The following is a 57,145-nucleotide window of genomic DNA, read 5'->3' on the forward strand; positions in this document are numbered from 1 at the left end:
GATCGGATCCCCCGCGACCGCGATGAAGCGCTGGCGGGCCGCGCCCGGGTCCGTCATGGCCCGGAGGTGGAGGTCCGCGACGTCCCGCACGTCCACGACGTTCATCCACATCGGCGGGGCCGCCGGGAGCTGCCCGCTCAGCAGCGTCGAGATGATCCGGATCGAGCTCGAGAGGTCCGGGCCGAGCACCGGCCCGAGGATCCCCACCGGGTTGACGACGGCGAGCTCGAGCCCACCGCCCTCGCGCTCGACGAAGTCCCACGCGGCCCGCTCCGCGATCGTCTTCGACTTCACGTAGGGCGTGATGCCCGGCGCGGTCGGATCTGTCCAGTCGGTCTCGTCGAAGACGTGCTGGCCGTCCGGGTGTCCGTAGCCGACGGCGGCGAACGAGGACGTGAGGACCACGCGCCGCACGCCGGCCATCCGCGCCGCACGGAGCACGCGCAGCGCGCCGTCGCGGGCTGGGACGATGAGCTCGTCGGGGTCCTTCGGCTGGCGGGTCGGGAAGGGTGAGGCGACGTGCAGAACGTAATCCGCGCCGTCGACCGCCTCCGCCCACCCGGCGTCGGAGGTCAGATCCGCCTGAACGAAGGCGACCGAGTCGCTGCGCGGCGCCCCGGCAGCGGCGAGCATGCGGGCCACGTCGGGCTGCCGCGCCGACGAACGGAGCGTGGTCCTCACCGCGTGGCCGGCCTCGAGGGCCTGGGCGATCGTGTTGGCGCCGACAAAGCCTGTGCCGCCGGTCACAAGTACGGTAGCCATGGGTCCATTGTGCGGCGCAAGCTTGAGAGTGTCCCAGCCACCCTTGCCCGTCCGGCGGATGGGAGGCGGGGTGCCGTTCAAGAAGTTCTTCGACGCAAGGAGGAGACATGAACAACGGACCGGTCCTGGTGGTCGGCGGAACGGGGTGGCTCGGCGGCCAGGTCGTGGGCGCGCTCTCGTCCCGCGGCAAGGGCGTGCGCGCCCTCGTGCGGCCGGCGTCCGACGCCTCCGGACTGGAGGCGAAGGGAGCGACCGTCGCGAGGGGCGACCTCATGGATCCGAAATCGCTCGACGGCGCCCTCGAGGGCGTCGACGCGGTGGTCACGACGGCAGCGGGCTACACGCGGCATAGCAAGGGAGACACCGAGGAGATCGACATCGTGGGCAACCGCAACCTCGCGGACGCCGCGGCCCGTGCCGGCGTCCGGCGCTTCGTGCTCACGAGCATCCTGACCTGCGACCTCGCGCCGGATGTCCCCCACTTCTGGCACAAGAAGCTCATGGAGGACCGGCTCGAAGAAAAGGGCGTGCCGTTCGTCGCCCTGCGGCCGGGCGCGTTCCTCGACCAGCTCGCCAGGTTCGGCGGCGACCCGTTCGACAAGGGACGCCTCTCATGGTTCGGCTCCGTCGACGTCCCGCTCACGTTCGTGCTCACGGCCGATCTCGCCGCGTTCCTCGCGGCGGCCGTCGACGTCGATACCGCGCCGGGCGCGCGCATCGACATCGGCTGGGACCGTCCGGTCAGCCTGCGCGACATCGCGGACATCGCGAGCCGGCTCCTCGGCCGGCACATCGGAGTGCGGTCGATCCCGGGCGTCGTCGTGAGCACGGCGGGCCGCCTGCTGGGCGGCGTCATGCCCATGGCACGGGACATGAGCTCGATGATGGAGTGGTTCGCCACCGGACGCTACGTGGCCGACACGACGCGCCAGCGCGAGGTGTTCGGCACCGTGCCAAGCGCGGAAGACGCGATCGCGCGCTACCTCACGGCGCTGGGGCACCCCGTCCAGGCGTGACCTATCGCCCCTCAAGCCGTCGCTTCGTCTGTGCCGTCGCGACAGCCGTCCAAGGGTCCTCGGGCCAGGGGTGCTTGGGGTAGCGTCCGCGCATCTCGGCCCGCACCTGCGCGTACGGACCCGACCAGAAGGACGCAAGATCGTCGGTGACCGCGAGCGGCCGCCCGGCCGGCGAAAGCAGATGGAACAGGACGGGCACGCGCCCGTCCACGAGACGGGGCGTCTCCGCCCAGCCGAAGCACTCCTGAAGCTTGACCGCGACAACCGGCCGCCCGCCGTCGTCCGTTGCCCCGTCCTCCACGGGCGGGTAGTCGATCCGCATGTGATTGCCGCTCGGCACCGCGAGCCGTTCCGGAACGAGCGCCCCGAGCCGCGACGCCTCCGGCCACGGCAGGAGGCGCCGCAGCGGCTCCAGCAGATCGATGCCGCGCACGGACGCGCCGCCTGCCAGGGCCTCGAGCTCGGGGCCGAGCCATTCGCCGAGGCGCGCCACGAGCCCAGCATCGGAGACGTCCGGCCACGGCTCGCTGAGCTCTCGGCGCACGAGCGCGAGGCGGCGCCGCAGCGCGTCCGCCTGAGGCGACCAGCCGATCAGACCCAAGCCGTCCGCCGCGAGGGCGCGGGTGACGGCGACCCGCCCCTCCGCGGGAGTGGGTCGCACGGGCGTCGACGCGAGGACGATCGCCCCGAGCCGGCGCTCGCGCCGCGCTGAGACGCGGCCGTCCGTGAAGCTCGCGTCGACCTCGTCGACCAGGAGATGGCTCGCCGCGAACTCCGCCGCGGCTTGGCTCATCGGCGCGGCCGCGCGGATCACGGCACCCGTGCCCGCGGCTTCGCGCCCCTGCGACCGGGCCGCGTCGGCGACCGCGAGCCACTCGTGACCGGCGAGCGGGCTCCTGGCGGGGAGTGCCGCACGGGTTCCCGAGGCGAGCAGGTAGCGCTCGTCGGGTCCAGGGACCCGCCGCGCCACGAAGGAGGGGAACGCGAGGGCGACGACGAAGCCAGCCCGCTCGGCGTCGTCCGCGAACGCCGGCGGCGGCGGGTCCGTCGCTGGACGAGCCGAAGCCGGTCGCTGCTGCCGGGCCTCCCGCGCGAGCCGCTCGAAGCGTGCGGCCTCGTCCGCCCAGGCGCGCGCGGCAGGATCCCGCCCGCTGCGCACCGAGGCCAGGAGCCTCCCGAGGTCGGCGCCGGGGGCGCGCGCCTCGCGGGCCACGAGCGCCACGACTTCAGCGGCGCGGCGGTCTCCCACGACTTGCGCGCCCTCGAGCAGTGCCCGTCCGAGGCGCGGGTGGGCCGGTATTCGCGCGAGGGTTCGGCCGAGCCCGCTCGCGAGCCCCTCGCTGTCGACGGCCCCGAGCGCCTCGAGCGTCGCCACGGCATCGGCGAGGGCGGCCGACGGCGGCGCGTCCGGAAGCGCGAGGCCGCGCCCTCCCGGTGCGCCCCAGCAGGCAAGAAGCAACGCGGCCTCCGTGAGGTCGGCCGTCACGATCTCCGGCGTGGCGTGCGCCGGCGCGGCGGCATAGGCACGCTCGTCGTAGCACCGCACCACACGTCCCGGCCCCTGCCGGGCCGCGCGGCCCGCGCGCTGCTCCGCGGACGCGCGCGAACACGAGACCGTCACGAGCCCCGACATCCCACGGCTCGCATCTCGCCTGGGCTCGCGGGCGAGGCCGGAGTCGATGACGAGCCGCACGCCGGGCACCGTGAGCGAGGATTCCGCGAGGTCAGTGGACACGACGAGACGCGGCCGCTCACCGGCTCCGCGCCCCGAGACCGCGCGGTCCTGGCTCGCCGGATCCGCCTGGCCATGGAGCTCGAGCACCTCGGCCGTTCCACCGAGCGCCGAGCGGAGCCGATCCGCGACGTCCCGGACCTCCCGGGCGCCCGGCACGAACACGAGCGCATCGACGTCGCAGCCGGCCGCCAGCGCGGCTCCGTGCTCGGCGGCCGCTGTGTCGGCGACGTGGTCGAGGAACGCGCGCGTCACTCCGCGCTCGTCGAGCCTCGGAGCGGACGACGGCGCCCAGGTCACCTCGAGGGCGTACTGCGCGGAGGCCGCACTCACCACGGGGGCCGGGCGGCCGCCGTCGTCGGGGAGGAGGGCGGCGAATCGCGGGGCATCGAGCGTCGCCGACATCGCCACGAGCGTCAGGTCGCCGCGCAGCTGCCGGACCTCGGCGAGCATTCCCAGCGCGAGGTCCGTCTCAAGGGCGCGCTCGTGGACTTCGTCGAGGATGACCGCCGAGGTCCCCTCGAGGGCCGCGTCCGCGAGCAGCCTGCGGAGCATGATCCCCGGCGTCACGAACTCGACGATCGTCTCGCGCCCGGCCCGACGATCGCCGCGGACCGTATAGCCGACCCTGCCACCGAGCTCGCTGCCGTCGAGCGCTGCGAGGCGTCTGGCCGCTGCCCTGGCAGCAACGCGGCGCGGTTGGGTGACGACGACGCGGGACGCCGGCCCGCCGCCTTCCGCAGCCAGGCCCCTTGCGAGATTGGACACGAGAGGCGGGACGAGCGTCGTCTTGCCAGTCCCCGGAGGAGCCTGGACGACGACGGCGCCCGCCCCGCCTGCGTGCTCGATGGCCGCCTCCAGCTCAGGAATCGCCTGGGCGAAAGGGAGCCCGGCCCCGATCTCGCTCAGGCCGAAGAGGCGGCCCGGCACGCGTGGCTCGCTCAGAGGCAGGCGTTGATCTGGAGCGTGCCCCCGCGGGCAATGAACGGATGCGTGGCGAGGATCTCGCGGACAGCCTCGACGGAGTCAGCCTCGATAATCGAGTAGCCGGAGAAGTCGGTCACCGGAGCCGGTTCACCCTCCGAGACCTGGCCCACGAAGTTGACAGGCGCTCCGGGTTCCGGGACAGAGTCCCGCACCGACTCCAGCCACGCGCCGAACGCCGCGCGGCCGGCCTCCATCATCTCTGGTGTGGGGTGGTCCATTCCGCTGTAGGTGACGAGGTACTTGGCCATGAAGGGGTGTCCTTTCGAAGGCGGCTTGGGTTGAGGGTGAACGCATCCGGTGCGCCGTCGAACGCGCCACCTTGAGGGTCGTCCTGGTGGCTTCGGCGCACGGGATCGCCGGACGAATCGTATATGTCCGAAATGACATGCACGCAGAGGTACGTCAGGACGGCCATATGGAGGAGGACTGCGAACGCGTAGTAGGGCGAGTCGATGTTGTTCTGAACAGGCCCGTTGCTCGTGCTCCATCCGATGTACATCCAGACAGCGACCCAGTGTAGCGACTCGGCAGCCATCCAGATCAGGAAGTCCCGCCAGCGCGGCCGCGCGAGCGCGAAGAGCGGAATCAGCCACACGACGTACTGGGGCGAGTAGACCTTGCCCGTGAGCACGAACGCGGCCACGACCAGGAACGCGAGCTGGGCGACGCGCGGGCGGCGCGGGGCGTGCAGCGCCATGACCGCGATCGCGAGGCAGCACAGCCCGAATGCCACGATGAACAGGGCGTTGGCCGCCGGCGCGGAAATCTTCCCGAACTGGAGCCGATCGGCCACGAGGTTCCACGCGTAGTAGGCGGAGGAGAAGCCCGGGTCCCGATTGGCCGAATACTGGAAGAAGAACGCCCAGCCTCGCGGGTCGCTCACCATCGCCGGGAGGTTGACGGCGGCCCACGCCGCGAGGGCCGCGCCGACGGTCGCCACCGTCTGGCGCCAGCGCCCCGTCCGCAGCGCGAGCACGACGAACACGCCGAGCACGAGCGCGGGGTAGAACTTGGTCGCCGCGCCCAGGCCGATCGCGACGCCCGCCAGAACGGGCCGGTTCCGTGCGAAGGCAAGCAGCCCGAGCGAAAGGAGCGCGACGGCCCAGAGGTCCCAGTTGATGAAGCCCGAGAGGATCACCCCGGGCGCGATGGCCACGAGGGCGGCGTCCCACGGACGGCGGCGGTTGGCGCGGGCAGTCGCGATGACCGCGACCATCCACATGATCGCGACCAGGACCGCATTGAGGTCGAAGTACTCGGTGGCCCGCGCCTCAGTCGCGCCCGTGCCCGGAATCACGAGGGCGGTGAGGCCCGCGATGAGCGACGTGAGGACGGGGTACTCGAAAAGCGTCCCGTGGGAGAACAGCGGGAGGACGCCATCGGCGAGGCCCCGCTCCTTGAACAGCGTCGGGAAGTCGGAGTAGCACGTCGCGTAGAACTCGCTCGGCGAGGTCCAGCCGTTCACCCTGCAGTAGCCCTTGATGAGCACCCCGGCGATCGCCGCCACGACGGTCAGGATCAGGAGAATGAGCTCGGGCCTCCAGAAGACCCCCCGCACGGAGCCAGGCGCGGCATGCGAGCCGAGCGGGCCGCCCAGCCCCTCGCTGAGCGTGTGCACGAGGGGATCGTTGCGGCTCGGCGAGATGACAGCGCGCGGCCCGCGCCCGCCGTCGTCCGCGGTGGGTTCCATGGCTCAGAGCATACCGGCCGGCCCCTCACGCCTGAGGGTGCCGCCCGCCGTCTGGCGGAAGCGGCACCCCTCAGCCCGTCAGCTAGGAAACGACGCCGAACCCTGCCAGCCACGACTGGACCGGCGCGAGGTCGACGCGCTGGAGGCCGTCGAGCGCGAGGCAGTTGGAGCGGCCGAAGCTCGTGAGCGCCACGATCGTGTCGCCGAGGAACGCGGGTCCGCCGGAATCACCGGAGCAGATCCCGCCCGTGCCCGCGCCCGGGTTCACGTTGGCGTGGGTGGTCAGGATCTGCGGGCCAACCTGCTGCGCGCGCAAGTCCACCGAGCGGCGGATGAGCGGGTACGTGACAGGGACTCGGCGCTGCGGGCCGGTGGCCGGCTTCGCGAGCTCCGTTCCGTAGCCCACCGCCGTGACGCGGGTCTTGGGAACGTCGCCTGGCGCGAGCGCGTCGAGCGTCCCGGCGGCAGCCAGCGAGTAGGTGGGCAGCGAGACCGGCGAATCGAGGACGATCACGCCGACGTCGTTCCAGTTGTTCTCATCGGTGAAGTGGGAGAAGTCGGGGTCCGTGTGCGCGGTGCCCGAGATCTTCCCCGCCAGATCCGCCGACGTGTAGCCCACGCTCGGGTTGGCCGCTGCCGGGAAGCCCGACGGCGGCCGCTCGGCGATCGTGGAATCGAACGAAACAAGCGTCTTTCCGAGCGCACCGTCTGTGCAGTGAGCGGCGGTCAGAAGAACGGTCGGAGAGACGAGTGCGCCCGAGCAGCGGAATCGACCCTGGGGTGTGTAGTACACGATGATCGCCACGCCCGCATGGGTGCTGCCATCGGGCTCACCGCCCGTGCTCGCCTGGGCTGGCGCTGCCGAGAGCGCCAGCCCGAAGGCGGCGGCGAGAGCCGCAACGGCGGCTACGATTTTCCTGCGCATGAATCCCTTCCTGGTGCACCGCGCGTGCACACGGAGTCGATTCTTCACGAGACCCGCGGCGCAGACCAGCATTTACCGCATGGGATTGGTCAGGTCGACTTCGCGCCGGACGGCTTCGCGGTGCGCCTCAATGCGCTCGGCGTCGACATCGGTGGCGAAGGCGCGCAGGACCCGCTGGATCACGGTACTCACCTCCTGCGGTTCGGAATCGACGGACGACGGCGCGTGGCCGGCTTCGGATAGGGGCGTTTCGCCGCTTAGTTCGAGTAGGGGCGACGACTGGCTCAATGAGGACACGAGTGCTCCTGAGGGCGTGACAAATTGCCGCGCGAGAGGGCGCGGTGAATGAGGGAATGCGAAATGCGAGATTTCCGGCGCGTTGATCAGCTCACGGCGCACCGAATGCGTGCACACAAAAGCCTAAAAGGCATCGGGAATGCCGGAATGCAAAAAGTGTGATTCCGGAAAGCGGGAGCACTCGAGTCCGCTCGCACGCGAAGGCGCGGGGACGCTCGGGCTACCCGAATGGATGAGGCGTGAGACCGTCGACCGCCAACCCGTCAAGCCGGGTCAGCAAGCCGCAGAATGCCTACGCGCGCACGGCGCTAAACATCGGCAGCAGGCCGCGGACTCCGCGCGCCGTGGTGGCAATCCAACCGCGGTACAGAACCTGGGTGATCATCGTGGGTCCAACCTCCTCTGCTGCCAAATGAACTTCTGGGGCCGCTTCGAGGGGACTCCTCGGGGCACAAAAATAAAGTTAGCCCACCCGACGGAGAAAAGGCAAGCGGTGAGAAGGAATTTCCTGAATTTTGTCTCAGAGGCCCCAAGCCTCGACGGCCGGGGTCTTCTTGTCCCAGCCGAGGCGGCACACTTTTGCGGTGCCGAGAATGAAATGCCGTCCCTCGATCGGCGCGAGTTCAAGCCAACGCGCCGTGATGATGCGGCAGAAATGTCCGTGGGCCACCACGAGGACATGGGGAACGCCCGCGCTCAGCGCGCGCTGGACCACGCGGTCGGCACGCGCTGCAACCTGGTCGAGGGTCTCGCCGTTCGGGACCCCGTGCGTCCAGATGAGGTAATCGGGATTCTCCTTGCGGATGTCCGAAGACTTGATGCCCTCGTAGTCGCCGTAGTCCCATTCGACGGCGTCCGGCTCAAGCTGCGCCTCGGGGAAGCCAGCCAGCTCCGCCGTCCTCCGGGCGCGCTGGAGCGGCGACGTGAGCACGAGCCCGAAGTCGACCCCGTCGAGGGCTGCCTTGGCCTGACGGGCCTGCTGCTCGCCCTCCGCGGTGAGCGGGAGGTCGGTGAGTCCGGTGTACTGTCCGCTCTTGGACCACTCGGTTTCCCCGTGCCGCAGCAGCCACAGCCTCGGCAGTCCGAATTCCTCCGCGCTCATTGGCCATCTCCCGTTTCTGCCGATGCCTGTGTGTCTGCGCCTGCGCCGTCGTCGTACTCGGGCTGCGCCGCCCACCATTCAAGCAGCTTCGCGCGCGCCGCATCCTCTGTGACCGGCCCGTGCTCCATGCGCTCGTCGAGCAGGAACTTGTACGCACGGCCCACAAGAGGGCTCGGCCCGATGCCGAGGGCGGCCATGATCTGCTGTCCGTCGAGGTCCGGGCGGATGGCCGCGAGCTCCTCCTGCTCGGCGAGTTCGGCGATGCGGCTCTCGAGGTCGTCGTACGCGAAGGAGAGGCGCTCGGCCTTGCGCTGGTTCCGCGTTGTCACGTCGGAGCGGGTCAGGCGATGCAGGCGTTCGAGGAGGGGGCCGGCGTCGGTGACGTAGCGGCGCACGGCTGAGTCGGTCCACCCCGCGTCGCCGTATCCATAGAAGCGCATGTGCAGCTCGACGAGCCGCGCCACCGACTTGATGGTCTCGTTGTCGAACCGCAGCTCGCGCATGCGCTTCTTGACGAGCTTCGCGCCGACCACGTCATGGTGGCGGAAGCTCACGGCCCCGCCTTGTTCGAACCGGCGCGTCGCGGGCTTGCCGATGTCGTGCACGAGGGCCGCGAACCGCAGCACGAAGTCGGGTGCCGGAACGGGTCCGTCCGGGCCTGTCTCGAGGGCCACAGCCTGATCGAGCACCGTCAGGGAGTGCTGGTAGACGTCCTTGTGCCGGTGATGCTCATCAACCTCGAGGCGAAGCGCGCTCACCTCCGGGAGCATGACGTCAGCGATCCCGCTCTCCACGAGGAGGTCGACGCCGACGCGGGGCGCGGCGCCGTTGATGAGCTTGATGAGCTCGTCCCGGATCCGCTCGGACGAGACGATCGAGAGCCGCCCCGCCATCGCCGCCATGGCTTCCCTGACCTCTGGCGCCACGTCGACCTTGAGCTGGGAGGCGAAGCGGGCCGCGCGCATCATGCGGAGCGGATCGTCCGAGAACGAGTCCTCCGGGGCGCCGGGCGTGCGCAGGATGCCCGCGTGCAGATCGCGGACCCCCCCGAAGGGATCCACGAGTTCCAGGCCCGGAAGCCGCAGAGCCATCGCGTTCATGCTGAAGTCGCGCCGCTCGAGGTCTCCCTCGAGGGTGGAGCCGAACGCCACGATCGGCTTGCGCGACTCGGGATCGTAGGCCTCGGCGCGGTACGTCGTGACCTCGAGCTGGAAACCGTCCTTGCGCAGCCCGATCGTGCCGAACTCGCGGCCGATCTCCCAGTGCGCGTCCGCCCAGCCCTTGATGACGGCGAGCGTCTCATCAGGGCTCGCGTTCGTGGTGAAGTCCAGATCCGGCGAGCGGCGGCCCAGGAAGAGATCGCGCACGGGCCCGCCGACCAGAGACACCTCGAAGCCCGCATCGACGAACCGGCGACCCAGTTCGAGCACCACGGGTTCGACACTGAAGGGCACGGTCGGTGGCCCGACCACCGGCGTCTGCGGGTCCTGTTCGTTCTGTTCTGCCATAGTGCTTAAAGCTTGGCAGATCCGCGGCGCAGCCCGAGCACCCCTGACGAGCGCCAACCATTGCGAGAGCCTTCTGGTTAGAGTGGACTGCATGGTCATCCCGTTGCCGAGCGATCCTCAGAAGAGGAGGAGTGCGCCCCTGCCGTCTGCGATCGGGCCGCACGTCGCGCCGGCCGGTCAGGCCTACATTCATGCGCTTCCCACGGTGGAGGAGATCTCGGCCGGCGGCGTGATTGTGGACACATCCGATCCCAATCTGCCGGTCGCCATCATCGCGCGGCTCAACCGCGGCGGCCGGCTGGAGTGGTGCCTGCCCAAGGGACATCCGGAGGGAAAGGAATCGAACGAGAAGGCCGCGATCCGAGAGATCAGCGAGGAGACCGGGATCGACGGCCAGATCCTCGCCCCCCTCGGAAGCATCGACTACTGGTTCACGGTCACGGGTCACCGCGTCCACAAGACGGTGCACCACTATCTTCTGGAAGCCGTGGGCGGCGAGCTCACGATCGAGAACGACCCCGATCAGGAGGCCGTCGACGTCGCGTGGGTGCCCATCTCCGAACTCTCCAGACGGCTTTCGTTCCCGAACGAGCGCCGCATCGCAGATCTGGCCCGGGAAGTGCTCCCGGAGCATCTGCTGAAATGACGGCTTCCTGATGGCCGCGAAGGCCGGAGGGGCGTCGGAGGCCAGGTCGAGTGCCATCATGGCAGTCGGCACCCTGCTCTCCCGCGTGCTCGGCTTCCTGCGCCAGCTGCTCCTTGTCTATGCGCTGGGCCTCGGCTCAACCGTGACTGACACGTTCGTCAACGCGAACAACCTGCCGAACCTGATCTTCCTGCTCGTCGCGGGCGGCGTGTTCAACACGGTGCTCGTGCCGCAGATCATCAAGGCGAGCGGGGCGCCGGACCGGGGGGCGGACTACATCAGCCGGCTCCTCACGCTCGGTGTCATCGTCACGTTCGGCCTCACCGCCATCGTGACCATCGCCGCGCCGATCGTCATGCAGCTCACCACGTCCGGGTACAGCGGGAACCAGCTCGCCCTCGCCACGGTCTTCGCGTACTGGTGCCTGCCACAGATCTTCTTCTACGGCCTGTACGCGCTGCTGACGCAGGTGCTCAACGCGCACGGTGCCTTCGGCCCCGCCATGTGGGCGCCGCTCGTGAACAACATCGTGGCCATCGCCGGCCTCGGAATGTTCATCTGGGTCTTCGGGACGAACAACACGCACCAGCACACCCTCGACAACTGGGGCACGCCGCAGACGCTGCTCGTCGCGGGCGCCTCCACGGTGGGCGTCGTGATCCAGACCGCCATGCTCTTCGTGCCAGTAGGGCGTCTCGGGCTCGGGCTGCGGCCCAAGTTCGGCTGGCGGGGCGTGGGGCTCGGCGCCGCCGCGCGCATCGGGGCGTGGACGCTCGCCACCACCGCCGTCGGTCAGCTCACGTTCCTCTACCTCATGAAGGTCGCGTCGATGCCGGGTGCCGTGCGCGAACATCTGCGCGAGGCGAACCCGGACGATCCCGCGTGGAAGTTCATTCCCGGCAATACCGTGCTCGAAATGGCGAGCCAGCTGTACCTCCTGCCGCACTCGATCATCGCGCTCTCGCTCGCCACCGTCCTCTTCAACCGCATGACCCAGGCCTCCCAAGCGGGCGATCGCCATGGCGTCCGGATAGCGCTTTCCCGCGGACTGAGGACGATGGCGGTCGCGACCGTGTTCAGCGCCCTGGCCCTCTTCGCCCTCGCCGCACCGCTCGGCATGTTCTTCTCGGGCGGACGCCCGTCGGACGGCGTCATGCTCGCCCAGACCATCAGCATCCTCGCGCTCAGCACGCCATTCCTGAGCGCAAACTTCATGATGTCCCGCGTGTTCTATTCGTTCGAGGACGCGAAGACGCCGTTCAAGATCCAGGTGTGGCTCGGACTGCTCAACGTGGTCGGGGCCACCGTGATCCAGTTCCTCCCCGCGCGGTACATCATCTTCTCCATCGCCATTCTGTACACGGTGGGGAACGTCCTCTCGGTCGTGCTGAGCGGTTCCTACCTGCGGCGCCGCATCGGCCATCTCGACGGCATCACCGTGGCACGCTCCTACATCCGCATGGGCTACGCGGCACTCGGTTCGGCGATCGCAGGCGGCCTCGCCGTATGGCTCATGGGTGGGCTGTCGCCGACCGGGTTCATCTGGAGTTCGAGCCTCGCCGCGCTCGTCGGGATCGTCGTCATCGGCATCCCGATGCTCCTCGTCTACCTCGTCCTTCTCCGTATCTTCGGCGTGAGCGAGCTCCGCGATCTGCTGCGCCCCATCATGGGGCGCCTCGGGGCGCGTGGGGAGCCCGCGCCGTCGTCCGCTGCCGGGGCGACGCACGACGCCGGGGCTGCCGCCAGCGCCGGAGGCCAACCCACCGAAGTCCTCGAGCCCTACGCGCTCCGCGAAATCTCGTCGACGATTTCGGACGACACCGGGATCATCCCGCGCATCTCCGGCCAGTTCGATCCGAACCTCTACCGCGCGCGTCCCGCCACCGCTCCGGGGCCGGGCAAGCTCCCCGGTCGGCGGACGTATCAGGGACCTCCGGGTCGGAATCCCCACTTCCGCGACGCGTGACGCGGCGCCCGCCAGATCAGCCCGACAAGGGTCGCGCGGCCGCCTTCCGCTAGGATCAATTCTTAGCAAAGGGCCCGGCATGTCCGGGCTGGCCGGGGCAGACTTTCCAAGGAGGTACCCGTGTCCCAGTCCATCGACGTCGGCACCGTGCTGGGCGGGCGGTACAAAGTCACGTCATCGATCGTCGAATCGCATGACGGCGATCTGGTCCTCGACGGTGTCGACCAGATCCTGAACCGCCCCGTCAGTATCCTCGTCTCCGCCCCCAACAACTCTGAGCAGCTCGCCCAGAGCGCTCGCGAAGTCGCAACGGGCGAACGGCCCATCGGCATCCAGGTCCTCGATCTGGGCGTGAGCCACGGGGCGACCTATCTCATCACCAACCACGCGGCCGCCGCGGACCTCCTCGACCTCATCGTCGCGCAGGACGCGCCTTACGTCGAGCCGTTCTTCACCGACACGCTCGGCAGCGAGATCTTCGGCGAGGCGCGCTCGCGCGAGCCCGAGACCTATAACGGGCTCTACGAGCACGACAGCAACGAGTACATCCACTACGAGCCCGGCGAAGAGGGGCAGCCGGGTGCTCAACCCGCGCAGCCCTCGCCCCACGGGGGCGCGGTCCCGCCGCCTCCGTCCGCGCCGCCGCAGTCCGCCCATCGGGCGACCGCCGCGGGCATCGCGGCCGCCGCTGCCGCAGCGGCTGCGGCTGCCGGGAAGGCGCCGACTCCGCCAAAGGTCACGCCTTGGTCCGATGCTGCCAAGGCCGCCAACGCGGCTCCTGCGCAGCAGCGGCCGGCCGCCTCGCCGTCGTCCGCTCAGCCGGAGCCTTCCGCCGGGGGGCCCGCCACGGCCGCATCCCCGCGGCAGCCCGCCCCGGGCGGTCCCGCCGAAGGCCGCGGCGCGGCATTCCCGGCGGCCGCGCGCCAGACCACCTGGAACGATCCGTCCGATCGCATCTTCGACCGCGACGATGACCTCGAGGAAGACGACGAATCGACGCGGCCCAAGTCCGTGCCGTGGCTCGTCGGCGGAATCCTCGCGCTCGTCCTCATCATCGCGCTCATCTTCGCGTTCACCACGCTCGGGGGCGTGTTCCAGCCGCAGGCAGCGAGCCCGAAGGCCACCACGTCGCACTCGGACGTGCCGTCCCAATCGCAATCCGCTGGCCAGTCGCCTCCGCCGGCGCCCGTGGTCGCCCCGGTGATCGACTCCGTGACCCGCCTCCACCCCGAGGAGCTCACGTTCGCCGACCAATTCGATTCGAAGCTCGTGAACACCTACGACGGCAACCCGGCGACGTACTGGTCCGACATGGAGTTCGCCCGCGAGGACTGGGGCGGCTTCACGAAGAGCGTCTCCCTCGCGGTCAAGCTCAAGGACGTGTCCGACATCAAGTCGGTCGAGTTGGACCAGCTCGGCGGCACGGGCGGCAGCGTGAGCGTCTACACGAACGCTCAGCCTGACGTGGCCGGGGCGACGCTCGTGGGCACGAACACGTTCAACACGACCCAGCTGGTGTTCCCGCTGCCCACCGCGGTCAAGGCGCAGTACGTGATCATCCAGATCACCGCGCTCCCGCGCCTGGCCGCCCCGAAAACGCAGTACCCCTTCGGCCTGCGGCTCGCGGAGATCAAGGTGCAGTAGAACGGACGACGGCGGTTCTGCCGCTTGGTTCGAAGGGTCGCCCGGGGCTTTGGTGCCCCGGGCGATCTTTTTTTCGTGCCCTTTCGCGGCGTCCTTTCGAGGCATTGTCTGGGGCATTGTCCGGGGCATTGTCCGGTGGCTGCATCAGCAGTCCGTTCTCGCCAGCGCGGAATTCTTCATACGTCCGGCAGGCGCGCTCACCCTTGGGTACCCTTGAAAGGCGGCGCGGCGGAATACCAACGTCGGTCGACATGTTGTGAGCTGTGGACGTACGGAGTCCAGCACGTCAGAAGAAGAGGTCATTCGCCCGTGAGCACTGCCGAAAGCACCGCCACTGAAATCCGCGACGTCATCGTCGTCGGATCCGGTCCTGCCGGATACACCGCAGCCATCTACACCGCGCGAGCCAACCTCAAGCCGTTGATTTTTGCCGGTTCGGTGACTGCGGGCGGCGAGCTCATGAACACGACGGAGGTCGAGAACTTCCCCGGATTCCCCGAAGGTGTGCAGGGCCCCGAGCTGATGGACAAGCTCGAGCAGCAGGCCTCGAAGTTCGGCGCGCAGATCGAATTCGAGGATGTCGAGTCCATCGATCTCGAGGGTGAGGTGAAGCGGGTCGTCCTCGCGAATGGCGAAGAGCACTTCGCGCGCGCCGTCATCATCTCGACCGGTTCCGCCTACCGCGAGCTTGGCCTCCCCAACGAGAAGCGTCTCTCCGGACACGGCGTGAGCTGGTGCGCGACCTGTGACGGCTTCTTCTTCAAGGACCAGGACATCGCAGTGATCGGCGGTGGCGACTCGGCCATGGAGGAGGCACTCTTCCTGACCAAGTTTGCGCGCTCCGTCACGGTGGTGCACCGCCGTGATTCGCTCCGCGCCTCGAAGATCATGGCCGACCGCGCCCTCGCCCACGAGAAGATCTCCTTCGCCTGGAACAGCGGCGTCGCAGACGTCCTCGGTGACAACAAGGTCACCGGGCTGACACTGCGCAACACCATCGACGGCTCCGAGTCGCACCTCGCGGTGACGGGTGTCTTCGTGGCCATCGGCAACGATCCCCGCACCGAGCTCGTCAAGGGTGTTCTCGAGCTCAGGCCCGAGGGCACCATCGCCGTCGAAGGGCGCACTTCCCGCACCAATGTCCCAGGCGTCTTCGCCGCCGGCGATGTCGTTGACCCCACGTACCGCCAGGCCATTACCGCAGCCGGTTCCGGTTGCGTTGCGGCAATCGACGTCGAGCACTACCTCGCAGACATCGAGGCTCGTAGCCTCGCGACCCAGCAGGCCTAAAACACCTCACCACAGATCGGAAAGGCAGACATGAGCAACGCCAGAGACGTCAGCGACGCCCAGTTCACCGACGAGGTGCTTCTCTCCGAGAAGCCCGTCATTGTCGACTTCTGGGCCGAATGGTGCGGGCCGTGTCGCAAGGTCGGTCCCATCCTTGACGACATCTCCGTTGAGTACTCGGACAAGGTGGACGTCGTGAAGGTGAACGTCGACGACAACCCGAACATCGCAGCCGAGTACGGCATTACGTCGATCCCCGCCGTCTACCTCTTCGAGAAGGGCAAGGTCACGGGAACCGTGATCGGTGCCCGGCCGAAGCAGTACTTCGAGAAGGAATGGTCTGAGGTACTCGTCAAGTAGACGATCACCGTGAGAGGGGCGCAGCCGACGGCTGCGCCCCTCTTTCTGTCTTTGGGCCTTCTGTCCTTCTATCTTTCTGGCTCACGCCACTCTTTTTGGCTGACTATTCGCTCTTCCGTGCACCTTCCATGCAGGGATCGCGCGGGTCAGCGCGCCTTGCAAATTTTGCAATTCTACCGAGAACGTCGTCAGGGTGCCGTGTTCGGGCCACTTGAGGGTGACGCAGCTGCTTCGTTTCACGTGAAACGTTGATGGGCGCTTCGTTTCACGTGAAACGTTGATGGGCTTTTCGCTTGATCAGACCGTCCCCACGATGGGGCCCAGACAGGCGAACTCGGTGCTCCTCAGGGTGACCGACCCGCGCAGCTCTCCACCGAGACGCTGTCGTCTCCGGTGCTCAACCGTCTTGGTACGCCTGCTTGCCCACTGCGAGCACCGAATCCTCTGTGTAGGGCGCTGCGACCTTGAGCAGCGCGTCCAACCATCCCGAAACACTCATCCACACCACTCGAACGCCGTGCGTTTCGACCGCCAATCTCAACATCCCCCAAGCCAATGGACTAGTGGGAGGGAATTGCATGGACTTAGCGGATTTCCGTGCGGTCACCGGGCGTCCAATATCCTCCGCAGGGCAACGCTGTTCTCGCGGATCAACATCGCACGTCGTCGACGGCCTCGCGGCCTTCGATCGCCCTGACTGCGATCTCAATCGGTGCCTGAACGGCCGCATTCCGCTCGTCCCTGCCTCCCAACCCCCGATTTCGAGGGCACGCTGAAGGAACGACTTCATCTGCGTACGCCACATCGAACCACCCGCTCCCGACTGGGAACGACACCATACCTCGGTGGGCCGGTTGGGAGAACGGTCTAGCCCGGCCGCAGATAGGTCGAGATCTTCAAGCGGAGCGGCCAACGTCCACCTGTCCGGCTGAGCCGCTCGCTTTGTCCCTGAGAACTCGTTTGGTCGGGGCGAATAGACGCAGAGCAGCTTCTCATGCGCCTGACTCAGGCGGTCTGGTAGGTATTCGGTGAGTTCGCCGGACCTCTCTGCCCCCAAACCCGCGTCTGTGGCTTCGGATGATCGTGCGGGCTCAGAGGTACGCCATCAGGCGACCAAAGGGCGCGAGAGCGCAGATTCGCCGGTTCTCGCGGCCGGCGCTTGACGTCATGCAGGCGAACTCGCTCGACTCGTAGCTGGCACTCCCTCAAGCGGCGTGTGCTGCGGCGACGGTTCCCCAATCCAGTCCACGCCAGGCCGGCGCCAAAGTCAGATCCACGCCAAGCCGGGGCGTCGACGCATGTCACGAGCAGCCGAGGGCTCAGCCCAGCAGATCCCCTGTTTCACGCGAAACAGACTCCCGCCTTCCTCCCAACATCTGAACGCTCGTCGGCTCCACATCGCGGCGGCCCCATCTCGACGATTGCGACGCCCTGTTTCACGTGAAACATGGCGACGCTCCATGACAGCTCTTTTGGTCCCTTGAGCCGATCTGTCAGGCGAGGTTCAAAAGTTTGGGGGTGGACGTTCAAAACGCTCGAGCGATGAGATCCCCCGGTCTGTCTACGGCCCAGCGGAGGGCCCACTCCAGCGGAAGAGCCTGGGCCGCTTCGCCCCACAAAGCAGCAGGAGCCGAGTCCCCGACTCTGCGCCGGGGGCGGTTCCCGTGAGCAAGCATGAAGTCCGAGGATCACTCCGGAAGCCCGCCCGGCCCACCGACCAATTGAATGAAGCCGCTGGCGGGACGAAGACCTGGCCCGCCATTTGAGCGGCCAGCCCGAGTTCCCCGCCAAGCGGGCGTTCAAAGGCCTCCATCTTCCAGGAGCGATCACTAACGTCGAGCGCCACACGCCAGATCTAGCCAGACCGGCGCTCCTGACCCCAAGACCAACGAAACAGGCTCACAACGACGCAATATCGGGCAACGATCCGAGCTGACGAATGACAGCGGCCCGTGTCGACGAATGTCCGCGGCCGAAGCTGACTGGTGGAGTAGGCCCGGCGACTCCCGGATTGACCGGTGTACCAGGCTGTGGTTCAGCTCGATGCGACGAAACACCCTCGCTCAGGGCGCGGCGATACATGCTGGCCCACCAAGTGTCTTCCCTCATGCGGGCCTCGGAAGCGGTCGAGAGTTCGATCCTCCGTGCTCCATCACCCGCTTGGCCATTCGCCCCTCTGACAAGATATCCACGGACCGCGCGGAAGATATCCACAACGATATCAACAGCCTTTTTCCACAACCGGGGACCATGAGCTGTGGATGGCATCCACTTGTGGGTGTCGGCAAGCGGCCATGCTTTGGCTTCAAGTGTCGCGGTCATCTCCAAACCGATCTGCTTAGCGCTGTTCTGGCCAGAATCTTCATCCCCCAACGGACTCGTACGAACGGCAAAAGCGCATGTCAGGAGTCGAAAATGCGGTCCAAACCGCGCAGAGCGCGCTTTGGACGCCTGCAGTCACCGTGATCTATCCACTCCCCGTGTGCTCAGCAGGATCCGTTGGTCGCGGTCCTACGGAGGCTTTCATATTCGGGCACCACCCTTCATGCACATCGACCACGATTATCCACAGCCCCCGATATACCTGTGCAATCCTTGTCCCGCAGTTATCCACAGGCGATTTCCAAAGCTCGTCGCCGTGTCGAGTGCTCGGGGAAGCAACAACCGTCCCTGACCCGCCTCGGCGTAGCCCCGTCTCTAATCACCGCATCAGGACAATGCCGTCCCGCAGACCCCTTACTGTTTCACGTGAAACAGTAAGGGAACGCTGGCCGGCGGATCCGCACCGTTTCACGTGAAACAGTCGGGCGACGGGTCAGGCGATCGTCCGCTGCGACCCGGGTCCATTCACGGCAAGGGAGTGGCGCCCATCGGAAAATCGGGAAGGCTGACCGTTTAACTATGGAAGCTCACCGAATCGCTTCGCTGGGCATCCCTGGTTTGGTACGTAGTCACAGTGCCGGAATCGAGGCTGTCGCCCGGTTCGTTGAGCGTGCGCCCATTTCCACCACCCAGGTCCTTCTCCTGAGCGCGACAGCCTGTGCAGGCCGGGCAGGAGTTCAAGCAGATGACGAGTCGAAGCAGAGGAGAACGTGGAACCAACGGCGGTGCCCGCGTCGTGCATGATCGACCTCCGATCGAAGCTAGCCGTTGAGGGATAACCCGGGCCCCCAAATGCCGGTATTCCGAACAGTTCTCCTCCTAACCAGCACCACCGCGTCCAGAGATCTCCCTCCCGTACACATCAGGCGATATGGCTGCCGCTAGGATCTTTTCGACCCAAGCTCTCTGCCCTGGGCGCCAATCCGTCTGCCCATTCGCAGTTGCTCGTGCCCCACGACCGCATGGCGTCCGCCGGCGCCGATCCAAACCGCGCGAACCGAGAACCCCTCTGGAACGACCTTCCGCCAGCATTGGCGCCGTCACCGTTGGCTGCTGAGCAAGAAGTGTGTGCTGTGACGGCGGAGGCGGGGCGCGAGCTCTCAACGCGGACGAATCCAGACTGGAAGACACGCCTCCAGACCGTCGGGCCACAGGAGGGTTCCCGGATGCAGGCAAGTGGCCGCCTTCAGTGGGAGCGACCCGCGGTTCGGGGGCTGCGCTGTTCACTACTGGCATGCCGGAACCCCGTAAGCCAGAGCTCGTGGCTTCGGGGCTTCGTGGCCTCGTGGAACGCTTCTGTGGGACAAGCCTCGGCAAATTTCCCTGGTCAAGCAAGGCGGACGACACGAGGCCCCCCCCGAAACTCCGGGGGCCGGGGGGGCCGGCGGCCGCGTGAGTGCGTCGCGTCATCTGGCACAGATCCCACAAGGCCCATGGCGACCAGGCACCGAGCCGCATAAACAGCATGGCCTCGTACGGCAATGGATTTCCCTCGTGCCAAAGGCCGTCGTTGTGTCGCTGCAGTAACTCAGCTGCTCCGCTGTACGACTCGCTCCGCACTTCGTAGAGCTTCCTCCACATTTCGTAGAGCTTCGCTGCGCCGCCATGTGTCTTCCTCACGTCCTTGAAGGGCCTCCGCTGCCTCGCTGTCTGGCTCGCTTTGCGTGCGGGCCGCGATCCAGAGGGGCTACGGGCAGCAACTCAACCTGATGCCGCGGATTTCGTTGACGTTGAACCCCGCGCCGTCGGTTGGAACACACGGCGGCACTCGAAGCTCACCGACGAGCCCGTACCGCACGGCGTGCCAACAATCAGCGAACTTCGCACGCTCCCGAACCCGAGAGCCGAACTCTTCGCGCTGCAGCGCTTCCGTCGGCGAGGATCACGGCGCTTCTTTAAGCGATCAGCCCGCTGTGGAACATCTCAGGTCACCGTCGTGAACGGGCTAACGCGCAGGCCTCCGTCGGCTATGCAGGCGCGTCCGAACTCTGCCCAGAGTGCTCGTCTGCCATACGAGGCACCGCGGCGCTGAGGTTTCACGTGAAACAAGGCCGCATGTGTCGTCGCCGCTGCGCCAAACGCTACTACGACGCGCTATCCGGGATCTGAACGGCCCTTCCCCCACACCCAGGGTCGCGCCTCGACAGACAAGAACCGGTGCCCTCGGTACATCGGGCATTCAGTCGTCTGCAGTTAGACCTCGATGCACGCAATCACCGGCCATGGGCTCTGGTCTTCAGTCGGCAACTATGCAGCGTTGCATCGGACGATCCTCTCGTCGCCGGCTCCTCCTCCACGGGACCGCATCATCGGGGCAGCCAATCGCAATGTGTCGAGTCGCTTCTCACCTTTCGTCACCCGCAACCGAAACGCGTGTACTAGGTGGTCCCGCCCCTACCCCTTCACCTCCGTTTCACGTGAAACGGAGGCGATGTGGACGCGATGTGGACGCGGCGCGCGCGATCACCCGCCCAAATCGTGTCCAGCCTCCCACCACCAACCAAAAAGGGACTCCCTCCTAACTGGAGGGAGTCCCTTTGAGAACTACGAAGGTCGGCCGGACGGCTACTCGTCGCCGGGGCTCAGAACGCCCATAATGCGATTCAGATCTTCAACGCTAGCGAACTCAATGCTCACACGTCCCTTGCGTGCACCCAAGGTGATCTTGACGTTCGTATCGAGACGGTCTGCAAGGGACGAGGCCAAGAAGTCGAGCCGCTCGTGGCGCGCATTCGGCTTGGGGATGTTCGAACGACGGGGCTCGCCCGGATCCTGGTACATGGCCACGGCCTCCTCGGTGGCCCGCACCGAGAGCCCCTCCGCGACGATACGCTGGGCCACTCGCTCCATAGCACCGGCATCGGGGAGCGACAGCAGCGCGCGAGCGTGACCTGCAGACAGCACTCCAGCGGCCACTCGGCGCTGAACCAAAGGAGGAAGACGAAGCAGGCGGATCGTGTTCGACACCTGCGGACGGGATCGGCCGATGCGATCGGCGAGCTCTTCGTGGGTGGTGCCGAAGTCCTCCAGCAACTGCTGGTATGCCGCCGCTTCTTCAAGTGGGTTCAGCTGGCTGCGGTGGAGGTTTTCAAGCAGAGCATCGCGCAGAAGATCGTCGTCACTCGTGTCTCGGATGATCGCTGGGATGGTCTCCAGCCCAGCCATCTGAACCGCGCGCCAACGACGCTCGCCCATGACGAGTTCATAGCTTTCGCCACCGGATTCGGTTGACTTTCGCACGACGATCGGCTGGAGGACGCCGATCTCACGCACAGAGTGCACCAGCTCGGCCATCTCGTCTTCGTCGAAGACGCTGCGGGGCTGCTTCCGGTTCGGATGGATGTCGTCGACGCGGATCTCGGCGAACTGAGCTCCCGGAACCTCGACGAGGTCGAGTTCGTCGGAGCCAGCCGACGAAGAGTCGTTGGCCGGGACGCTCGCCTTGGATTCCGTGGCTTCCTCGGAACGCGCGGCGGAAGCCTTGCTCCCGCCGGCAGACCTGCCCCGCGCGGGAGCGGCCGTCTCGGTCTGGGCCTTTGCGGACGAACCTTTCGTTGACCCGGACTTGGACGAGGTCGACTTCGAGGTCTTATCCGCGCCCGCGGCCGATTCAGCTTCAGCTGCCTCATTCTCCGACGCGGTGGTCGGCGACTCATGGGTTGCCCCGGACCCGGCCGAAGTGGGTGAGCTACTCTCGGTCTGAGAATCCAGCTCCCGCTCGTGCCCCGAGCCGGCGGAATCCGGCTGCGGCGTTGCAGTCTCCGTCGGGGCGTGATCGATCGGCTCACTTGCTCGGCGACTCTCGGGGAAGAACAGGTCAACGGGACGTGACGGAGCGGCCGTCCCGCCTGCAGCCGTCCCCGAACTGGGGATCAGAGCCCCCAGACCACGGCCCAGACCACGGCGCTTCTCGCTCATGCGCGGACTTCCTCCTTCGAACCCTCGGACGTGAGGGTCTGACCAGTATGCAAACTCAGCGTTCAGCGATCTCGGCCGCTGCCTCCATGTAGGAGAGAGCGCCCGTCGACGAGGGGTCGTACGTCATGACGGTCTGCTGATAGCTCGGCGCTTCAGAGATACGCACCGAACGCGGAACCACTGCCTCGAGCACCTGCTCGGGGAAATGCTCGCGGACCTCAGCAGCAACCTGAGCGGCCAGGTTGGTTCTGCCGTCGTACATCGTCAACAAAATAGTAGAGACTCGAAGCCCCGCATTGAGATGGGTCTGGATCATTTCAATGTTCTTGAGCAGTTGGCTCAGCCCCTCGAGTGCGTAGTACTCGCACTGGATGGGGATGAGGACCTCGTCGGCGGCGCAGAACGCGTTGACCGTGAGGAGGCCGAGGCTCGGAGGGCAGTCGATGAAGATGTAATCGAGCCGCTCACGCCCCTGCTTGGCCCGTTCCTTCGCATAGACGTCGATGGCCCGGCGCAGCCTCTGCTCCCGGGCCACGAGCGACACGAGCTCAATCTCGGCTCCGGCCAGATGGATCGTGGCCGGCGCACACTCAAGTCGCTCGACGTCCGGGCAGACGCCGACGACGTCCGCGAGGGGTACGTCGTTGATGAGCACGTCGTAGATGCTCTCGACCTCAGCGTGGTGCTCGATGCCGAGGGCTGTTGAGGCATTCCCCTGGGGATCGATGTCGATCACCAGGACATTGAGGCCCGAGGCCGCGAGGGCCGCAGCGATGTTGACAGTCGTCGTCGTCTTGCCGACGCCGCCCTTCTGGTTCGAGACCGTGAAGACGCGGGTCTCCGCGGGCTTCCGAAGCTTGCGCTGGCTCAGGCGTTCGCGACGTCTCGCCTCGTTGGCAAGCTGGCTTCCGATGGGGCTGCTGTCATCGGCCGACGACGGGCTGCTGGCCCGCGATTTATCGGGAGAGAGACTCGGGCGAGGAGTGGCTTGAGCAGAGGACGACGGTGTCACAGTTGCCGAACGCGCCGGCCCCAGGGATACGAAAGGGGGAATCCGCTGAGCCGATGACTCGTCACTGGTCACTGTTCACTCACTCTCGGTTCGCGTCGATTTCCTCACTCTAGCCTAGCCGGTGGACGCTCACCCCCGGCTGATCACGCCGAGTCGACGTCGATCCGAACCACGGTCGTGGGCTCCTCAAGAAGCCCTTCGCCGATGACCTTGATCTCCGTATTCCGGCCTCGGAACTTCTTGATCGCCTTCGCGGCATTCTCGATCTCCTCGCCAGCACTCCGGCCTTTGATCGCGACGAGGGAACCTGATCCGCCGAGCAGCGGAAGCGTGATGGGGATGAGCTTCGAGAGGGCAGACACGGCACGCGCGGTGACGTAGTCCGCGTTGACAAGGTCCACGGCCTGCTCGGCGCGGGCCCGGAATACCCGCACGTTCGTGAGACCCAGATCGGCCACGACCTCCTCGAGCCAGACGACGCGGCGCTCGAGCGGTTCGATGAGCACGAGGGTGAGGTCCGGCCTCGCGAGGGCGAGGCAGAGCCCCGGAAGTCCGGCTCCGCTTCCGACGTCCGCGACCGTCGTCCCGTGGGCAAATTCCGTCTCGATCACGGCGCAGTTGAGGACGTGCCGGCTCCACAGACGCGAAACCTCGCGCGGGCCGATGAGCCCGCGCTCGAGTCCCGACGTCGCGAGGTGCTCAACGTAGCGGCGCGCCAGGTCGAGGCGATCGCCGAACAGCTTCTCCGCCGCGGCGAGCTCCGCGCCCGCCAACTCCGGAAGACCGCCGTCGGCCGTTTCCTCCGACGCCTCCTGATGCTCCGCCACGTCAGTCAGCGGAGACGACGATGTGGCGCCTGGCGCCCTCGCCCTCGGACTCGCTCACGAAACCCAGATCGGCCACGGCATCGTGGACGATCTTCCGCTCGTAGGAGCTCATCGGCGAGAGGTGCACCGCGGAGCCTTCGGACTTGACCTTCGCCACGGCGTCCTCGGCCAGCGAGTGCAGATATTTGGTGCGCTCGCCCCGGTAGCCGTTGATGTCGAGGACAAGCCGCGAACGGTTCCCGGTCTGCGAGAGCACCGCGAGTCGGGTGAGCTCCTGGAGCGCCTCAAGGACCTCCCCGCCCGTGCCCACGAGGGCGTCGAGCCCCTCGGCGCTCTCGTCGGCGATCACGGCAAGGTACGTCCTGCCGCCGCGGACCTCGATATCGATGTCCCCGTCGATGTCCGCGATGTCGAGGAGCTCCTCGAGGTAGTCGGCCGCGATGTCGCCCTCTTCTTCGAGGCGGCTGAGCGGGGCCTGCTCGTCGTCGGTCGTCGCCTCGTCAGCGGCGGCGTCCTCGCCGTTCTCCCAGTCCATGCTCTCTTCGGGGCCGCTCTCAGCGGTGGTCTCGGCAGGGGTCACTTCTTCCTCCGGTTCTTGCGCTGCGGCTGCTGCCGCTGGGTCTTCGGCTCGGGCGGCGGAGGCATGTCCTCCGGCTTCACGGCCTTGCCGGTCGTGACGTCGATCGGCGGAAGTCCCTTCGCGGCCCGGCGCTCATTGAGCGCCCTGGCGGCGGGAGATCCGGGCGCCGGCATCCGCTGGATGACGTAGAACTGCTGGCCCATGGTCCACAGGTTGCTGATGGTCCAGTAGATCAGGACGCCGATCGGGAAGTTGATGCCGCCGATACCGAAGACGAGCGGCAGGATGTACAGCAGGATCTTCTGCTGGCGCATGAACGGGCTCTGCATCGCAGCCTCGGACATGTTCTTCGCCATGATCTGCTTCTGGGTGATGAACTGCGAGGCGGTCATCGCGACGATCATGAAGATCGAGAGAATAGCGACAACGACAGGGTTCCCGCCCCCGCCATGCAGGAGGGACGCCGAGAGCGGCGCGCTGAGGATCTCCGAGCCGTGGAACTGATTGACCTGGTCGGTGCTCATCGCCCCGATGCCCGGGTTGTTGGTCTGGGCGCCGCTGACGTTGGACAGGACTCGGAAGAGGCCGAAGAAGAACGGCATCTGGATGATCATGGGAAGGCACGCCGAGAACGGGTTCGTGCCGTGGTGCTTGTACAGCGCCATCTGCTCCTGCGCCATAGCCTGGCGCGAGAGCTGATCCGTCTTCCCCTTGTACTTGGCCTGAAGCTTCTGAAGGTCCGGCTGAAGCAGCTGCATGCCGCGCTGGGCCTTGATCTGACGGACGAAGACCGGGATGAGAGCGCCTCGGATCACGAGCACGAGGCCGATGATCGAGAAGGTCCATGTCCAGCCGCTCCCAGGCGGCAGACCGATGAACGAAAGCGCCTCGTGGAAGGCCACCATGACGAAGGAGACCAGCCACTCAAAGGGCAGGAGTATTGTCCCAAGAGGGTCCATGTTGTTTCCTATTCCTCGTCTCTCAAGCTGGCAGGGCCGCCTGAGGCGGGTTCGTCCTTCCAGTAGCGGTCAGGGTGGTTCAGCACCACGATCCGCGGCATACGGTCGGCGGGCCAGTGCCGGTGCCCGTCAGGCACCGGATCCAGACCGCCGGAATTCCAGGGGTGGCAGCGCGCGAGCCGACGAACCGCCAAGTACGATCCTCGCACAGCCCCGTGGACTGTGACTGCTTCGAGCGCGTAGGCCGAGCAGGAGGGGTAGAACCGGCAGACCTGCCCATACAGGGGCGAGATGACCAGCCGGTAGGCCTTGAGCAGCAGGATGAGGACGTTGCGAGGGAGATCCCACACAAAACGTCCGACGGCGGCCGCCACGAGAGCAGCCCCATGTCGCCGCGGGACCTCACTCACCGCTGCCATCGCCGTCCTCCCGTATGCCGCCGCTGGGCTGCGCCCCGCCGTCGTGCGTCGTGCCACCGCCAGGCTCCGGGGTGAGCCGGCGCATCGCGCCGCGGAGCGCGGAGGCGTAGTCGCTGCGGAGGGACGCCCAGTCAGCCGACGCCGCGGCGGGCAGGGCGCGCACCACAACATCGATGCCCGCTGGCCGATCCCGCAGCGCTTCCGCGCTGGCTTCCCTCAGCCTCCTCTTAACGAGGTTGCGGGTGACGGCGTTCCCTACGGCCTTGGAAACAATGAAGCCGAACCGGGAAGGCACGGCGTCCTCCGAAAGGACCGCATACAGCACGACGTTCCGGCGCCCTTGGCGGACGCCGGAACGTACGGTGTGCGAGAAATCGGCTCCGGTGCGCAGCCGGTTTCGGACGGGAAGCATCCCCTGCCCTAACGCTGCTAACCGAGGAGGCTGGTGCGGGCCCGGCCTTAGGCCGAGAGCTCCGTGCGGCCCTTGCTGCGGCGGGCGGCCAGGATGGCGCGGCCGGCGCGGGTGCGCATACGAAGACGGAAGCCGTGCTTCTTGGCACGACGGCGGTTGTTCGGCTGAAAAGTCCGCTTGCTCACGGTGATCACTCCAGTGGATCCGGCGCCTCACCCAGGTGGGCCTGGCGGACGCTAATAATCTGCGGTGCCTGCGGCCCCGCCGCGCCTCATGCCGTTCACCCCGTTCCAGCCTCGCGGCTGAATCGACGGTGTCCGGGGGCATGCGACAGGACAGTATGCAGACAAAGGACTTAACGACGTTAGGCCACGAGGGCAAACCACGTCAAACTCGCGCGTGGCGTGAGGGCACGCCGGAGGGCCGAGAGCAGGCTCCCAGCAGTTTGTCCCCAACTGTGTTCAAATCCACCGCAAGCCTGTGGACAGCGTGGTGTCGCGGGACACGGGGTGAACTCCATCAGTGTAATTCACATGGCGCCCATGCCCCGCTGTCTTCTGGTTTTTCCGTCGTCTAGGCTTGCCCAGTGCACCCAGCTCACGCGTGTGGATAGACGTGTGGAAAACCGGGTGCCAGATCATCGGCATGAGGCGGGCAAGAAGGGCACATGGGGACAGACGAGGCGAACGAAGCCAACACCGTTGGCAGTTCGTGGCGGCGCGTAGTACGCCTGCTCGAAGAAGACGACCGCGTCTCCCCGCGGCAGCGCGGATTTGTTGCGCTCGCCCAGGCACAGGGGCTCATCGGATCGACGCTGCTGGTGGCGGTCCCCAACGAGCTCACGCGAGAGGTTCTCCAGACCCAGCTCAAGGAGCCGCTCGACTCGGCCCTTCGCGGCGTGTTCTCCGAGGACATCCGCTGTGCCATCGACGTCGACACCGAACTTGTGCCGATCCGCGAAGAGATCTTCGAGCCGATCAAGCGGCCCGAGCCGGTTCCGGACCTGCGCCCCGCCCCGACGCCGCCGAGCACCTCCCAGGAGTTCGGGCGCCTCAACCCCAAGTACACGTTCGACACGTTCGTGATCGGCGCCTCGAACCGCTTCGCCCACGCGGCCGCGGTGGCGGTGGCCGAGGCGCCGGCGAAGGCGTACAACCCGCTCTTCATCTACGGTGACTCGGGACTCGGCAAGACCCACCTCCTGCACGCGATCGGCCACTACGCGCGCCGCCTCTACACCGGCATCCGCGTCCGATACGTGAACTCCGAGGAGTTCACCAACGACTTCATCAACTCGATCCGCGACGACGAGGGCACGAGCTTCAAGACCACGTACCGCAACGTGGACCTCCTGCTCATCGACGACATCCAGTTCCTTGCGGGGCGCACCGGGACGATGGAGGAGTTCTTCCATACGTTCAACGCCCTCCACAACAGCAACAAGCAGGTGGTCATCACCTCGGACCAGCCGCCGAAGGCGCTGCACGGCTTCGAGGACCGCATGAAGTCCCGCTTCGAGTGGGGCCTCCTCACGGACATCCAGCCGCCGGACCTCGAGACGCGCATCGCGATCCTCCGCAAGAAGGCCAACAGCGAGGGCCTCTACGCGCCGGACGACGTCCTCGAGTACATCGCCTCGCGGATCGCCTCGAACATCCGCGAGCTCGAAGGCGCGCTGATCCGCGTCACCGCGTTCGCGAGCCTCAACAAGCAGCCCGTGGACGTGGCCCTGGCGGAGATGGTCCTCAAGGACCTCATCATGGACGATTCGGCGCTCGAGATCACCGCGGACCAGATCCTCCACGAGACGGCTGCCTACTTCAAGCTCTCGATCGAGGAGCTCAACAGCAAGTCCCGCACGCGGACCCTCGTCACCGCGCGGCAGATCGCCATGTACCTGTGCCGCGAGCTCACCGATATGTCGCTGCCCAAGATCGGCCAGGTCCTCGGCGGACGCGACCACACGACCGTCATCCACGCCGATCGCAAGATCCGCGAGCTCATGGCCGAGCGCCGGGTGATCTTCAACCAGGTCACCGAGCTCACGAACAAGATCAAGCAGGCCCAGCGGGGCGTCTGAGAACGCCGGCGGGAGGTGCGAAGAACAGCCCCCGTCTGGACCCGCCGTCGTTCTTGTCATTCCTTATTAACAAGTGCCTGTGGACAACCCTGTGGGAAGTTAAGTGCACATCTGGCCTCGATGGGCTTAAAACTCCCCACCACTCTGTGGAGACACCGAATGACAAGAGTCTTCCGGTCCACAGCCAAGGGCCTGTCCATCCGCAGTGGGTCAACATCTCGTGAACATCCCAGCCCCGCGGCCCATCAGGCCGGAACGCGGTTTTCCACAGTTTCCACAGCAGTTATTAACACCACTAATCACAAAATTCTTCAGATCCGTTAGATAACAGGAACCGTCCTCCCGATCGAGGGACCTCCACTCGGCCCCCACAGGGCCCCGGCCCGTTGAACGCGCCCCGGCTCTTGCGGCTAAGCTGTCCACAGTGCGCGCTGGGATGCACGAATCGTTGAAAGGCGGGAACCCTTCCGTGAAGTTCCGAGTCGAGCGGGATGTCCTCACCGAGGCAGTGAGCTGGGCAGCACGTTCCCTTTCGCCACGGCCGCCAGTCCCCGTCCTCTCGGGTCTCCTGCTTCGTGCTCACGACGGCGTCGTGAGCCTCAGCAGCTTCGACTACGAGACCTCGGCTCGCCTTGAGATCCCCGCCGAGATCAGCGCCGAAGGAACGATCCTGGTCTCGGGTCGCCTGCTTGCGGACATCTGCCGCAGCCTCCCAGCCGCGCCTGTCGACGTCGAGACGGACGGCTCCAAGGTCACGCTCACCTGCCGCCGCAGCTCGTTCCACCTCGCCACCATGCCCGAGGCGGAATATCCCCCACTCCCGGAACTTCCGAACATCACCGGCGCCGTCTCGGGCGACGCGTTCGCGAAGGGTGTCTCCCAGGTCATCATCGCGGCGAGCAAGGACGACACGCTCCCGATCCTCACGGGCGTGCGGATGGAGTTCGAAAATGAGCTCATCACGCTCCTCGCAACGGATCGCTACCGGCTCGCGCTCCGCGAGATCGCGTGGAAGCCCGGCACACCGACCGTCTCGACCAGCGCCCTCGTCAAGGCCAAGACCCTCAACGAGGTTGCGAAGACGCTCGGCGGATCGGGCGAACTCAACATCGCACTGGCCGAGGACGATTCGCGGCTCATCGGCTTCGAGAGCGGCGGCCGCACGACGACCTCGCTCCTCGTCGACGGCGATTACCCCAAGATCCGTTCGCTGTTCCCGGACAGCACGCCGATCCATGCGATCGTCTCAACCCAGGACCTCGTCGAGGCCGTCCGCCGCGTCTCGCTCGTCGCCGAGCGCAACACGCCGGTTCGGCTCGCGTTCTCGGAAGGCCTCGTGGTGCTTGACGCGGGCACTGGCGAGGACGCCCAGGCCTCCGAGGAGCTCGAGGCACAGCTCACGGGTGAAGACATCACGGTCGCGTTCAACCCGCACTACCTCGTGGAGGGCCTCGGCGTGATCGAGACCCCGTACGTCCGCTTCTCGTTCACGAGCGCTCCCAAGCCCGCGATGATCACGGCCCAGAAGGAGCAGGACGGCGACGACGAAGCGGACTACCGCTACCTCGTCATGCCCGTGCGCCTCCCGAACTGACGAACTCACGCGAGGGGCGAACACATCCCGAGTCGCCTCCGCCGCCCCAACCCGCCTTCCGCTCACCAAGCGACGTCGAAAGGACACCCATGCACTTCGGATTGATCGGCCTCGGCAAGATGGGCTTCAACATGCGCGAGCGCGCGCGCAAGGCCGGCCTCGAGGTCACCGGCTACGACCGGAACCCTGCGGTTGCCGACGTCGCTTCGATTGACGAGCTCGTCGCTGCCCTGCCGTCTCCGCGCGTCGTCTGGGTGATGGTCCCTGCGGGTGAGATCACCGACAAGGTGGTCGAGGAACTCGGCGAGAAGCTCTCCGAGGGCGATCTCGTGATCGACGGCGGAAACTCGCGCTTCACCGAGGACCAGCGCCACGCCGCGCAGCTCGCCACCAAGGGCATCCGCTTCGTGGACTGCGGCGTGTCCGGCGGCGTGTGGGGCCTCGAGAACGGCTACGGCCTCATGGCCGGCGGCGAGGCCGAGGACATTGCGATCGCCATGCCGATCTTCGACGCGCTGCGGCCCGAGGGCGACCGCGCCGACAGCTTCGTCCACGTGGGCGGCGTCGGTGCGGGGCACTACGCCAAGATGGTCCACAACGGCATCGAATACGGGCTCATGCAGTCTTACGCCGAGGGCTATCAGCTCCTCGCCGCGAAGGACATCATCACGGACCTCCCCGGCACGTTCCGCGCGTGGCAGAAGGGCACCGTGGTCCGTTCGTGGCTCCTGGACCTCCTGGTCAAGGCGCTCAACGAAGATCCCGGCCTCGAGAACATCGGCGACTACGTCGAGGATTCGGGCGAGGGCCGCTGGACCGTCGAGGAGGCGATCGCGAACGCGATCCCAGCCCCGGCCATCACGGCAGCACTCTTCGCGCGCTTCGAGTCCCGCGAGGACAGCTCCCCCGCGATGAAGATGGTCTCCGCGCTGCGCCACCAGTTCGGCGGGCACGCCACGCGCCCCGCCAAGTAGCGCGAAACCAGCGGGGTTCCTCCCGGTGTACGTCGAGCGGCTTTCACTCACCGACTTCCGGAGCTATGCGCAGCTCGACCTCGAGCTGGAGCCTGGTCCTCTGGTGCTCGTGGGGCCGAACGGTGTGGGCAAGACGAACGTCGTGGAGGCGCTCGGTCTCATGTCCACGCTGTCGTCTCACCGGGTCTCCTCTGACGCCCCGCTCGTACGGTTCGGCGCCTCCCAGGCGTTCGTGCGAGCAGGCTTCGTGCGCGGAGCGCAGCGATCGCAGCTTGAGCTCGAGATCAATCCGGGGCGGGGCAACCGCTCCCGCATCAACCGGGGCTCGCCACGCCGCGCGCGCGAACTGCTCGGCATCGCTCGGACGGTCCTGTTCGCGCCGGAGGACCTCGCCCTCGTCAAGGGCGATCCTTCGGCGCGGCGCCGCTTCCTCGACGAGCTGCTCACCGTCCTGGTCCCCCGCCACGCGGGCACCCGGGCCGACTACGAGCGCGTCCTCAAGCAGCGCAACGCGCTGCTCAAGTCGGCCCGCACGTCCCGATCGCGCGGCGGCCGCGTTCCCGATGCCCACGGTGCCACGGTCGATTCGACGCTCGACGTGTGGGACCAGCACCTTGCGACCATCGGCGCACAGCTTCTCGCGGCGCGCCTCGAGCTCGTCGAGCGCCTCCGCCCGCATGTCGCGACGGCCTACGCGCAGCTCACCGACGGTTCGAAGGCGGCGCGGCTCGTGTACCGGTCCTCGATCGAGGGCTTTGTCCCGGACGACGACGGTCAGGCGGCCCCGGAGGGCCGGCCGGCGCCTGGCGGTGCGGCCGCCCCGCCCGGAGCTGAGGACGGAGCTGCCCACGGCACCGATCCGGATGGCACCTCTCCAGACAACCCGGCCGCGGCTGGCCCGGCTTCGGACGGTCCATCAGGGTCCGAGGGTGAGCACTCCCCCGGCAGCGACCGGTCGCCGTCGTCCGCTGGGGAGCCGCCCGCGGGAGGCGGGCTCGAGCGCCTCTCCGTCCCAGAGATTGCCGAGCGGTACCTCTCGGCGCTCGCCGCGGCTCGCCCGTCCGAGCTCGACCGCGGCCTCTCCCTCGTGGGCCCGCACCGCGACGAGCTCGAGCTCCTGCTCGGCCCGGCGCCCGCCAAGGGCTTCGCCTCGCACGGCGAGACGTGGTCATTCGCGCTCGCCCTGCGGCTCGCCTCCTACTACGTCATGCTCGACGACTCCACGGTGGACGGAGACGAGCCGATCCTCATCCTCGACGACGTCTTCGCGGAGCTGGACACGGCCCGGCGGGCGCGGCTGGCCGCCATTGTGGCCCGCGCCGAGCAGGTCATCGTGACCGCCGCGGTCGACGGCGACATCCCGTCTGAGCTCGCCGGTCGGCGGATCCGCGTGGTCCCCGGAGGGATCGACGCCGGGCCAGGCGGCGGGCGCGATCCTTTGGCGGATGCTCAGCCGGACTCCGGGACGGATTCCGCACCCAACGCCGTGGGCGAGTGATGGCCGGGGAGACGACGGCCGGGGATGGCCGGGCGGAACACCCCAACGAAGTTGACGCGGCGCAGGCCGCGCTCAACCGCGTACGCCAGGCCGCCGAGGCCCGGGGCGAGGTCCGCACCCGGTCCACGGGCTCGCTCGTCCCTCAGGGCCCCGGCGCGGCGGGCGGCGTCCGCGGGCGACGGCGGGGTCCCGGCAGCGGCGGGTACGGCGGGCGCGATCCGCAAGGACTGGGGAGCGTCATGGGCCGGATGGTCGCCGAGCGCGGCTGGTCCTCCCCCGTGGCGGTCGGCTCGGTCATGGCGCGCTGGCGGGAGCTCGTCGGTCCAGAGGTCGCAGCCCACTGCACGCCTGAGAGCTTCGAGGACACGACGCTGCGCGTGAGGTGCGACTCGACGGCGTGGGCGACTCAGCTGCGCCTCCTGAGCACGGCGCTCCTTGACCGCTTCGCGCGGGAGCTGGGGCCCGACGTCGTCCGTTCGCTCCACGTGCTCGGGCCGTCGGCGCCGAGCTGGCGCAAGGGAATGCGGCACGTGCGCGGCCGCGGCCCGCGGGACACCTACGGGTGAGGACTCGCGGACGACGACGGTGTGCGGCAAAGGGGGCTTCATCCGCGCCGGCGCGCGGGCTGACCGGGCAATGTGGCGTGCGCCGCGATCCTTGGGCGGTAGGCGTGGTTGCACTGCCGTGAGTCGCAAGCCGGGAATCCGCTGTCTAGGCCGCTCACGGCCCGGGAGCCACACTCCCCCTTGGTCGGCCGTCCGCTGAGCCGCCAAATCCGCCGTTGCGGCCTTCCCATAGGCACCCTCAGGGCGCGTGTGTCCGGGAATCGGCGGACGACCCGGTAGAATTGACACGTTAAGCCTGCCTACTGAAGAGGGGTCGAGACCGCCTGTGGCCGACGAGAGCGCAGCGAACGCGTCCAACGGAGAAGGTGCCGCCGGTTCCCATCCTGAGCCGAAGCCCGAACCTACGGCGCCCAATGAATACGGGGCCAGCAGCATCACGGTGCTCGAGGGCCTCGAAGCAGTCCGCAAACGCCCCGGCATGTACATCGGATCGACCGGTCCTCGCGGCCTTCACCACCTCGTCTACGAGGTTGTCGACAACTCGGTCGACGAGGCCCTCGCCGGTTTCTGCGACCACATCAAGGTGACGCTCCAGCAGGATGGGGGCGTCCGGGTCGAGGACAACGGGCGCGGCATCCCCGTGGACATCCACCCGACTGAGGGCAAGCCCACGGTCGAGGTTGTCATGACGATCCTCCACGCCGGCGGGAAGTTCGGTGGCGGCGGCTACACCGTTTCGGGCGGCCTCCACGGTGTCGGCATTTCCGTGGTCAACGCCCTGTCGACGTGGGTCGAGACTGAAGTGCGTCGCCAGGGCCATGTGTGGCGCATGTCGTTCCGAGACGGCGGCCATCCCGTGGGGGGCCTCGAGGAGGGCGAGGAGACCACGGAGACCGGGACGATCCAGACCTTCTACGCGGACCCTGCGATCTTCGACAGCACCGAGTTCGACTTCGAGACGCTCCGCGGGCGCTTCCAGCAGATGGCGTTCCTCAACAAGGGCCTGCGCATCACGCTGACGGACGAGCGCACCACGCAGGTGGACGAGGAGGAGCTCGCCGACGAGGCGGAGCACGCCCCGGAGCCGCGAACGGTCGACTACAAGTACGACGAAGGCCTGCTCGACTACGTACGGCACCTCAACTCCTCGAAGCGGATCGAGGTGATCCACGAGGAGGTCATCGCGTTCGAGAGCACCGACAGCGAGCGGGGCATGACGCTCGAGACCGCGATGCAGTGGACCACGGCGTATGCAGAGTCCGTCCACACGTACGCGAACACGATCAACACTCACGAGGGCGGAACACACGAAGAGGGCTTCCGCGCCGCCATGACCTCGCTCGTGAACCGCTACGCGCGCGAGAAGGGCATCCTCAAGGAGAAGGAAGACAACCTCACGGGAGACGACATCCGCGAGGGTCTCACCGCCGTCATCAGCATCAAGCTCGCGGAACCGCAGTTCGAGGGCCAGACGAAGACCAAGCTCGGCAACTCCGAGGCGAAGGGCTTCGTCCAGCGGGTCGTGACGGATCAGCTCGGCGACTGGCTCGAGCGGAACCCGGGGCCGGCCCGCGACGTCATTCGCAAGGCCATCCAGGCGTCCCAGGCGCGCATGGCGGCTCGCAAGGCCCGCGACAACGCGCGTCGCAAGAGCCCGCTCGAATCGTTCGGCATGCCGGGCAAGCTGTCCGACTGCTCGTCGAAGGACCCCTCGGAGTGCGAGGTCTACCTCGTCGAGGGCGACTCGGCCGGCGGCTCGGCGAAGCGCGGCCGCAACCCGAAGACGCAGGCCATCCTCCCGCTGCGCGGCAAGATCCTCAACGTCGAGCGCGCGCGCCTTGACAAGGCGCTCGGCAACGCTGAGATCCAGTCGATGATCACGGCGTTCGGCACGGGAATCGGCGAGGACTTCGACATCGCCAAGCTGCGGTACCACAAGATCGTGCTCATGGCCGATGCCGACGTGGACGGCCAGCACATCACCACTCTGCTCATGACGCTCCTGTTCCGGTACATGCGCCCGCTCATTGAGAACGGCTACGTGTACCTCGCGCAGCCCCCGCTGTACCGCATCAAGTGGTCCAACCACCCGCACGACTACGTCTACAGCGACCGCGAGCGGGACGAGACGATCCGGACGGGCACGGCCAAGGGCCAGCGGCTCCCGAAGGAGAACGGGATCCAGCGCTACAAGGGTCTCGGCGAGATGGACTACACCGAGCTGTGGGATACGACCATGGACCCCGATCATCGGACCCTGCTCCAGGTGACGATGGAGGACGCCGCCGCGGCCGATCAGACGTTCTCCGTCCTCATGGGCGACGACGTCGAGTCCCGCCGACACTTCATCCAGCAGAACGCCAAGGACGTCCGCTTCTTGGACATCTGACGCCGGGTCCACGACCCGCCAGATGACCACGAGCAATCAGAGGAGACATTCATGAGCGACGAGACCCCCGAGAATCCCGGCATCGGCGGCCCGGACGGCATGCCCACCGGACCGCTCGCGGAGGGCGCCCTCATCGATCGCGTCGAGCAGGTGGACCTGCAGACCGAGATGCAGCGTTCGTACCTCGACTACGCGATGGCCGTGATCGTGGGCCGCGCGCTGCCGGACGTGCGCGACGGACTCAAGCCCGTGCACCGCCGTGTCCTGTACGCGATGTTCGACGGCGGCTACCGCCCCGATCGCGGATTCAACAAGTGCGCCCGCGTGGTCGGCGACGTCATGGGCACCTATCACCCGCACGGTGACATGGCGATCTACGACGCCCTCGTGCGCCTCATCCAGGACTGGGTCATGCGGTACCCGCTCGCGCTGGGCCAGGGGAACTTCGGCTCCCCCGGCAACGACGGCGCCGCCGCCCCGCGGTACACCGAGACCAAGATGGCGCCGCTCGCAATGGAGATGGTCCGGGACATCGACGAGGAGACCGTCGACTTCCAGGACAACTACGACGGCAAGAACCAGGAGCCGACGATCCTGCCGGCGCGGTTCCCGAACCTGTTGGTCAACGGGTCCTCCGGCATCGCGGTCGGCATGGCCACGAACATCCCGCCGCACAACCTGCGCGAGGTGGCCGCCGGCGTCCAGTGGTACCTCGAGAATCCCGAGGCGAGCCGCGAGGAGCTGCTGGAGGAGCTGCTCAAGCTCGTCAAGGGTCCGGACTTCCCCACCGGCGCCACGATCTTGGGCCACCGCGGCATCGAGGAGGCCTACCGGACCGGCCGCGGCTCGATCACGATGCGCGCCGTGGTCAACGTCGAGGAGATCCAGGGCCGCACCTGCCTCGTCGTCACCGAGCTGCCCTACATGGCCAATCCGGACAACCTGGCCATCAAGATCGCCGAGCTCGTGAAGGACGGCAAGCTCCAAGGCATCGCCGATCTGCGCGACGAGACCTCGGGCCGTACCGGTCAGCGCCTCGTGATCGTCCTGAAGCGGGACGCCGTGGCGAAGGTCGTGCTCAACAACCTGTACAAGCACACGCAGCTGCAGGACAACTTCGCCGCGAACATGCTCGCGATCGTGGACGGCGTACCGCGCACGCTTTCGCTCGATGCGTTCGTGCGCCACTGGGTGGCGCACCAGATGGACGTCATCGTGCGCCGGACGCGTTTCCGGCTGCGCAAGGCCGAGGAGGAGATCCACATCCTCCGCGGCCTCCTCAAGGCACTCGACATGCTCGACGAGGTCATCGCGCTGATCCGCCGCTCCCCCACGGTGGAGGAGGCCCGCGACGGTCTTATCGCGCTGCTCGACATCGACGAGCTCCAGGCCCGCGCGATCCTGGACATGCAGCTGCGCCGCCTCGCGGCCCTCGAGCGGCAGAAGATCCAGGACCGCAACGATGAGCTCGAGGCGCAGATCGCCGAGTACCACGCGATCCTCTCCGATCCGGCGCGCCAGCGGCAGATCATCTCCGAGGAGCTCAAGACCATCGTCGACAAGTACGGCGATGATCGCCGGACCCGCATCCTCGCGGGCTTCGACGGCGAGATGAGCGTCGAGGACCTCATCCCCGAGGAGGAAGTGGTCGTCACGATCACGCGCGGCGGGTACGTGAAGCGGACCCGCAGCGACCAGTACCGCGCGCAGATCCGTGGCGGCAAGGGCGTGCGCGGCGCACAGCTGCGAGGCGACGACGTCGTGGAGCACTTCTTCGTCACGACGACTCACCACTGGCTGCTCTTCTTCACGAACCTCGGGCGCGTGTACAGGGCCAAGGCCTACGAGCTCGCCGAGGGCGGCCGCGACGCGAAGGGCCAGCATGTGGCCAACGTGCTCGCGTTCCAGCCGGACGAGCACATTGCCCAGGTGCTCGATCTGCGCGACTACCAGCAGGCGCCCTACCTGGTCCTCGCGACCAAGCGCGGTCTCGTGAAGAAGACACGGCTCGAGGACTACGACACGAATCGTGCCGCCGGCGTCATCGCTATCAACCTCCGCGAGGACGACGAGCTCGTGTCCGCGCAGCTTGTCAGTGAGACAGACGACCTCATGCTCGTCTCCCGCCAGGGCCAGTCCGTGCGCTTCACGGCGGACGATGACGCGCTGAGGCCCATGGGCCGTGCGACGAGCGGCGTGACCGGGATGAAGTTCCGTGAAGACGACGAACTGCTCGCGGCGGATGTCGTGACCGACGATTCGTTCGTGTTCATCGTCACCGACGGTGGGTACGCGAAGAAGACGGCCGTCGAGGAGTACCGTCGCCAGGGGCGCGGAGGCCTCGGCATCAAGGTCGGCAAGTACCAGGAGGGACGAGGCCACCTGCGCGGCGCGCTCATCGTGCACGACGAGGACGAGGTGCTCGTGGTCATGGGCGGGGGCAAGGTCGTGCGCTCCTCGGTGTCGGGTGTTCCCGCGACGGGCCGTGACACCATGGGCGTCATCTTCGCGCGTCCTGACGACGGGGATCGCATCATCGCAGTGGCGCGGAACTCCGAGCGAGGGCTCGTCGAGGAAGTGGAAGCCGACGCGGCCGCGGGCGGTACTGAGACCGCGGCCCACAGCACTGAGACTCCGGATGCCGTAACGTTGACCGGAGACTCTGTCGAGAACCCCGGAGGTAACGAGTGAGCACGCCCGAGAACGAGGGCCGTCCTGGCGGCTACCCTCAGGTGACCCCACCGGCCCGTCCCCCGCAGCGGCCGGCGGTGTCGCCGTCGTCGTCCGCCAACAGCCAGCCTCGCGGCGCCCAGCCCACCGTGGCCCAGCGCCCGGTGGGGCCCTCGGGGGCTGCGCGGCAGGGTCAGCGTCAGGGTACGCGCCCGCCTCTCGGTGGCGCGCCGACGCAGGGTCTCGTGCGCCCGGCACCGAAGGCCAAGCAGCGCCGCGCTCGCCTGCTCGTGAGCAAGGTCGATCCGTGGTCGGTGCTCAAGATGGCGTTCCTCCTCTCGGTGGCGCTCGGCATCGTGACGGTCGTCGCGTCGATCGTCCTATGGACGGTCCTCGACATCACGGGCATCTTCGACAAGATCAACGGCCTCCTCGGTGAGGTGGCCGGCTCGGAGAGCGGCGGATTCGACCTCAAGAAGGTCGCGTCGCTCGGTCAGGTCGCCTCATTCGCCACGATCATCGCCGTGGTGAACGTGGTGCTCCTCACGGCGCTTTCGATGCTGACGGCGGTGCTCTACAACATCGCGTCCGCGCTCGTCGGCGGCATCGGAGTGACCCTTACCGACGACTGATTCCGATTTGGCCGGTGGCCCCGGGGTGCTGTAAAGTCTTATCTCGGCCCAAGGCCACATGGGGGCGTATAGCTCAGGCGGTTAGAGCGCTTCGCTGATAACGAAGAGGTCCCAGGTTCAAGTCCTGGTACGCCCACGGAACCTGATTTCCGACGTGGAGGTGCTCGTGAAGAAGTTGATTGTTCTGGCAATCGCTGCTTTCGCGGGCGCCTTTCTTGTACGGAAGATTCAGGAGTCCGAAGCCCAGAAGAAGGTCTGGAGCTCGACGACGGACACCGTCGACTAGCTTCGGTCCGCGGGCACGCGGGGGCATGGCGCAATTGGTAGCGCACCTGCTTTGCAAGCAGGGGGTTAGGGGTTCGAGTCCCCTTGCCTCCACCGCAAGATGAATGAAGGAAGCCAGGCGTTCTGAACGCCTGGCTTCCTTTGTTTTCCCCGGTCTGATGCTTGACAGATCGTTCAGCAGTCGCTTCATAATCATGAGGCATGAGGGGCGCTTGGCCGCTCTAACGATTGGGGGATGGCGTGAGCCAGGATCATCGGCCACGGGTGCTACGAGCACAGTCCAGCCGCGTCGTGGCGGTCTTCATCTGGTTGGCCTGCTGTGCATTAGTCGTCCTCTTGCTCAGCACGGGCGCCGCCGACGGCCTGCTCCGGTTCGGGGCTTGGGCGGCTCTGGCCGCCTGGGTCGGCTTCGCGGTCTTGTGGCAGCCGTGCATCGTGCTGGACGCGGACGGCATGACGATGGTGAATCCGTTGAAAACCTACCGGGTTCCCTTTGCCCAGGTGTCCGATCTGAAGGTCGGGATGACGGTCGCGGTCGAGGCAGCCGGCAGGCGGTACACCAGCTGGGGCGGTCCGACGCCGCGGGGGTCGTTCAGCGCGGGACGCGAATTCCAGCGCCGGAGCCAGATCCAGGTCCTGACGCCGACGGACGAGAGGCTGCCGGCACCCAGCGCAGTCGACCCGGACCGAGACTCGCTCCGTCGAGCGTGGGAAGAGGCGAAGCGGAATCCCGCCGCCCAGAGCGCGGCTCTGTCGGCGCGCTGGAACACCCTGAACATCGTGGGTGGCATCGTGTGTCTGTTGCTGATCGGAGCCGCAGCGATCCGCTGAGGGCGCCATGTGCAGGACGCTTGACAGGCCCGTTCAGGGGTTGCCGAATGATGTGGGGGGAACTCTTGCCGCTCGAAGAAGCCGAGGGGAATGGCAGCATGAGCCGAGGTCGTGGGGCCAAGGTGGTGGGGTCGCCGAATGGCCGCAGCGTTTCGACGAGATCTCGGCGGACCGGGAGCGCTGCAAGGCTCGCCCTCTCGGACAGCCTGATGACGACGGCGGGGCTCCTCCTATTGCCGTCGGCGCTGCTGGGCTATGACATCTGGCTCTTGGTAACCGGCCAGGCTGCCGGCATGACGCTGCTGGCCGGCGCTGCCGGGATCGTCTGCGCGCTGGGTGTTGTCTCGCTGGGAGCTGCCTCCCTGCTTGTCCGGCGACGGCGGCTCGCGGCAGCGGAAACAAGGGAGTCGCGCGGAGACTACGGCGACCTCGACCCCGACAGCCACCCCGAGCCACCTCTCCTAGGAGGCGGCCAGGGCAACGACACGTTCGGCTGGCCGCGAATCTGAGCCGGCTCGCTAGCGGCTCGGTTCACTCCCCCTCGACCTCGGCGGGGTCCTCCACGGCTTGCGGGCTATCTTCGCGCGGAAGCAGGTAGTCCGTCCCGTCCTCGGACCGCACGACTTCGTACTCGCGTGCGACGGCGTCCATCGCGGCCTGGTCCGCAGGTCCCGGACTTCTGACCGGTCCGGGGTCCGGGGTACGCTCGGCGTCGCCGAAGAGCGCACCCAAACCCTGCGAGGACGGGGTGACCTCGCCGACGGCGGCCTTCCCGTCATCCGAGGGCCTGCGCACAGGCCTGCCAGGCTCCGGCTCAAGGTTTCGGCTGTTCTGCATGGGCTCTCCTTCTTCGGGGCCAACGTGCCGGGCCGTATGGTTCCTGCCCTCAGGGTGTTGCCCCATCAGGACAGCGCGAGCATAATCTTTCTCGACAGTCGAGATACTCGATGGTCGAGATTCTAGTCGTTCGGCCGTCGATCGGAAATGGGGACTGCCTCGCCAATGAAAGTCAGGCCCGCCCGGGCCCCGAACTCTGGAGCAGAACAATGCGCAATCGCCGCCTCGCCGCCACAGCAGTTTCAGCAGCAGCCCTAGCCTCGTCGATCCTCTTGGCCCCCGCCGCCCACGCGGACGCCGGAACACCCGCAGCCGAGTCCGGTCACGGGGCTACGACAGTGGTGCTGAACCCTTCGCTCGTGCCGGTTCTCACGAATACCCTCAAGGTTCGGCCCGTCGCCCCTGGACGTCTCAGTACTGCCGGCGGGACGGCTCGGCTGACCTTTCCCATCACCGACGTCGACGGCAGCGTCGTCGAACATGCCGGCGGACTCGAGTTCACCCCGGTCGGCGGCGGCCAGCTGCGCGTGACACGCTTCGACATCAACCTCGCCACCGGGGTGCTCGACGCGCGGGCACGTCTGGACGGCAAGCGCCTCCCGGGCCGGGTCGACCTCTTCCTCCTCGGCCCCGTCCAGCCGATCGACGGCAGGATCCCAGCCTGCGCCGGCACCCCTGCCGGGCTGACTCTGACCCCTGCTGCCGCCGCCGCACTCGGAGCCCCGTCCTTCGCCGGAGCCTTCGTCGGCGACGCGTGCGTCATCCCCGGCGGCGACGACTGACCCACCCGGTCACGAGAGACGGGACTCCGCGACTGACTCGGAGTCCCGTCTCGAAGGCACCCGAGGCTTGGCGGTCGTCGTTGGGGTCAGTGCGGCGTCGTTGGGATCAGTGCGGCAATGTCGGGGCCTGCGGCCCTAGTCGAGTTCGGAGCCGTAGATGAATTCCTCGGCGTGGGCGACGGCCTTCTTGAAGGAGTCGTTGCGGAGGGCGACGGCGTGCTCGCTGGTGGGTGTCCCGTTGGCGATGGCTTCGGCGTAGGTGCCGAGGCCTGGTGGGCGTAAGACCCAAATTCCTCCGTGCGGGGGGAGGTAGAACACCGCGAACGACCGGGCCGTCGGGTCGTCTTCCCAGACAGGGGCGACGGCGACGGCCGCACCGGTGTCGACGTTGATCCACTGCGCCCGGGGGCGGGGCTGGTCCGCCTCGTAGACGCTGGGGTCCAAGAATGGGGCGGTGCCAGGGCCCCACTTCTCCTCGAACCTCTCGTGGAAGACGGGGAAAAGGTTGTGGTCGTAGCGGCGCCAGGCGCCGCGTCCAGTGCTCACGGGTTCGTCCTTCCTTGCCTGCCATCAGAGGAGCCACCGCCGGAACATCGCGCGGAGAGCATCGTCCAACGATTCATCGGGCCAGGCCGGCCTCGTCGGCCTGGGGAACTGGGCCCAGAGCGCCGCCTCGGCCCGGCGCAGGGCCTGGTCGTAGGCCTCCCGGCGGCGGGGATGGCTCAGGACCGCGTAGGCCTCGAACACCCTGGCCAGCTCCGCGGGGTCGGCACGGTCCCGGTCCGGCCCGTCTGGATGGAGCTGCCGGACGAGGCGGCGGTAGGCTCGGCGGATCTCCTGCTGGGTAGCGGCACGGTCGACTCCCAGCACGGTGTAGAAGTCAGCGGCACCCATCGCGACTCCAGATCCTGGTGGGCTCCTCGCCCCCGGGCAGGGCGAAGCTGCGTACCCTGCCCGGGCGCGGGGATCAGGCGGCGATCTCCTTCTTCGACTTCGACGCCGTGACGGAGATCTTGCGCGGCTTGGCCCGCTCGGCAATCGGGATGCGCAGGGTCAGGACACCGTCGGCGTAGTCGGCCGTGACCTTCGAGGTCTCGAGCGAGTCACCCAGGATCAGCTCGCGGCCGAATGTGCCGGCAGGGCGCTCGGCCGCGATGACCTCAGCCCCGTCGGGCCGGTGCGAGCTCCGCTCGGCGCGCACTGTCAGTACGTTCCGCTCGACGTCGACATCGATCGAATCGGGTGCCACCCCGGGCAGGTCGAACTCGACGACGAACTCGCCGTCCTGGCGCCAGGCCTCCATGGGCATGGTTGTGGGCCTCGAGACCGTACCGAAGACCTGCTCGGTCAGGCGGTCGAGGTCGCGGAAGGGATCGGTTCGCATCAGCATCGTTGCCACCTCCAGGCATTTCTCGATGTAGGGTCAGATTATCTCTCGCCTGAGAGGCCTATTATGTACCTCTCAAGACGTAGATATAGTGGATCAAGCAGCGAACGTCAAGGGCAAGGAAAGGAGTGGGCATGGTCCGCAGCCGCGACTCCTCCGATGCCGTGTATGCGATCTCCGTCGCCGCCGAGCTCTCCGGTCTGGGGCTCTCGAGCCTGCGCCTTTACGAGCGCAAGGGCCTGCTGACCCCCTCCCGCACCGGCGGTGGCACCCGACGGTATAGCGAGGACGACATGGAACGCCTTCACCGCATCGGCGAACTCGTCGAGATCGGGCTGAACATCGAAGGCATCCGGATGGTCCTCGAGCTCGAGGACGAGAACACGCGCCTTCGGGCCCAGCTCGCCGAGGCTCGCGCTCACCCGAAGGTGAACGAGTAGAGCTCGAGGCCGGCGCTTGCGGTGACCTCGAGTGTCCCAGTTTGGACGGCCGAGCCGTCGAGCAGGACGTAGGAGCGCGGTGTTCCGCTCACGTTGATGGTCTGGTCCCCGCCCGGTCCGTGGACGGTGAGGGTTCCACTGCCGGCGAGCACGGCCTGGACTTGGCGTGCGTGGAAGGACAGCCGAACCCGGGACGCTTCGTCTCCGGCGGCAGGCGCCACGATCCGTTGCGTGTCGAGATTCCACGGGCCCGCCAGAGTGAAGCTGTCGGCGCGCTGGGTCGCGGGGTAGGCGAAGGTGCCGAGTCCGGCCTTGTAGGTCTCGGTGCCCGCGTAGTTGGTCTGCTTGGCCACGCCGAGGAAGGTCTCGGGGGTGGTGCTGCCTGCAGTGGGGGCCGTGTCCTTCCCTTCCACGGGCTGCGGCAGTGCAGTGCCGGGGTGGGCCTGGTCGAGCAGCTGGCGTACGAGAGCCTCGGTGGTCTGGTATCCGCCCTCGCCTTGCTGGATGTGACGGACGTTGCCGTTGGCGTCGATGAGGTATTGGGCCGGCCAGAAGCGGTTCCGGTAGGCGGTCCAAGTCCCGTAGGAGTTGTCCATTGCGACGGGATAGTCGATGCCGTGCGCGGCGACACCGTCTTGGACGTTGTGCTGCTCGCGTTCGAAGGCGTACTCCGGGGTGTGGACGCCGATCACCGTCAGCCCGGCCGACTTGTAGGCGTCGTTGAGCTGGACGATGTGCGGAAGGGACCGCTGGCAGTTGATGCAGGAGTAAGCCCAGAAGTCCACGAGCACGACCTTCCCCCGCAACTGGCTCATCGTGAGGGGCTGCGAACCGAGCCAGGCCGTGACGTCGTGGAAGGCGGGGGCGGGTCCGCAGTCCTGGAGCATTGTTGCGTTCTGGGTGCACCGGTCCAGGTCCCTGTTTTCGTCGGTGACGAGGCCACCGAGGGCCAACGGGCTCCCCGCCTGAGGGGCGAGCTGGTCCTGGAGCCCAGCCGTGTAGTCGGGGATCAGTCGCTGAACGGCGGCCGGGAGGTCGAAAGCGAGGCCAGCGGCCAGAGCGATCATGAGCGCCCCTCCGACGATGCGGATGCTGCGCTGGCGGCGCCTGAACGACTTGAGGCGTTCGGCCACCCTGCGCCCCGCCAGGGCGAAGAAGAGAAGCGGAACCGCGACCCCGAGTGCGAACGAGAGGGTCAGCGCGATCGTCTCTGGTCCGATCCTGCCGGTCGCCCCCGAGACCGTGATCGCTGCCAGCACGGGCCCCGCACACGGAACGAACACGGCGCCGAGGGCAAGGCCGAGTCCCAAGCCGCCCCTGCGTGCGTCAACTCGGCGCATCGGGATCCACGAGAACGGCTTCTCAAGGAGCTCCTCGAAGCGCGGAACCATGAGCCCTACCCCGACCGCAGCCAGAATGGCGATCCCGGTCCACCGGAAGAGGTCCTGCGGGAGCCCGAGAACTCCGAGGACGAGTGAGCCGATCAAGGTGAAGGCGCTGAAACTCACCACGAGGCCTGCGATCACCTGGTACGGACGCCAACGGGACGGCGGCCGGGCTGTAGAAGACGGCTCCGCGCCCGGTCGCGCGCTGTCGAGGCCGCCGGAGAAGAAGATCACCGGCAGGACTGGGAGGATGCACGGCGAGATGCCGGTGATGAGACCACCCAGGAAACCGATAACGATGTTTGCACCCATGCCCACCGTTCGGCGCGGCCGGGCGGCACGGATTGGCGCGCCCCAAGCAAGGGGCCGCCAATCCGGACTCGCATCCGCTCCGAAGAGTGGTGGCAACCGCCCCTCAGTCAACAGGAGTGAAAGTCATGAACAGTCATCAGCGCACCTTCGGAGTCGCCGGCCTCGCCGCCCTGACGGCCTTGGGCCTCGCCGCCTGCGGCGGATCGACGACGGCGGGCAGCTCACCGTCGAGCGCCGCGAGCTCGCCGAGCATGTCCAGCAGCCCGAGCGCGTCGATGATGTCGTCGTCGGCCGCCGCGGACCCGGCCGCGAACCTCGTCGGGCCCGGCTGCGCCGGCTACGCGAAGTCGAACCCGAGTGGTCCCGGCTCGGTGCAAGGCATGTCCGCGGACCCTGTCGCGGTCGCAGCGTCGAACAACCCGCTGCTGACCACGCTCGTCTCGGCCGTCTCGGGCAAGCTCAACCCGAAGGTCAACCTCGTCGACACGCTGGACTCGAGCCAGTTCACTGTCTTCGCACCCGTCGACTCGGCATTCGCCAAGATCGACCCCGCAACGATCAACAGCCTCAAGACCGATGACGCGACGCTGAAGAAGATCCTGACCTACCACGTTGTCCCGGGCCAGATCGATCCCTCCTCGATCGCCGGCGACCACAAGACGGTCGAGGGCCAGAGCGTTACCGTCACCGGATCTGGGAACACCCTCAAGGTCAACGGCGCCAACGTAGTCTGCGGCGGCGTCCACACCGCCAACGCGACCGTGTACCTGGTCGATTCGGTCCTGATGCCCCCGGCCAACTAAGGCCGGGTTCCACGGTGGGCGCCGTCCGGGCTGGGGCCGGGCGGCGCCCATTGTCGTCCCCACGAAGTGAGGACGATGTGGTCGGGGCAGCGGGCTACGAGCGCCGAAGTGCGACTCAGCCAACCATCCGCCGCTAGGCGGAGCGCTGGTAGGCGCGGAACGCCGCAGTCGCGAGGCCGCCCATGACGACGACGAGGGCGGCCAGGAGCCCGAGGTCGCCCCACACACTCCCCCAGTCCGGCGAGGCCTGGAGCGCACCACGGCCCGCCGCGACGGCCCACTCGAACGGGTTGAACCGGGCGAGATCCCGCACCCACGTGGGCGAAAGCCGCGTGTCCATGATCGCGGAGCTCACGAACATGAGCGGGAACGAGAGCAGCTGCGAAATCCCGATCAGTGCCGTTTGCTGGCGCGCGAGAAGGGCCACGGCGTTCGAGAGCGCCGAAAACACGAAGGTGAGCAGAATCGCGGCGAGGAACAGAATCGCGAGCCCTGCCCAGCCGCCGTCGAACTTTGCCCCGGTGAGCCCTGCGATCGGCAGCACGACCGCGGTCTGGATGACCGTGAGCACCGCTTGGAACAGCATGGTCGACGCCATGAGCGCTCCGCGGCTCGCAGGCGAGGTCAGGAGACGGTCCATGACGCCGCGATCCATGTCCTGGATGTACGAGGTCCCAGCCCATGCGCTCCCGAACAGGGCCATCATCATGACGATTCCGGGGGTCATGAAGTCCACGTAGCTCCCCGACGCGAACCCCGGGATATCGGCGATCGATTTGAACAGCTGCCCGAACAGGAGAAGCCAGATCATCGGCTGGACGAGGTTCATGACGAGGTACACCGGCATGCGCCAGAAGCCGCGGAGCAGACGGGCTGTGAGGAACGCGGTATGCGCGAGGAGGGCCGGCGCCGCGGACACGGGCCGCGTCGGGCGGCTCTGGCGGACCATCGTGAGCTCGCTCATGCCGCCACCTCCTCGGCCGCGGAGGCTGAATACGAACGGCCCGTATGGCGAAGGTAGACGTCGTCGAGGCTCGGGCGGGCGAGAGTCGCGGACGCGACTGCCACCCCAGCCGCATCGAGAGCCGCGAGCACGTGCGGAAGCGCCGCGGCGCCGTCGTCCGTCCGCCCGCGGACGGTGCGCCCGTCGCGCGAGACGTCGCGCACATAGCCGAGGGACGCCATGGTGCTCGCGGCGGCGGCTGGATCCGCGTCGAGCCCTGTCTCGAGGATCACCGCGTCGCCTCGCAGCTCGCGCTTGAGCCCCTCAGGCGTTCCGCTCGCGACGACGCGGCCGCCGTCGAGGATCGCGACGTGGGCGGCGAGGCGGTCGGCTTCGTCGAGATAGTGCGTAGTGAGGAGCACTGTCATGTTCTCGGCCGCTGCCATCCCCTCGATCTCCTCCCACATGTCCGCGCGAGCCTCGGGGTCGAGTCCGGTGGTCGGCTCGTCGAGGAAGAGGACGCTCGGACGGTGCATGAGGCCGACGGCGACGTCCAGCTTGCGCGCCATCCCACCCGAGTAGGTCTTCACGAGGCGATCCCTCGCGCTGCCTAGCGAGAAGCGGTCGAGGAGCTCGAGCGCGCGCGCCTTGGCGGCAGGGCCCGCGAGGCCCTGGAGCCGGCCGGCGAGGACGAGGTTCTCGTAACCGGTGTCCATGGGATCGCAGACGGACTTCTGGGCGACGAACCCGATCGCCGCGCGCACCTTCTCGGGCTGGCGTGCGACGTCGATGCCCGCCACGTGCGCGCTGCCCGAGTCTGCGCGGGAGAGGGTAGAGAGGATTTTGACGGCGGTGGACTTCCCCGCTCCGTTCGGCCCGAGGAGCCCGAAGACTTCACCGGCCGCGGCCTCGAAGGTCAGCCCCGCGAGGGCGTGGACACGTGGCTTTCCGCGCCCGCCTGGGTAGCTCTTGGCGAGGTCGACGGCGGTGATCGCCGAGGCCGTGCCAGGACTCTGATGTGGTGACATGGGTGGATTCCTTTGCTGAGGTCCTCCCACGGGGCCAGCACTACAATGGCCGTACCCCGGGCGAACGCAGCGCTTCGCGCGCTGCGGCAGGTGACACTGGAGGACTCGGGTGGTGGCGGCTCGGATGTTGGCGCATCCGGGCCGCCCTTTTTGTGATGCCGCAGATGCGGCGGGCCTGTCAGGCCAGGGTGCTGCCTCCCTCCTCTCCTAGGCGGGCCGCGAGCTGGGCGGCGATCTCGTTGCGTGGCGTTCCGGCTGCGAGGGCTTCGTGGAGGCCCTCCCAGAGGTCCAGCCCGCCGAAGGTTCTTCGCTCGATGCGGTCGAGCAGTTCGGCCACGAAAGCGCGCTCGGCCGTCTGCATGGCGACGCGGTACGAGGACTCGATGAGGAAGAGCTCGGGAAGGCCGAGGGCGCTCGTCTCCTCGAGCTCGGTCCGCGCGCGGATCTCGGCGTCGAGCCGCTCGAGGCGCTCCTCGAGGCATTTCCGGGCCACCTGGGGCGACAGCATGGGAAGGAGGGACAGCCCCGCCTCGAAGTCCGGGTATTCCTTGACCGGACGGGCCAGGAGATCGCGCATCCAGTCGAGGGCCTCGGTCATGCCGGCGGGCGTGATCTCGTACACGATGCGCTCCGGACGGTTGCCCTCCCGCTCCGTGCGCGCGGCGCGGATCAGGCCGTGCGATTCGAGGGAGCGGATCACCGCGTAGAGCGAGCCGAAGTTGAGGCGGATGCTGTCCTGCTTGCCCCGTTCGCGCAGGGTTGTCGTGATCTCGTACGGATACATCGGGCGCTCCCACACGCACGAGAGCACTGCCAGCGCGAGGGGGTTTGATACGGGACGCTTTGGCATGGTCGGGGCCCTTCCCTCTCTCCGCTGTCGGCTCGGACTGGCCCTCTCGAGACCTATATCCGCCTTCAAATACTTCACTCAGAGTATTCTCCATGGAATGCTTGGTCAAGAGCCTAGAGTGGTCTGGTGACCCTCCTCCTCGCAGCTGCCGGCGTGCTCGGCGTCTCCGCCTCCGGACCGCTCATCGCCGCGACGCTCGCCGGAGGCTCCGTCACAGCCTTGGCCATCGCCTTTTGGCGCAACGCCCTCGCGGCGGTCGTCATGGCGGCACCCGTCGCGGTCCGGGAGCCTGCGCAGTTCCGCCGCTTGGGCCGGCGCGAGTTCATGTGGTCGGCTATCGCGGGGGTGGCCCTCGCGTTCCACTTCGTGTGCTTCATCCTTTCCCTCACGCTGACTTCCGTCGCAGCAGCGACGGCCCTGGTGTGCCTGCAGTCGGGCTGGATCGCGGTCTTCTCGCTGGTACGTGGCCGGAAGCTTCCGGCCACGGTCGTGGTAGGCCTAGGCCTCTCCTTCGCGGGGGTTCTCGCGATCACCGGGCTCGACCTCGGCGGCGGATCCCGTGACGCGGCCCTGGGCGACGTGCTCGCGGTCGGTGGAGGCATCCTCGCCGCCCTGTACACCATGGCCGGGGGCCAAGCGCGGCGCACCATGAGCACGGGCACCTATACGGCGATCTGCTACGGCGTGTGTGCGGCTGTCGTCGCGATCCTGGCCGCTGTAACGGGCCAGCGGCTCGCGGGCTTCGAGCCGATCGGCTGGGCAGGAATCCTCGCGATCACCGTCGCGGCCCAGCTCATCGGCCATACAGCGTTCAACCACCTCGTGGCGACGCTCAGCCCGCTCGTCGTGTCGATGATCATCCTGCTCGAGATCCCAGGGGCGGCGATCCTCGCGGCGGTCTTCCTCCACGAGGTGCTCCCTGGCGGGATCTACGGGGGGCTCGCTGCGATCCTCGCCGGGCTCGCCGTCGTCGTCCTCGGCCAGCGGCGATCGCGACGCGAGCCGCGAAGCCAGCCGGAGCTCGGCGCCGACTAGCGGGGCCTGCGGCTCGCCTCGGGCCTCGTCAGATCCCGCCGCGCTTCACGGTCGTGGTGTTCGCCGTGTGGATGGCCCGCAGGAGCTTTGCCGGGTAGTAGATCGAGAAGAACACGACCATGGGTGCTTTGAGGGCCATCTTCTTGACGTTGTGCGCCTTGTACGTGCGGTCGAAGCGCGTGACGTAGTACCGGTAGTCGCGCGGAGAGTCCTCGAGGCGCCGGGCGGACATCCCCGAGACCATGTTGGGCCAGTACTGGACGCGCAGCTGGTGCTCGGCGAGGTGGAGCGAGAGATCGATGTCCTCATGCATCTCGTCCCGCTCGTCGTCGCACACCTCGCCGCGGATGATTTCCCATGCCCCGCGGCGCAGCGCCATGTTGGAGCCGAAGAGGAAGTGGTATTGGTGCTTGGCGAGCTTGAGCATCAGCTGGCGGACCTTGTCGTCCGCCTTGAGCCCGAACCGCCGCATCGGCATGTCGTAATACACCACGGGGCCTGTTGCGGCCTGGACCGAGCCGTCGGAGAAGGCCTTGGTGACTTCTTCGACCCAGTCCGGCTCCAGGAGCGAGTCTGCGTCGATGCGGCCGAGGATGTCGCCGCGGGCGGCGTCGAGGCCGAAGTTGCGGGTCGGGATGAGCCCCTGGGCGAGGTCCTGGCTCAGAAGCCGGATTCCGGCCTCGGGGTACTCCGCCTGCATCTGCCGGACGATCGCCGCGGTCGAGTCCTTGGACATGTTGTCCACGACGATGATTTCGAGGGCAGGCGCCGACTGGTAGATCGCGGCGGTGACGCACTGCCGGATCACGGACTCCTCGTTGTAGGCCGGGATCACGATGGACACGCTTGGGTGTCCGGTCGTGTACGACGACGACGGCGAGGAGGCGGGTTCGGGAGCCATCAGCCCCCAATCTAGCAAAGCGAAGGGAGGGGACCCGCCTTCCCGGCGGATCCCCTCCCTTCGTGCGGCGTCATACGCCGGCGAGAGCCTCTAGGACTCCGAGTCGGCGCCGTCCGAGTCGCGGCTCGCGTTGTGGATGGTCCGCATCGCGGCCGACGCGTCGCTCGCGACGTGCTTGGCCTCGGACTTGCTGTCCTCGCTCTGACCCTCCGAGCCCTCGGCGCTCTCCGGGCCCATCGACGTCTCCGCCGCGGGAACCGGGGCGGGCTCCGCGGCAGCTGAGCTCGCCGACGCCTCGGCAGCGGCGGGAGCCTCGGAGGACGACGGCGGCGTGACCGCAACGGGCTTCACGGGAGCCGGTGTCTTCCAGGGGTCCTCGACCGGCTTCGCGGCCCGCCAGGCCGCGACGCCAGCCGCAGCGGCGGCCGCGAGGACGCCGAAGATGAGGAGGCCGCGCCTCTTCTTCTTCTTTGGCTCCTTGGCGACCTGGTGAACGGCCTCCTGCGCGGCCTGGACCGCCTGCTTCGCAGCGGCATCGGCCTGGCGCACGATGCCCGAGTCCGCGAGGCGCTGGGCGACGGCGTCGACCTGGGCCGGGGTCGCGGCGAGGCCGCGGGTCACGGTGTCGGCCGCGGTGGCCAGTCCCTCGGAGATGCGCGGCAGGACCTGGTCAGCCGCGTCCTTGATGGCCGGAGCCGCCTTGTCGACCACGTCGTGGACCCGCGGTGCCGTGCTGTCCACGATCTCGGTGATCTTCGGTGCAAGGTGCGAAAGGCCCTCCTGGAGCTTCGGCGTGACGGTCGCAACTCCTTCGGCAATGTTGTGCGCCGCCGTCTTGATGCCCTCCTGGACCTTCGGCGAGGCGGCATCGAGTCCTTGCTGAAGTCTCGGGACTGCCCACTCGACCGCTGCGTCGACGCGGGGCTGCGCCCAATCGCGCGCATTCTCGACGCTGCTCGTCACGGTCTTTTCCAGTGATTTCTTCACGGCTTCCTCCAGACATCGGCTCGGTCAATCGCCAGCCTACGAGAGCATTGCGCCGTATGCTACGAATGTCGGGCAACAAGTGGTGTCTGGTTCCCGGATTTCACCGACCGCAGAACGCCCGTCCGGTCCCCGCTGCCGTTCTGACGCGCGTGGAACAATGAGCGCATGAGCGCTAACGCAACTGCCAAGGCAACCATCCACACGAACCACGGCGACATCGTGGTGAACCTTTTCGGCAACCACGCCCCGAAGACCGTGAAGAACTTCGTGGGCCTCGCAACGGGCGAGCAGTCGTGGACCCACCCTGAGTCGGGCGAGGACAAGAGCGGCACTCCCCTGTACAGCGGCACGATCTTCCACCGCATCATCAAGGACTTCATGATTCAGGGCGGAGACCCCCTCGGCAAGGGCGTCGGGGGCCCGGGCTACCGCTTCGACGATGAGATCCACCCGGAGCTCAACTTCAAGGAGCCGTACAAGCTCGCGATGGCGAACGCCGGCGTCCAGGGTGGACGCGGCACGAACGGCTCGCAGTTCTTCATCACGACGGTCGACACGAGCTGGCTCTACGGCAAGCACACCATCTTCGGCGAGGTCGCGGACGACGCGTCCAAGAAGGTCGTCGACGAGATCGAGGGGGTTCGCACGGGCCTGCAGGATCGCCCGGTCGACGACGTCGTGATCACGTCGATCGACGTCGAGCAGCTCTGACCATTCCAAAGACGGAATCTATCGTTCCGAAATATTCTCCATGAGTTATGGAATGCCTTCGGGTGAGCCGGCCGCTCCGCCCGTGTGCCCCCGCCACCCCGACCGCGTGTCCTATGTGAGGTGCCAGCGGTGCGGGCGGCCTGCGTGCACGGAATGTCAGCGGCCGGCTCCCGTGGGCATCCAGTGCGTGGACTGCGTCCGCGAACTCTCAGCGGCCACGCCGGTCCGAACGCGGTATGGGTCCGTTGCCCGCACGGGCGCGCCGATCGTCACGTGGACGATCATCGGGCTGTGCGCACTCGTCTACGGCCTCCAGTGGCTGATCCCCAACGACGAGGTCTTCCAGGACTTCGCGTACGCGACGGCCCTCACCGAGGTGCAGCCGTGGCGGATGTTCACGAGCGCGTTCCTGCACTCGGAGGGATTCATCCTCCACATTGTGCTGAACATGTACTCGCTGTGGATCTTCGGCCGCCTGCTGGAGCCCGCCCTCGGCCGGGTCCGCTACCTGGCCGTGTACATCCTCTCGGCGCTCGGCGGCTCAGTCGGCTTCTTCCTTCTGACCCCGGTGTCGATGAATCCCGTGATCGGGGCGTCCGGGGCGATCTTCGGCCTCTTTGGCGCGCTGTTCGTCGTCGTCCGCCAGCGCGGCGGCGACGTGACCCAGCTCGTGGTGCTCATCGCGATCAATGCCGCCCTGGGCTTCATGGTGCCGGGGATCGCGTGGCAGGCCCACCTCGGCGGGCTCGTCACCGGCGGGCTGACGACGGCGGTGATCGCCTATTCACCGCGAGGCCGCTATCAGCTGGTCCTCCAGATCGGCGGAATGGTGCTCGTCGGAGCACTCCTCGTCATCATCACCCTGGTCCGCATAAACACGGTCGGAGGATCCCTTCCGACCTCGGCGGTCGTTTCTAGCACCTGACTCTTTCTGAACACCAAAGGGCCCCGACCGGACACTGTCCGGTCGGGGCCCTCGCGTTGTCCACACGCGTTTTCCACAGTGTGTACAACTTACAGAGGTGTAGTTACTAGCCAGTCACCCCTGCAAACACAGCGATCGAGGGTGGTGGCGCGGCGAGCCGTACAGGCCTGTCTCCCCAGCTGTGGAGAACTGGATGCCCATGCTGTGGATCTCCTGTGCTGAAGACTTCCCCACCGAAGGCCGCGTCCGCGACAACGGTCTCCGGGCACCGCTCGCGGGGTCGCGGCGCTTGGGCGTCAGTCCCGGGCACGGTGGGGGCTCAGTCCCGAGCCTGGTGGGGGGTCAGTCCCGGGCACGGGCGGGAGGGTCAGTCTCGGGCGAGGACCTCGTCGAGACGCTCGTAGCCCTCGCTCATCCCGTCGGCCATCCCGGCGGCGAGCATCGCGTCGCGAGCCTCGACGGACTGGAAGGACGAACGCACCGTGAGCCGGCAGCGTCCGCCGTCGAGGTCTTCGAGCGAGGCCGCGTCGAGCTGGACGTGGCCCGGCGCGCCCTCGAACTCGAACGTCTGGACCATCCGCTGGGGAGCGGTGATCTCGTGGAACGAGCCGTGGAAGCCGAAGGAGTTCCCCTCGGTGTCGCTCTGGCTGAAGCGGTAGGCACCGCCGGAGCGGGCATCGTAGTAGTCGATCGTGGTCACGTACTTGCGTGGTCCCACCCACTGGGCGAAGAGCTCGGGATCGGTGTGTGCGCGGAAGACGCGGTCGGCGGGCGCATCGAACTCGCGGGTGACGGTGATGAAAGGCAGTCCCGGCTCGGCGGAGACGGCAGTGGTCTTGGTGGTGGTCATGACGGATCCTCCTGAGATGCGAGCAGCGCGTCGAGGCGCGAGTAGCGCTCCTCGGCGGCCTGGCGGTAGCCCTCGAGCCACGCCGTGAGGCGTCCAAGGGCCTGGCTGTCGAGATGGCAGGGGCGTCGCTGGGCGTCGCGGCTGCGCGTGATGAGGCCGGCGTCCTCGAGAACTCTGAGGTGTTTCGAGATGGCCTGCAGTGTGACGGAGAACGGCTCGGCGAGTTCGTTGACCGTCGCGTCTCCTTGGGCGAGGCGCGCCACGAGCTTCCTGCGGAGCGGATCCGAGAGTGCGGCGAAGGCCCGGTTGAGCCGGTCCTCTTCGGCCGTCTCGGGGTCTGCTGCGACGTTGCTCATGGCGTCCTCCGGATATTCAACCGATAACTTGATCAACTAAGCAGTTGAATACATCCAGATTAAGTCACTCCCGTCCGGCAGTCAAGACGCTCGCCGCGAGGGGGTACTGGAGGATCTCGACAAGCGATGTCCACAGTTGTTGTCCACAGTGTGGGTAACTTACAAGCATGTAGTTCAGGCCCCGTTAACCCCGGGGGAGGTGGCTTCGGCCAGCCGCGTCCACGAGAAGCCCCACGTTTCTCCACACCTGTGGATAACTTTGGGGATAGGTCCTGTTGGAAAGTGCACAACTTGCTCTCGGCGATGTGCGGCGGCGCAGAACCGGCCGGGCCGAACGCGCGACGCACGCTCGGATCAAGGCGCTCGCCGGTGCGGGCTCAACGGGTTAAGCTCGGGCCAAAGGAGGCCGCCATGAGCAATCTCGAACTCGAGCCGCAGGAGACCCTGTGCGGAACAGGGCAGAGCGAGCCGGGGACCGCCACGGTGGAGCTCATTGAGCCGCGTGACGTGCCTCTGGGTGGTCCCCGCGCGATGCCCGTGAGGCGAACGCTGCCCTCGAAGGAACGCTCGCTGATTGGCGCTTGGTGCTTCCTGGACCACTACGGCCCGGATGACGTGTCCCTCTCCGGCGGCATGCGGGTCCCGCCGCACCCCCATACGGGGCTCCAGACTGTGAGCTGGCTCTTCACCGGCGAGATCGACCACCGCGACAGCGCCGGGCACCACGCCTTGGTCCGCCCCGGCGAGCTCAACCTCATGACCGCCGGGCGCGGCATCAACCACTCCGAGTACTCGACGCCGGGGACCACGGTCCTCCACGGCGCCCAGCTGTGGGTAGCCCTCCCGGACGAGGCCCGCCGCACCGATCCGGGGTTCGAGCGGTACGTGCCGCCCGCCGTCGTCCTTGCTGATGGCGACGGGACGACGGCGGGGGAGGCGCGCGTGTTCCTGGGCGCGCTGGCCGGCAGCGTATCGCCGGTGCGCACCCACACCCCACTGCTCGGCGCCGAGATCCTTCTGCTGCCGGGAGCCCAGACCGCCATCGAGGTGGACCCGGGGTTCGAGCACGGTCTTCTGGCCGACAATCTTCCCGCGCGCATCGGGGGCGCGGAGGTTCCGACGCGGACGCTGGCGTACGTCGGCCCCGGTGCGACCCTCCTGCGCCTGGCCAATCCGGGCAAGGCCACCCTGCGCCTCCTGCTGCTGGGCGGGGCTCCGTTCGACGAAGAGATCACCATGTGGTGGAACTTCGTGGGCCGCGGCCACGAGGAGATCGTTGCCTTCCGGGATGCCTGGCAGCGCGAGATCGGAGCCGAGCCCGGCGGACCGGCGGACGACCCCGACTTCTTCGGGCCCGTGGTCGAGCCCACGGGCGGCGACGCCGCGCTTCCGGCGCCCGAACTGCCGCATGTCCGCCTCCGCCCGCGCGGAGGCTCACGAGAAAGGAAGACCCGGTGACGGACCAGATCGAGGTTTCCTGGGTGCCCGAGCACCATCGCTACGAGCTCCGCGACGCCGGGAAGCGCATTGGCATGACGCTGTACCGGCCCCAGGAGAAGGGCGAGGTGTACGCGTTCGATCACACCGAGGTGGACGAGGGCTATTCGGGGCTCGGTCTTGCAAGCCGGCTCGTGACGTTCGCGCTCGACGACGTCCGTTCCCGGGGCGTGAAGATCCGTCCGTACTGCCCCTACGTGAGGGCATTCCTGCGCCGCCACCCCGAGTATCGCGGTCTCGTGGCCGACGGATTCGTCGCTCCCGAGGACTGATGCCGACCAGTCATCCACAGGAAATCCACGGCGTGGATAACTTACATCCGTGTGGTTTAAGGCCTGGGCCCGGCTAGCGGCGGCTGACTCACAGGACTATCCCCAGCCTGTGGATAATTTGTCGCACAAAGTTCACATGCTGTGGACGGTCCCCGCAACAAGCGTCGCGGGGTGCGGTGTTAGCGTTGCTGACCGGTGATCCGGCCGCTCCCTCGCAGAGGAATCCCATGAGCATCGTGTGGAAGCCCATCGTGCCCGCGCACGCCCCGGCCTGGGCGGAACTCAGCAACCTCCTCGCCTTCGACCCAGGTCTGGAGGACTATTACGCTCCCCAAGACCTCGCCTCGGAGCTAGAGGAACCGGGGGTCGACTCGTCACTGGATACTCTCGCCGCGTGGGACGGCGGCACGATGGTCGCGTATGGGCAGCTGCGCGTCTCGCACCGCCTCCAGGACGGCCTCGCCAACGCGTTCCTCGGCGGGGGCGTCCATCCGCGATGGCGCGGACGCGGGCTGGGCGGCGCCGTCATGGACTGGATTGAGCCGCGCGCGGCCGAACTCTCGAGGAGGAGGCATCCCGGCGCCCCGGGAATCCTCTCCTTCTGGGCGGGTGCGCCCGGCTCCTCGTCCGCGCACCTTGCCACGACGCGCGGCTACCTTCCGGCGCGGTACCTCCACGACTTCGCGCTCGACCTCACGTCGTGGAGCCCCTCCACCTCGCCGGGTGCTGCGCCTCAAGACGTGGCCACGCGCACGCTCGACCTCGGTGACCGCGCGATCGTCGAGGCGACCCGCAGGGCCCATAACGAAGCGTTTGCCGGCCAGCCGGGCGCGGCGGAACATGACCCGGACTCGTGGGCGGGGCAGCTGCTCGCCGGCGCCTTCCGTCCGG

Annotated in this window: 54 protein-coding genes and 2 tRNA genes (2 of these 56 running past the window's edge); 28 read left to right on the forward strand and 28 right to left on the reverse strand. The window is 67.5% G+C overall.

Annotated elements, in window-relative coordinates; all coding sequences use genetic code 11:
- Window positions 1-762, reverse strand: partial view of an SDR family oxidoreductase gene (locus E6A26_RS12135; RefSeq protein ID WP_136611461.1) — the 5' portion only. 267 nt of this gene lie to the left of the window's left edge; the window shows 762 of its 1,029 coding nt (coding positions 1-762); it begins with the start codon at window positions 760-762; the stop codon falls past the left edge of the window.
- A 107-nt stretch (window positions 763-869) separates the two neighbouring features.
- Here E6A26_RS12135 and E6A26_RS12140 point away from each other — a divergent pair, with 107 nt between their 5' ends.
- Window positions 870-1,778: an SDR family oxidoreductase gene (locus E6A26_RS12140; protein WP_136611462.1), complete on the forward strand. Its 909-nt coding sequence runs from the start codon at window positions 870-872 to the stop codon at window positions 1,776-1,778.
- Between the two features lies 1 nt (window position 1,779).
- Here the strand turns inward: E6A26_RS12140 and hrpB are convergent, their stop codons facing one another.
- The 7 genes from hrpB to E6A26_RS12175 all read right to left on the reverse strand — a co-directional run bounded on the left by hrpB (window position 1,780) and on the right by E6A26_RS12175 (window position 10,019).
- Entirely contained in the window at window positions 1,780-4,440 is a 2,661-nt protein-coding gene (hrpB, locus tag E6A26_RS12145) for an ATP-dependent helicase HrpB (protein ID WP_234865410.1), read from the reverse strand.
- An 11-nt stretch (window positions 4,441-4,451) separates the two neighbouring features.
- Complete coding sequence (locus tag E6A26_RS12150) at window positions 4,452-4,745, reverse strand: YciI family protein (RefSeq protein ID WP_136611464.1); 294 nt, start codon at window positions 4,743-4,745, stop codon at window positions 4,452-4,454.
- Complete coding sequence (locus E6A26_RS12155) at window positions 4,691-6,187, reverse strand: glycosyltransferase family 87 protein (RefSeq protein WP_136611465.1); 1,497 nt, start codon at window positions 6,185-6,187, stop codon at window positions 4,691-4,693. The genes E6A26_RS12150 and E6A26_RS12155 overlap by 55 nt, the downstream gene beginning before the upstream one ends.
- 82 nt (window positions 6,188-6,269) lie before the next feature.
- Window positions 6,270-7,112 (reverse strand): trypsin-like serine protease, encoded by an 843-nt coding sequence (locus tag E6A26_RS12160; protein ID WP_136611466.1) that lies wholly within the window; start codon window positions 7,110-7,112, stop codon window positions 6,270-6,272.
- Window positions 7,113-7,184: 72 nt separating this feature from the next.
- Window positions 7,185-7,409 carry a hypothetical protein gene (locus tag E6A26_RS12165; RefSeq protein WP_136611467.1) on the reverse strand — a complete coding sequence of 75 codons (225 nt, stop codon included), beginning with the start codon at window positions 7,407-7,409 and terminating at the stop codon, window positions 7,185-7,187.
- 520 nt (window positions 7,410-7,929) lie between these two features.
- The gene (locus E6A26_RS12170; RefSeq protein WP_136611468.1) at window positions 7,930-8,511 is read right to left on the reverse strand and encodes a histidine phosphatase family protein; all 582 of its coding nucleotides are present in this window, start codon (window positions 8,509-8,511) and stop codon (window positions 7,930-7,932) included.
- Window positions 8,508-10,019, reverse strand: coding sequence for a CCA tRNA nucleotidyltransferase (locus E6A26_RS12175; RefSeq protein WP_136611469.1), 1,512 nt, complete (start codon window positions 10,017-10,019; stop codon window positions 8,508-8,510). Before E6A26_RS12175 ends, E6A26_RS12170 begins: the two co-directional genes overlap by 4 nt.
- 139 nt (window positions 10,020-10,158) lie before the next feature.
- Here E6A26_RS12175 and E6A26_RS12180 point away from each other — a divergent pair, with 139 nt between their 5' ends.
- The 5 genes from E6A26_RS12180 to trxA all read left to right on the forward strand — a co-directional run bounded on the left by E6A26_RS12180 (window position 10,159) and on the right by trxA (window position 15,925).
- A complete protein-coding gene (locus E6A26_RS12180; RefSeq protein ID WP_136611542.1) occupies window positions 10,159-10,665 on the forward strand; it encodes an NUDIX hydrolase in 507 nt (168 codons plus the stop codon).
- 10 nt (window positions 10,666-10,675) lie between these two features.
- Window positions 10,676-12,631, forward strand: coding sequence for a murein biosynthesis integral membrane protein MurJ (murJ, locus tag E6A26_RS12185; RefSeq protein ID WP_136611470.1), 1,956 nt, complete (start codon window positions 10,676-10,678; stop codon window positions 12,629-12,631).
- 120 nt (window positions 12,632-12,751) lie between these two features.
- Window positions 12,752-14,275 (forward strand): discoidin domain-containing protein, encoded by a 1,524-nt coding sequence (locus tag E6A26_RS12190; protein WP_136611471.1) that lies wholly within the window; start codon window positions 12,752-12,754, stop codon window positions 14,273-14,275.
- Between the two features lie 309 nt (window positions 14,276-14,584).
- On the forward strand, window positions 14,585-15,565 hold the full coding sequence (gene trxB, locus E6A26_RS12195) for a thioredoxin-disulfide reductase (protein WP_136611472.1): 981 nt from the start codon (window positions 14,585-14,587) through the stop codon (window positions 15,563-15,565).
- A 30-nt stretch (window positions 15,566-15,595) separates the two neighbouring features.
- On the forward strand, window positions 15,596-15,925 hold the full coding sequence (trxA, locus tag E6A26_RS12200; RefSeq protein ID WP_136611473.1) for a thioredoxin: 330 nt from the start codon (window positions 15,596-15,598) through the stop codon (window positions 15,923-15,925).
- A 4,947-nt stretch (window positions 15,926-20,872) separates the two neighbouring features.
- On the opposite strand, the gene E6A26_RS12205 is transcribed toward trxA, so the two are convergent.
- From E6A26_RS12205 to rpmH, 8 genes are all read right to left on the reverse strand, one after another.
- A complete protein-coding gene (locus tag E6A26_RS12205) occupies window positions 20,873-22,225 on the reverse strand; it encodes a ParB/RepB/Spo0J family partition protein (protein WP_136611474.1) in 1,353 nt (450 codons plus the stop codon).
- A 55-nt stretch (window positions 22,226-22,280) separates the two neighbouring features.
- Window positions 22,281-23,309, reverse strand: coding sequence for a ParA family protein (locus E6A26_RS12210; protein WP_136611475.1), 1,029 nt, complete (start codon window positions 23,307-23,309; stop codon window positions 22,281-22,283).
- Between the two features lie 71 nt (window positions 23,310-23,380).
- Window positions 23,381-24,064 carry a 16S rRNA (guanine(527)-N(7))-methyltransferase RsmG gene (gene rsmG / locus E6A26_RS12215; RefSeq protein ID WP_136611476.1) on the reverse strand — a complete coding sequence of 228 codons (684 nt, stop codon included), beginning with the start codon at window positions 24,062-24,064 and terminating at the stop codon, window positions 23,381-23,383.
- A 1-nt stretch (window position 24,065) separates the two neighbouring features.
- A complete protein-coding gene (locus E6A26_RS12220; protein ID WP_136611543.1) occupies window positions 24,066-24,599 on the reverse strand; it encodes a Jag family protein in 534 nt (177 codons plus the stop codon).
- A gap of 41 nt (window positions 24,600-24,640) precedes the next feature.
- The gene (yidC, locus tag E6A26_RS12225) at window positions 24,641-25,603 is read right to left on the reverse strand and encodes a membrane protein insertase YidC (protein ID WP_136611477.1); all 963 of its coding nucleotides are present in this window, start codon (window positions 25,601-25,603) and stop codon (window positions 24,641-24,643) included.
- A gap of 8 nt (window positions 25,604-25,611) precedes the next feature.
- Entirely contained in the window at window positions 25,612-26,022 is a 411-nt protein-coding gene (gene yidD, locus E6A26_RS12230) for a membrane protein insertion efficiency factor YidD (protein WP_136611478.1), read from the reverse strand.
- A complete protein-coding gene (gene rnpA, locus E6A26_RS12235; RefSeq protein ID WP_136611479.1) occupies window positions 26,006-26,434 on the reverse strand; it encodes a ribonuclease P protein component in 429 nt (142 codons plus the stop codon). Before rnpA ends, yidD begins: the two co-directional genes overlap by 17 nt.
- A gap of 47 nt (window positions 26,435-26,481) precedes the next feature.
- Entirely contained in the window at window positions 26,482-26,619 is a 138-nt protein-coding gene (rpmH, locus tag E6A26_RS12240) for a 50S ribosomal protein L34 (protein ID WP_127513203.1), read from the reverse strand.
- A gap of 482 nt (window positions 26,620-27,101) precedes the next feature.
- Here rpmH and dnaA point away from each other — a divergent pair, with 482 nt between their 5' ends.
- The 13 genes from dnaA to E6A26_RS12300 all read left to right on the forward strand — a co-directional run bounded on the left by dnaA (window position 27,102) and on the right by E6A26_RS12300 (window position 40,462).
- Complete coding sequence (dnaA, locus tag E6A26_RS12245; protein ID WP_136611480.1) at window positions 27,102-28,514, forward strand: chromosomal replication initiator protein DnaA; 1,413 nt, start codon at window positions 27,102-27,104, stop codon at window positions 28,512-28,514.
- A gap of 469 nt (window positions 28,515-28,983) precedes the next feature.
- Window positions 28,984-30,108: a DNA polymerase III subunit beta gene (gene dnaN / locus E6A26_RS12250; RefSeq protein ID WP_136611481.1), complete on the forward strand. Its 1,125-nt coding sequence runs from the start codon at window positions 28,984-28,986 to the stop codon at window positions 30,106-30,108.
- A gap of 89 nt (window positions 30,109-30,197) precedes the next feature.
- A complete protein-coding gene (gene gnd / locus E6A26_RS12255) occupies window positions 30,198-31,082 on the forward strand; it encodes a phosphogluconate dehydrogenase (NAD(+)-dependent, decarboxylating) (protein WP_136611482.1) in 885 nt (294 codons plus the stop codon).
- A 25-nt stretch (window positions 31,083-31,107) separates the two neighbouring features.
- A complete protein-coding gene (recF, locus tag E6A26_RS12260) occupies window positions 31,108-32,580 on the forward strand; it encodes a DNA replication/repair protein RecF (protein WP_136611483.1) in 1,473 nt (490 codons plus the stop codon).
- Window positions 32,580-33,146: a DUF721 domain-containing protein gene (locus E6A26_RS12265; RefSeq protein ID WP_136611484.1), complete on the forward strand. Its 567-nt coding sequence runs from the start codon at window positions 32,580-32,582 to the stop codon at window positions 33,144-33,146. The genes recF and E6A26_RS12265 overlap by 1 nt, the downstream gene beginning before the upstream one ends.
- A gap of 325 nt (window positions 33,147-33,471) precedes the next feature.
- Window positions 33,472-35,535, forward strand: coding sequence for a DNA topoisomerase (ATP-hydrolyzing) subunit B (gyrB, locus tag E6A26_RS12270; RefSeq protein WP_136611485.1), 2,064 nt, complete (start codon window positions 33,472-33,474; stop codon window positions 35,533-35,535).
- 51 nt (window positions 35,536-35,586) lie between these two features.
- Window positions 35,587-38,226 (forward strand): DNA gyrase subunit A, encoded by a 2,640-nt coding sequence (gyrA, locus tag E6A26_RS12275; RefSeq protein WP_136611486.1) that lies wholly within the window; start codon window positions 35,587-35,589, stop codon window positions 38,224-38,226.
- On the forward strand, window positions 38,223-38,837 hold the full coding sequence (locus E6A26_RS12280) for a DUF3566 domain-containing protein (RefSeq protein ID WP_234865416.1): 615 nt from the start codon (window positions 38,223-38,225) through the stop codon (window positions 38,835-38,837). Before gyrA ends, E6A26_RS12280 begins: the two co-directional genes overlap by 4 nt.
- A 62-nt stretch (window positions 38,838-38,899) precedes the next feature.
- A tRNA-Ile gene (locus E6A26_RS12285) sits at window positions 38,900-38,973 on the forward strand.
- A 30-nt stretch (window positions 38,974-39,003) separates the two neighbouring features.
- A complete protein-coding gene (locus E6A26_RS17775; protein WP_211129102.1) occupies window positions 39,004-39,123 on the forward strand; it encodes a DLW-39 family protein in 120 nt (39 codons plus the stop codon).
- Window positions 39,124-39,142: 19 nt separating this feature from the next.
- Window positions 39,143-39,215: transfer RNA gene (locus E6A26_RS12290), tRNA-Ala, on the forward strand.
- Between the two features lie 147 nt (window positions 39,216-39,362).
- Window positions 39,363-39,953: a hypothetical protein gene (locus tag E6A26_RS12295; RefSeq protein WP_168928740.1), complete on the forward strand. Its 591-nt coding sequence runs from the start codon at window positions 39,363-39,365 to the stop codon at window positions 39,951-39,953.
- A 47-nt stretch (window positions 39,954-40,000) separates the two neighbouring features.
- Window positions 40,001-40,462, forward strand: a complete 462-nt coding sequence (locus E6A26_RS12300; RefSeq protein WP_136611488.1) for a hypothetical protein — start codon at window positions 40,001-40,003, stop codon at window positions 40,460-40,462.
- A 22-nt stretch (window positions 40,463-40,484) separates the two neighbouring features.
- Here the strand turns inward: E6A26_RS12300 and E6A26_RS12305 are convergent, their stop codons facing one another.
- Complete coding sequence (locus tag E6A26_RS12305; RefSeq protein ID WP_136611489.1) at window positions 40,485-40,790, reverse strand: hypothetical protein; 306 nt, start codon at window positions 40,788-40,790, stop codon at window positions 40,485-40,487.
- Between the two features lie 359 nt (window positions 40,791-41,149).
- Between E6A26_RS12305 and E6A26_RS12310 the strand changes: the two genes are divergently transcribed.
- Window positions 41,150-41,572 (forward strand): hypothetical protein, encoded by a 423-nt coding sequence (locus E6A26_RS12310; protein ID WP_168928741.1) that lies wholly within the window; start codon window positions 41,150-41,152, stop codon window positions 41,570-41,572.
- A 135-nt stretch (window positions 41,573-41,707) separates the two neighbouring features.
- Here E6A26_RS12310 and E6A26_RS12315 read toward each other — a convergent pair whose 3' ends face one another.
- From E6A26_RS12315 to E6A26_RS12325, 3 genes are all read right to left on the reverse strand, one after another.
- On the reverse strand, window positions 41,708-42,118 hold the full coding sequence (locus E6A26_RS12315; protein WP_136611491.1) for a hypothetical protein: 411 nt from the start codon (window positions 42,116-42,118) through the stop codon (window positions 41,708-41,710).
- 24 nt (window positions 42,119-42,142) lie between these two features.
- Complete coding sequence (locus E6A26_RS12320) at window positions 42,143-42,466, reverse strand: DnaJ domain-containing protein (RefSeq protein ID WP_136611492.1); 324 nt, start codon at window positions 42,464-42,466, stop codon at window positions 42,143-42,145.
- 73 nt (window positions 42,467-42,539) lie between these two features.
- Window positions 42,540-42,962, reverse strand: a complete 423-nt coding sequence (locus E6A26_RS12325; protein ID WP_136611493.1) for an Hsp20/alpha crystallin family protein — start codon at window positions 42,960-42,962, stop codon at window positions 42,540-42,542.
- A gap of 131 nt (window positions 42,963-43,093) precedes the next feature.
- Between E6A26_RS12325 and E6A26_RS12330 the strand changes: the two genes are divergently transcribed.
- Complete coding sequence (locus tag E6A26_RS12330) at window positions 43,094-43,399, forward strand: MerR family transcriptional regulator (RefSeq protein ID WP_136611494.1); 306 nt, start codon at window positions 43,094-43,096, stop codon at window positions 43,397-43,399.
- Here the strand turns inward: E6A26_RS12330 and E6A26_RS12335 are convergent.
- Window positions 43,378-45,096, reverse strand: coding sequence for a redoxin family protein (locus E6A26_RS12335; protein ID WP_136611495.1), 1,719 nt, complete (start codon window positions 45,094-45,096; stop codon window positions 43,378-43,380). The two genes, E6A26_RS12330 and E6A26_RS12335, sit on opposite strands and share 22 nt — an antisense overlap.
- Window positions 45,097-45,221: 125 nt before the next feature.
- Between E6A26_RS12335 and E6A26_RS12340 the strand changes: the two genes are divergently transcribed.
- A complete protein-coding gene (locus E6A26_RS12340; protein WP_136611496.1) occupies window positions 45,222-45,899 on the forward strand; it encodes a fasciclin domain-containing protein in 678 nt (225 codons plus the stop codon).
- 133 nt (window positions 45,900-46,032) lie between these two features.
- On the opposite strand, the gene E6A26_RS12345 is transcribed toward E6A26_RS12340, so the two are convergent.
- The 3 genes from E6A26_RS12345 to E6A26_RS12355 all read right to left on the reverse strand — a co-directional run bounded on the left by E6A26_RS12345 (window position 46,033) and on the right by E6A26_RS12355 (window position 48,720).
- The gene (locus E6A26_RS12345; protein ID WP_234865418.1) at window positions 46,033-46,863 is read right to left on the reverse strand and encodes an ABC transporter permease; all 831 of its coding nucleotides are present in this window, start codon (window positions 46,861-46,863) and stop codon (window positions 46,033-46,035) included.
- Entirely contained in the window at window positions 46,860-47,870 is a 1,011-nt protein-coding gene (locus tag E6A26_RS12350; RefSeq protein WP_136611497.1) for an ATP-binding cassette domain-containing protein, read from the reverse strand. Before E6A26_RS12350 ends, E6A26_RS12345 begins: the two co-directional genes overlap by 4 nt.
- Before the next feature lie 178 nt (window positions 47,871-48,048).
- Window positions 48,049-48,720 (reverse strand): PadR family transcriptional regulator, encoded by a 672-nt coding sequence (locus E6A26_RS12355; RefSeq protein WP_136611498.1) that lies wholly within the window; start codon window positions 48,718-48,720, stop codon window positions 48,049-48,051.
- A gap of 126 nt (window positions 48,721-48,846) precedes the next feature.
- On the opposite strand from E6A26_RS12355, the gene E6A26_RS12360 reads away from it, so the two are divergent.
- Window positions 48,847-49,755, forward strand: a complete 909-nt coding sequence (locus E6A26_RS12360; RefSeq protein WP_136611499.1) for a DMT family transporter — start codon at window positions 48,847-48,849, stop codon at window positions 49,753-49,755.
- A gap of 28 nt (window positions 49,756-49,783) precedes the next feature.
- Here the strand turns inward: E6A26_RS12360 and E6A26_RS12365 are convergent, their stop codons facing one another.
- Window positions 49,784-50,656 carry a glycosyltransferase gene (locus E6A26_RS12365; protein WP_136611500.1) on the reverse strand — a complete coding sequence of 291 codons (873 nt, stop codon included), beginning with the start codon at window positions 50,654-50,656 and terminating at the stop codon, window positions 49,784-49,786.
- Window positions 50,657-50,746: 90 nt separating this feature from the next.
- Window positions 50,747-51,643: a hypothetical protein gene (locus tag E6A26_RS12370; protein WP_234865420.1), complete on the reverse strand. Its 897-nt coding sequence runs from the start codon at window positions 51,641-51,643 to the stop codon at window positions 50,747-50,749.
- A gap of 165 nt (window positions 51,644-51,808) precedes the next feature.
- Between E6A26_RS12370 and E6A26_RS12375 the strand changes: the two genes are divergently transcribed.
- Window positions 51,809-52,354: a peptidylprolyl isomerase gene (locus tag E6A26_RS12375; protein WP_136611502.1), complete on the forward strand. Its 546-nt coding sequence runs from the start codon at window positions 51,809-51,811 to the stop codon at window positions 52,352-52,354.
- A 40-nt stretch (window positions 52,355-52,394) separates the two neighbouring features.
- Complete coding sequence (locus E6A26_RS12380; protein ID WP_136611503.1) at window positions 52,395-53,279, forward strand: rhomboid family intramembrane serine protease; 885 nt, start codon at window positions 52,395-52,397, stop codon at window positions 53,277-53,279.
- A 367-nt stretch (window positions 53,280-53,646) separates the two neighbouring features.
- Here the strand turns inward: E6A26_RS12380 and E6A26_RS12385 are convergent, their stop codons facing one another.
- Both E6A26_RS12385 and E6A26_RS12390 read right to left on the reverse strand, forming a co-directional pair.
- Window positions 53,647-54,129, reverse strand: coding sequence for an SRPBCC family protein (locus E6A26_RS12385; protein ID WP_136611504.1), 483 nt, complete (start codon window positions 54,127-54,129; stop codon window positions 53,647-53,649).
- Window positions 54,126-54,485: an ArsR/SmtB family transcription factor gene (locus E6A26_RS12390; RefSeq protein WP_136611505.1), complete on the reverse strand. Its 360-nt coding sequence runs from the start codon at window positions 54,483-54,485 to the stop codon at window positions 54,126-54,128. Before E6A26_RS12390 ends, E6A26_RS12385 begins: the two co-directional genes overlap by 4 nt.
- A gap of 411 nt (window positions 54,486-54,896) precedes the next feature.
- Here E6A26_RS12390 and E6A26_RS12395 point away from each other — a divergent pair, with 411 nt between their 5' ends.
- The 3 genes from E6A26_RS12395 to E6A26_RS12405 all read left to right on the forward strand — a co-directional run.
- Window positions 54,897-55,943 carry a pirin family protein gene (locus tag E6A26_RS12395; RefSeq protein WP_136611506.1) on the forward strand — a complete coding sequence of 349 codons (1,047 nt, stop codon included), beginning with the start codon at window positions 54,897-54,899 and terminating at the stop codon, window positions 55,941-55,943.
- A complete protein-coding gene (locus E6A26_RS12400) occupies window positions 55,940-56,254 on the forward strand; it encodes a GNAT family N-acetyltransferase (RefSeq protein WP_136611507.1) in 315 nt (104 codons plus the stop codon). Before E6A26_RS12395 ends, E6A26_RS12400 begins: the two co-directional genes overlap by 4 nt.
- A 227-nt stretch (window positions 56,255-56,481) precedes the next feature.
- Window positions 56,482-57,145: the 5' portion of a GNAT family N-acetyltransferase gene (locus E6A26_RS12405; RefSeq protein WP_136611508.1), read on the forward strand. 401 nt of this gene lie beyond the right edge of the window; 664 of the gene's 1,065 nt are visible here — the first part of the coding sequence; its start codon is at window positions 56,482-56,484; the stop codon falls past the right edge of the window.

Source organism: Sinomonas albida (assembly GCF_004919045.1).
Classification (GTDB): domain Bacteria; phylum Actinomycetota; class Actinomycetes; order Actinomycetales; family Micrococcaceae; genus Sinomonas; species Sinomonas albida.

Bases quoted from the DNA above. Each gene is read 5' to 3' on its own strand.
- E6A26_RS12140 (WP_136611462.1), top strand. From the start codon at position 870: ATGAACAACGGACCGGTCCTGGTGGTCGGCGGAACGGGGTGGCTCGGC.
- E6A26_RS12150 (WP_136611464.1), bottom strand. From the start codon at position 4,745: ATGGCCAAGTACCTCGTCACCTACAGCGGAATGGACCACCCCACACCA.
- E6A26_RS12155 (WP_136611465.1), bottom strand. From the start codon at position 6,187: ATGGAACCCACCGCGGACGACGGCGGGCGCGGGCCGCGCGCTGTCATC.
- E6A26_RS12160 (WP_136611466.1), bottom strand. From the start codon at position 7,112: ATGCGCAGGAAAATCGTAGCCGCCGTTGCGGCTCTCGCCGCCGCCTTC.
- E6A26_RS12170 (WP_136611468.1), bottom strand. From the start codon at position 8,511: ATGAGCGCGGAGGAATTCGGACTGCCGAGGCTGTGGCTGCTGCGGCAC.
- E6A26_RS12175 (WP_136611469.1), bottom strand. From the start codon at position 10,019: ATGGCAGAACAGAACGAACAGGACCCGCAGACGCCGGTGGTCGGGCCA.
- murJ (WP_136611470.1), top strand. From the start codon at position 10,676: ATGGCCGCGAAGGCCGGAGGGGCGTCGGAGGCCAGGTCGAGTGCCATC.
- trxA (WP_136611473.1), top strand. From the start codon at position 15,596: ATGAGCAACGCCAGAGACGTCAGCGACGCCCAGTTCACCGACGAGGTG.
- E6A26_RS12205 (WP_136611474.1), bottom strand. From the start codon at position 22,225: ATGAGCGAGAAGCGCCGTGGTCTGGGCCGTGGTCTGGGGGCTCTGATC.
- E6A26_RS12220 (WP_136611543.1), bottom strand. From the start codon at position 24,599: ATGGACTGGGAGAACGGCGAGGACGCCGCCGCTGACGAGGCGACGACC.
- yidC (WP_136611477.1), bottom strand. From the start codon at position 25,603: ATGGACCCTCTTGGGACAATACTCCTGCCCTTTGAGTGGCTGGTCTCC.
- yidD (WP_136611478.1), bottom strand. From the start codon at position 26,022: ATGGCAGCGGTGAGTGAGGTCCCGCGGCGACATGGGGCTGCTCTCGTG.
- rnpA (WP_136611479.1), bottom strand. From the start codon at position 26,434: ATGCTTCCCGTCCGAAACCGGCTGCGCACCGGAGCCGATTTCTCGCAC.
- dnaA (WP_136611480.1), top strand. From the start codon at position 27,102: ATGGGGACAGACGAGGCGAACGAAGCCAACACCGTTGGCAGTTCGTGG.
- gnd (WP_136611482.1), top strand. From the start codon at position 30,198: ATGCACTTCGGATTGATCGGCCTCGGCAAGATGGGCTTCAACATGCGC.
- E6A26_RS12265 (WP_136611484.1), top strand. From the start codon at position 32,580: ATGGCCGGGGAGACGACGGCCGGGGATGGCCGGGCGGAACACCCCAAC.
- gyrA (WP_136611486.1), top strand. From the start codon at position 35,587: ATGAGCGACGAGACCCCCGAGAATCCCGGCATCGGCGGCCCGGACGGC.
- E6A26_RS12300 (WP_136611488.1), top strand. From the start codon at position 40,001: ATGATGTGGGGGGAACTCTTGCCGCTCGAAGAAGCCGAGGGGAATGGC.
- E6A26_RS12305 (WP_136611489.1), bottom strand. From the start codon at position 40,790: ATGCAGAACAGCCGAAACCTTGAGCCGGAGCCTGGCAGGCCTGTGCGC.
- E6A26_RS12320 (WP_136611492.1), bottom strand. From the start codon at position 42,466: ATGGGTGCCGCTGACTTCTACACCGTGCTGGGAGTCGACCGTGCCGCT.
- E6A26_RS12325 (WP_136611493.1), bottom strand. From the start codon at position 42,962: ATGCTGATGCGAACCGATCCCTTCCGCGACCTCGACCGCCTGACCGAG.
- E6A26_RS12330 (WP_136611494.1), top strand. From the start codon at position 43,094: ATGGTCCGCAGCCGCGACTCCTCCGATGCCGTGTATGCGATCTCCGTC.
- E6A26_RS12335 (WP_136611495.1), bottom strand. From the start codon at position 45,096: ATGGGTGCAAACATCGTTATCGGTTTCCTGGGTGGTCTCATCACCGGC.
- E6A26_RS12340 (WP_136611496.1), top strand. From the start codon at position 45,222: ATGAACAGTCATCAGCGCACCTTCGGAGTCGCCGGCCTCGCCGCCCTG.
- E6A26_RS12345 (WP_234865418.1), bottom strand. From the start codon at position 46,863: ATGAGCGAGCTCACGATGGTCCGCCAGAGCCGCCCGACGCGGCCCGTG.
- E6A26_RS12350 (WP_136611497.1), bottom strand. From the start codon at position 47,870: ATGTCACCACATCAGAGTCCTGGCACGGCCTCGGCGATCACCGCCGTC.
- E6A26_RS12355 (WP_136611498.1), bottom strand. From the start codon at position 48,720: ATGCCAAAGCGTCCCGTATCAAACCCCCTCGCGCTGGCAGTGCTCTCG.
- E6A26_RS12365 (WP_136611500.1), bottom strand. From the start codon at position 50,656: ATGGCTCCCGAACCCGCCTCCTCGCCGTCGTCGTCGTACACGACCGGA.
- E6A26_RS12375 (WP_136611502.1), top strand. From the start codon at position 51,809: ATGAGCGCTAACGCAACTGCCAAGGCAACCATCCACACGAACCACGGC.
- E6A26_RS12380 (WP_136611503.1), top strand. From the start codon at position 52,395: ATGAGTTATGGAATGCCTTCGGGTGAGCCGGCCGCTCCGCCCGTGTGC.
- E6A26_RS12385 (WP_136611504.1), bottom strand. From the start codon at position 54,129: ATGACCACCACCAAGACCACTGCCGTCTCCGCCGAGCCGGGACTGCCT.
- E6A26_RS12390 (WP_136611505.1), bottom strand. From the start codon at position 54,485: ATGAGCAACGTCGCAGCAGACCCCGAGACGGCCGAAGAGGACCGGCTC.
- E6A26_RS12395 (WP_136611506.1), top strand. From the start codon at position 54,897: ATGAGCAATCTCGAACTCGAGCCGCAGGAGACCCTGTGCGGAACAGGG.